Source organism: Dermacoccus sp. 147Ba (assembly GCF_004151355.1).
Taxonomy (GTDB): domain Bacteria; phylum Actinomycetota; class Actinomycetes; order Actinomycetales; family Dermatophilaceae; genus Dermacoccus; species Dermacoccus abyssi.
Genome location: NZ_SEHL01000008.1, coordinates 112,343 through 169,649, shown reverse-complemented (window position 1 = coordinate 169,649; position 57,307 = coordinate 112,343). Strand labels below are relative to the sequence as shown.

At 68.1% G+C, this 57,307-nt stretch carries 51 protein-coding genes and 3 pseudogenes (2 of these 54 cut by a window edge); 36 read left to right on the top strand and 18 right to left on the bottom strand.

Annotated features, from left to right (window positions below; genetic code table 11):
- From EVU97_RS15450 to EVU97_RS11725, 3 genes are all read left to right on the top strand, one after another.
- A protein-coding gene (locus EVU97_RS15450; protein ID WP_129666034.1) for a helicase-related protein crosses the window boundary here: on the top strand, positions 1-978 show its final stretch. Its footprint begins 2,172 nt before the window's first position; only the last 978 of its 3,150 coding nucleotides appear in the window; its start codon lies beyond the left edge, outside the window; the stop codon is at positions 976-978.
- Between the two features lie 13 nt (positions 979-991).
- Complete coding sequence (gene drmB / locus EVU97_RS11730; RefSeq protein ID WP_129666002.1) at positions 992-2,818, top strand: DUF1998 domain-containing protein; 1,827 nt, start codon at positions 992-994, stop codon at positions 2,816-2,818.
- A gap of 275 nt (positions 2,819-3,093) precedes the next feature.
- Positions 3,094-4,785: an ADP-ribosylglycohydrolase family protein gene (locus EVU97_RS11725; protein ID WP_129666000.1), complete on the top strand. Its 1,692-nt coding sequence runs from the start codon at positions 3,094-3,096 to the stop codon at positions 4,783-4,785.
- A gap of 71 nt (positions 4,786-4,856) precedes the next feature.
- On the opposite strand, the gene EVU97_RS11720 is transcribed toward EVU97_RS11725, so the two are convergent.
- Complete coding sequence (locus EVU97_RS11720; protein WP_129665998.1) at positions 4,857-5,855, bottom strand: TerC/Alx family metal homeostasis membrane protein; 999 nt, start codon at positions 5,853-5,855, stop codon at positions 4,857-4,859.
- Positions 5,856-6,123: 268 nt separating this feature from the next.
- Positions 6,124-7,428 carry a polysaccharide deacetylase gene (locus EVU97_RS11715; protein WP_129665996.1) on the bottom strand — a complete coding sequence of 435 codons (1,305 nt, stop codon included), beginning with the start codon at positions 7,426-7,428 and terminating at the stop codon, positions 6,124-6,126.
- Between the two features lie 202 nt (positions 7,429-7,630).
- Between EVU97_RS11715 and EVU97_RS11710 the strand changes: the two genes are divergently transcribed.
- The 3 genes and pseudogenes from EVU97_RS11710 to EVU97_RS11700 all read left to right on the top strand — a co-directional run bounded on the left by EVU97_RS11710 (position 7,631) and on the right by EVU97_RS11700 (position 11,610).
- Positions 7,631-9,607: an alpha-amylase family protein gene (locus tag EVU97_RS11710; protein WP_129665994.1), complete on the top strand. Its 1,977-nt coding sequence runs from the start codon at positions 7,631-7,633 to the stop codon at positions 9,605-9,607.
- Positions 9,608-9,665: 58 nt separating this feature from the next.
- On the top strand, positions 9,666-10,124 hold the full coding sequence (locus EVU97_RS11705; RefSeq protein WP_129665992.1) for a Fur family transcriptional regulator: 459 nt from the start codon (positions 9,666-9,668) through the stop codon (positions 10,122-10,124).
- A gap of 152 nt (positions 10,125-10,276) precedes the next feature.
- Positions 10,277-11,610, top strand: a pseudogene (locus EVU97_RS11700) (catalase).
- Between the two features lie 115 nt (positions 11,611-11,725).
- Here the strand turns inward: EVU97_RS11700 and EVU97_RS11695 are convergent.
- Positions 11,726-12,793 carry a hypothetical protein gene (locus EVU97_RS11695; RefSeq protein WP_129665990.1) on the bottom strand — a complete coding sequence of 356 codons (1,068 nt, stop codon included), beginning with the start codon at positions 12,791-12,793 and terminating at the stop codon, positions 11,726-11,728.
- 162 nt (positions 12,794-12,955) lie between these two features.
- Here EVU97_RS11695 and EVU97_RS15005 point away from each other — a divergent pair, with 162 nt between their 5' ends.
- The 5 genes from EVU97_RS15005 (at position 12,956) to EVU97_RS11675 (ending at position 18,475) form a co-directional block, all read left to right on the top strand.
- On the top strand, positions 12,956-13,117 hold the full coding sequence (locus tag EVU97_RS15005) for a hypothetical protein (protein ID WP_165357954.1): 162 nt from the start codon (positions 12,956-12,958) through the stop codon (positions 13,115-13,117).
- 31 nt (positions 13,118-13,148) lie between these two features.
- Entirely contained in the window at positions 13,149-14,435 is a 1,287-nt protein-coding gene (gene ilvA / locus EVU97_RS11690) for a threonine ammonia-lyase IlvA (protein ID WP_129665988.1), read from the top strand.
- 62 nt (positions 14,436-14,497) lie between these two features.
- Positions 14,498-15,433, top strand: a complete 936-nt coding sequence (locus EVU97_RS11685; protein ID WP_129665986.1) for an alpha/beta hydrolase — start codon at positions 14,498-14,500, stop codon at positions 15,431-15,433.
- A 97-nt stretch (positions 15,434-15,530) separates the two neighbouring features.
- On the top strand, positions 15,531-17,705 hold the full coding sequence (locus tag EVU97_RS11680) for a malate synthase G (protein WP_129665984.1): 2,175 nt from the start codon (positions 15,531-15,533) through the stop codon (positions 17,703-17,705).
- A gap of 380 nt (positions 17,706-18,085) precedes the next feature.
- Positions 18,086-18,475 carry a hypothetical protein gene (locus tag EVU97_RS11675; RefSeq protein ID WP_129665982.1) on the top strand — a complete coding sequence of 130 codons (390 nt, stop codon included), beginning with the start codon at positions 18,086-18,088 and terminating at the stop codon, positions 18,473-18,475.
- A 79-nt stretch (positions 18,476-18,554) separates the two neighbouring features.
- Here the strand turns inward: EVU97_RS11675 and EVU97_RS11670 are convergent, their stop codons facing one another.
- The gene (locus EVU97_RS11670) at positions 18,555-19,616 is read right to left on the bottom strand and encodes a hypothetical protein (protein WP_240730216.1); all 1,062 of its coding nucleotides are present in this window, start codon (positions 19,614-19,616) and stop codon (positions 18,555-18,557) included.
- A 216-nt stretch (positions 19,617-19,832) separates the two neighbouring features.
- On the opposite strand from EVU97_RS11670, the gene EVU97_RS11665 reads away from it, so the two are divergent.
- A complete protein-coding gene (locus EVU97_RS11665; protein WP_129665978.1) occupies positions 19,833-20,780 on the top strand; it encodes a MoxR family ATPase in 948 nt (315 codons plus the stop codon).
- Entirely contained in the window at positions 20,773-22,461 is a 1,689-nt protein-coding gene (locus EVU97_RS11660) for a VWA domain-containing protein (RefSeq protein WP_129665976.1), read from the top strand. The genes EVU97_RS11665 and EVU97_RS11660 overlap by 8 nt, the downstream gene beginning before the upstream one ends.
- 55 nt (positions 22,462-22,516) lie before the next feature.
- On the opposite strand, the gene EVU97_RS11655 is transcribed toward EVU97_RS11660, so the two are convergent.
- A complete protein-coding gene (locus EVU97_RS11655; protein WP_129665974.1) occupies positions 22,517-22,936 on the bottom strand; it encodes a low molecular weight phosphatase family protein in 420 nt (139 codons plus the stop codon).
- Entirely contained in the window at positions 22,933-24,036 is a 1,104-nt protein-coding gene (gene arsB / locus EVU97_RS11650; RefSeq protein ID WP_304988622.1) for an ACR3 family arsenite efflux transporter, read from the bottom strand. The genes EVU97_RS11655 and arsB overlap by 4 nt, the downstream gene beginning before the upstream one ends.
- Positions 24,037-24,088: 52 nt before the next feature.
- Here arsB and EVU97_RS11645 point away from each other — a divergent pair, with 52 nt between their 5' ends.
- Complete coding sequence (locus EVU97_RS11645; protein WP_129665973.1) at positions 24,089-24,418, top strand: helix-turn-helix transcriptional regulator; 330 nt, start codon at positions 24,089-24,091, stop codon at positions 24,416-24,418.
- A 122-nt stretch (positions 24,419-24,540) separates the two neighbouring features.
- Here EVU97_RS11645 and EVU97_RS11640 read toward each other — a convergent pair whose 3' ends face one another.
- The 4 genes from EVU97_RS11640 to EVU97_RS11625 are packed head-to-tail and all read right to left on the bottom strand — an operon-like array spanning position 24,541 to position 28,258.
- Positions 24,541-25,539 carry a glycine betaine ABC transporter substrate-binding protein gene (locus tag EVU97_RS11640; RefSeq protein ID WP_129665971.1) on the bottom strand — a complete coding sequence of 333 codons (999 nt, stop codon included), beginning with the start codon at positions 25,537-25,539 and terminating at the stop codon, positions 24,541-24,543.
- Between the two features lie 4 nt (positions 25,540-25,543).
- A complete protein-coding gene (locus EVU97_RS11635; RefSeq protein ID WP_047310973.1) occupies positions 25,544-26,284 on the bottom strand; it encodes an ABC transporter permease in 741 nt (246 codons plus the stop codon).
- Positions 26,281-27,624 carry an ATP-binding cassette domain-containing protein gene (locus EVU97_RS11630; protein WP_370448532.1) on the bottom strand — a complete coding sequence of 448 codons (1,344 nt, stop codon included), beginning with the start codon at positions 27,622-27,624 and terminating at the stop codon, positions 26,281-26,283. Before EVU97_RS11630 ends, EVU97_RS11635 begins: the two co-directional genes overlap by 4 nt.
- A complete protein-coding gene (locus EVU97_RS11625; RefSeq protein ID WP_047310972.1) occupies positions 27,617-28,258 on the bottom strand; it encodes an ABC transporter permease in 642 nt (213 codons plus the stop codon). The genes EVU97_RS11630 and EVU97_RS11625 overlap by 8 nt, the downstream gene beginning before the upstream one ends.
- 288 nt (positions 28,259-28,546) lie before the next feature.
- On the opposite strand from EVU97_RS11625, the gene EVU97_RS11620 reads away from it, so the two are divergent.
- Positions 28,547-29,086 (top strand): N-acetyltransferase, encoded by a 540-nt coding sequence (locus tag EVU97_RS11620; RefSeq protein WP_165357953.1) that lies wholly within the window; start codon positions 28,547-28,549, stop codon positions 29,084-29,086.
- Between the two features lie 154 nt (positions 29,087-29,240).
- On the opposite strand, the gene EVU97_RS11615 is transcribed toward EVU97_RS11620, so the two are convergent.
- On the bottom strand, positions 29,241-30,092 hold the full coding sequence (locus tag EVU97_RS11615; RefSeq protein WP_129665967.1) for a PIG-L deacetylase family protein: 852 nt from the start codon (positions 30,090-30,092) through the stop codon (positions 29,241-29,243).
- A 649-nt stretch (positions 30,093-30,741) separates the two neighbouring features.
- Here EVU97_RS11615 and EVU97_RS11610 point away from each other — a divergent pair.
- The 6 genes and pseudogenes from EVU97_RS11610 (at position 30,742) to EVU97_RS11585 (ending at position 36,080) form a co-directional block, all read left to right on the top strand.
- Positions 30,742-31,209 (top strand): hypothetical protein, encoded by a 468-nt coding sequence (locus EVU97_RS11610; RefSeq protein WP_129665965.1) that lies wholly within the window; start codon positions 30,742-30,744, stop codon positions 31,207-31,209.
- A gap of 138 nt (positions 31,210-31,347) precedes the next feature.
- A complete protein-coding gene (locus EVU97_RS11605; protein ID WP_129665963.1) occupies positions 31,348-31,659 on the top strand; it encodes a hypothetical protein in 312 nt (103 codons plus the stop codon).
- A gap of 125 nt (positions 31,660-31,784) precedes the next feature.
- A pseudogene (locus EVU97_RS15265) lies at positions 31,785-32,740 on the top strand (IS3 family transposase); the annotation flags it as partial.
- A gap of 121 nt (positions 32,741-32,861) precedes the next feature.
- Positions 32,862-33,905, top strand: a complete 1,044-nt coding sequence (locus EVU97_RS11590; RefSeq protein WP_129665961.1) for an IS30 family transposase — start codon at positions 32,862-32,864, stop codon at positions 33,903-33,905.
- A gap of 1,422 nt (positions 33,906-35,327) precedes the next feature.
- Positions 35,328-35,468, top strand: a complete 141-nt coding sequence (locus tag EVU97_RS15000) for a hypothetical protein (RefSeq protein WP_165357952.1) — start codon at positions 35,328-35,330, stop codon at positions 35,466-35,468.
- 66 nt (positions 35,469-35,534) lie between these two features.
- Positions 35,535-36,080: a VOC family protein gene (locus tag EVU97_RS11585; protein WP_129665959.1), complete on the top strand. Its 546-nt coding sequence runs from the start codon at positions 35,535-35,537 to the stop codon at positions 36,078-36,080.
- 196 nt (positions 36,081-36,276) lie between these two features.
- Here EVU97_RS11585 and EVU97_RS15260 read toward each other — a convergent pair.
- Positions 36,277-37,017, bottom strand: a pseudogene (locus tag EVU97_RS15260) (glycosyltransferase family 87 protein); the annotation flags it as partial.
- Between the two features lie 697 nt (positions 37,018-37,714).
- Positions 37,715-37,984 carry a hypothetical protein gene (locus EVU97_RS11575; RefSeq protein ID WP_129665955.1) on the bottom strand — a complete coding sequence of 90 codons (270 nt, stop codon included), beginning with the start codon at positions 37,982-37,984 and terminating at the stop codon, positions 37,715-37,717.
- Positions 37,985-38,124: 140 nt separating this feature from the next.
- On the opposite strand from EVU97_RS11575, the gene EVU97_RS11570 reads away from it, so the two are divergent.
- From EVU97_RS11570 to EVU97_RS11555, 4 genes are all read left to right on the top strand, one after another.
- Positions 38,125-38,538 carry a DUF3592 domain-containing protein gene (locus EVU97_RS11570; RefSeq protein WP_165357951.1) on the top strand — a complete coding sequence of 138 codons (414 nt, stop codon included), beginning with the start codon at positions 38,125-38,127 and terminating at the stop codon, positions 38,536-38,538.
- Positions 38,538-39,776, top strand: coding sequence for an MFS transporter (locus EVU97_RS11565; RefSeq protein ID WP_129665951.1), 1,239 nt, complete (start codon positions 38,538-38,540; stop codon positions 39,774-39,776). The genes EVU97_RS11570 and EVU97_RS11565 overlap by 1 nt, the downstream gene beginning before the upstream one ends.
- Before the next feature lie 105 nt (positions 39,777-39,881).
- Entirely contained in the window at positions 39,882-40,112 is a 231-nt protein-coding gene (locus EVU97_RS11560; RefSeq protein WP_047310965.1) for a hypothetical protein, read from the top strand.
- A 21-nt stretch (positions 40,113-40,133) separates the two neighbouring features.
- Positions 40,134-41,186, top strand: a complete 1,053-nt coding sequence (locus EVU97_RS11555) for a nitronate monooxygenase (protein ID WP_129665949.1) — start codon at positions 40,134-40,136, stop codon at positions 41,184-41,186.
- 209 nt (positions 41,187-41,395) lie between these two features.
- Here EVU97_RS11555 and EVU97_RS11550 read toward each other — a convergent pair whose 3' ends face one another.
- Entirely contained in the window at positions 41,396-42,283 is an 888-nt protein-coding gene (locus tag EVU97_RS11550; protein WP_129665947.1) for an ArgP/LysG family DNA-binding transcriptional regulator, read from the bottom strand.
- A gap of 84 nt (positions 42,284-42,367) precedes the next feature.
- On the opposite strand from EVU97_RS11550, the gene EVU97_RS11545 reads away from it, so the two are divergent.
- The 3 genes from EVU97_RS11545 to EVU97_RS11535 all read left to right on the top strand — a co-directional run bounded on the left by EVU97_RS11545 (position 42,368) and on the right by EVU97_RS11535 (position 45,352).
- Positions 42,368-42,967: a LysE/ArgO family amino acid transporter gene (locus EVU97_RS11545; protein WP_129665945.1), complete on the top strand. Its 600-nt coding sequence runs from the start codon at positions 42,368-42,370 to the stop codon at positions 42,965-42,967.
- A gap of 100 nt (positions 42,968-43,067) precedes the next feature.
- Positions 43,068-43,658 carry a hypothetical protein gene (locus EVU97_RS11540; RefSeq protein WP_129665943.1) on the top strand — a complete coding sequence of 197 codons (591 nt, stop codon included), beginning with the start codon at positions 43,068-43,070 and terminating at the stop codon, positions 43,656-43,658.
- 95 nt (positions 43,659-43,753) lie between these two features.
- A complete protein-coding gene (locus tag EVU97_RS11535) occupies positions 43,754-45,352 on the top strand; it encodes a peptide MFS transporter (RefSeq protein ID WP_129665941.1) in 1,599 nt (532 codons plus the stop codon).
- Between the two features lie 63 nt (positions 45,353-45,415).
- Here EVU97_RS11535 and thiD read toward each other — a convergent pair whose 3' ends face one another.
- Genes thiD through thiM form a run of 3 tightly spaced genes read right to left on the bottom strand, consistent with a single transcriptional unit; the run spans position 45,416 to position 47,810 of the window.
- Positions 45,416-46,225 (bottom strand): bifunctional hydroxymethylpyrimidine kinase/phosphomethylpyrimidine kinase, encoded by an 810-nt coding sequence (thiD, locus tag EVU97_RS11530; RefSeq protein WP_129665939.1) that lies wholly within the window; start codon positions 46,223-46,225, stop codon positions 45,416-45,418.
- On the bottom strand, positions 46,222-46,977 hold the full coding sequence (thiE, locus tag EVU97_RS11525; RefSeq protein ID WP_129665937.1) for a thiamine phosphate synthase: 756 nt from the start codon (positions 46,975-46,977) through the stop codon (positions 46,222-46,224). Before thiE ends, thiD begins: the two co-directional genes overlap by 4 nt.
- Positions 46,974-47,810, bottom strand: a complete 837-nt coding sequence (thiM, locus tag EVU97_RS11520; protein WP_129665935.1) for a hydroxyethylthiazole kinase — start codon at positions 47,808-47,810, stop codon at positions 46,974-46,976. Before thiM ends, thiE begins: the two co-directional genes overlap by 4 nt.
- A gap of 210 nt (positions 47,811-48,020) precedes the next feature.
- Between thiM and EVU97_RS11515 the strand changes: the two genes are divergently transcribed.
- Positions 48,021-48,902: a Dyp-type peroxidase gene (locus EVU97_RS11515; protein ID WP_129665933.1), complete on the top strand. Its 882-nt coding sequence runs from the start codon at positions 48,021-48,023 to the stop codon at positions 48,900-48,902.
- Positions 48,903-49,028: 126 nt separating this feature from the next.
- Here EVU97_RS11515 and EVU97_RS11510 read toward each other — a convergent pair whose 3' ends face one another.
- Positions 49,029-50,111, bottom strand: coding sequence for a CPBP family intramembrane glutamic endopeptidase (locus tag EVU97_RS11510; RefSeq protein WP_129665931.1), 1,083 nt, complete (start codon positions 50,109-50,111; stop codon positions 49,029-49,031).
- Positions 50,112-50,255: 144 nt separating this feature from the next.
- Between EVU97_RS11510 and EVU97_RS11505 the strand changes: the two genes are divergently transcribed.
- The 7 genes from EVU97_RS11505 to EVU97_RS15130 all read left to right on the top strand — a co-directional run.
- Positions 50,256-51,494: a sensor histidine kinase gene (locus EVU97_RS11505; protein ID WP_165357950.1), complete on the top strand. Its 1,239-nt coding sequence runs from the start codon at positions 50,256-50,258 to the stop codon at positions 51,492-51,494.
- Positions 51,482-52,231, top strand: coding sequence for a response regulator transcription factor (locus tag EVU97_RS11500; protein WP_240730215.1), 750 nt, complete (start codon positions 51,482-51,484; stop codon positions 52,229-52,231). The genes EVU97_RS11505 and EVU97_RS11500 overlap by 13 nt, the downstream gene beginning before the upstream one ends.
- Before the next feature lie 139 nt (positions 52,232-52,370).
- The gene (locus EVU97_RS11495; RefSeq protein WP_129666021.1) at positions 52,371-53,951 is read left to right on the top strand and encodes an SDR family NAD(P)-dependent oxidoreductase; all 1,581 of its coding nucleotides are present in this window, start codon (positions 52,371-52,373) and stop codon (positions 53,949-53,951) included.
- Between the two features lie 324 nt (positions 53,952-54,275).
- Positions 54,276-55,151 carry an SGNH/GDSL hydrolase family protein gene (locus tag EVU97_RS11490; RefSeq protein WP_165357949.1) on the top strand — a complete coding sequence of 292 codons (876 nt, stop codon included), beginning with the start codon at positions 54,276-54,278 and terminating at the stop codon, positions 55,149-55,151.
- Positions 55,152-55,276: 125 nt separating this feature from the next.
- The gene (locus EVU97_RS11485) at positions 55,277-56,287 is read left to right on the top strand and encodes an LLM class flavin-dependent oxidoreductase (protein ID WP_370448533.1); all 1,011 of its coding nucleotides are present in this window, start codon (positions 55,277-55,279) and stop codon (positions 56,285-56,287) included.
- Complete coding sequence (locus EVU97_RS11480; RefSeq protein WP_052946920.1) at positions 56,287-56,793, top strand: low molecular weight protein-tyrosine-phosphatase; 507 nt, start codon at positions 56,287-56,289, stop codon at positions 56,791-56,793. The genes EVU97_RS11485 and EVU97_RS11480 overlap by 1 nt, the downstream gene beginning before the upstream one ends.
- Positions 56,794-57,056: 263 nt before the next feature.
- Positions 57,057-57,307, top strand: the 5' end (the start) of a protein-coding gene (locus EVU97_RS15130; RefSeq protein ID WP_205744896.1) for an antitoxin. It continues 514 nt past the right edge of the window; only the first 251 of its 765 coding nucleotides appear in the window; the start codon lies at positions 57,057-57,059; its stop codon lies beyond the right edge, outside the window.

Genomic DNA, 57,307 nt, shown 5'->3' with positions numbered 1-57,307 from the left:
TCGGCGCTCGTCTCAACTGTCGCGCCCGCCCTTGAGATCCCTCACGTGCTCGACCGAGAGCAGAGCGGGCAGAGTCTGGACGACTACTGGACGACCGTGCTTTACCACAACAGTCTCCGCGAGCTCGGACGGACCGGTTCCTTGCTGGTTGACGACATCAACACTCGCGTCGAGTCCCGCGCCGAACGCCTTTCACTCCCCGCTCGCGACGTGGCTTCCCACAACATTCTCGAACTCACGAGTCGTCGCGGCCCCGCAGAGCTTCAGCAGGCTCTCAACGCACTCGGCCGGCGCGCTCCGGACCCGAACGCCCTCGACGTCGTCCTCTCCTCGAACATGCTCTCGGTCGGAATCGACATCTCTCGACTGGCGCTGATGATCATGGTCGGCCAGCCGAAGACCACCGCGGAATACATCCAGGCCACGAGCCGTGTGGGGCGAGGCGAGGTGAACGGAATCGTGCTCACACTGTTCCGGCCACAGCGTGCGCGAGACCGCTCGCACTTCGAGACCTTCCGCGGGTATCACGACGCCCTTTACCGCAACGTGGAGCCGACGAGCGTGACTCCGTGGTCGCTGGCATCTCGTGAGCGGTCCCTGTCTGGTGCCCTCATCATGCTCTTACGCCTCACGATCAGTTCACTCCGCGAGAACAGCGCGGCCGTCAACATGCGCCTTGACGACGCGGTCTTCCAGACACAGGTCCGGACGGTCTGCGACCGGTTTCTCGATATCGCGAGTCGTGCTGATGCTGACGAAGCCGCGGACACCCGCGCAGCCGTGGAACGCCGTCTGCGTGAATGGGATGATCGTGCTTATCGCGCTCGTCGGGACGGGGAGGCTCTGGTCTACGACAGGACCCGGACGTGCACCAACGGACTGATGAAACGCTTCGGCCTCGATGGAGATGGGTGGCTCGTCGGAGACTCGATGCGCTCGGTTGAGCCCAACGTCGCCGTTCGAGTAGAGGAACCCTGACAGGAGTCCCACCGTGGAAAAGATCATGCACGACCTCCGACTCTCGGAAATCGTGGCCCCTTTCGGCGTCGGCGCCATCACCGACGTGAGCGGACAGTCTCTGGTCGCGCCCGACACATCCTACTGGGACAAGAGAGTTGCCCAGGAGGTCCATTGCGCTCGCTTGTCCGAGACGCTCGGACAAGCCCGTCTGTTCGAGGCGCCCACACATGCCGAACGAGCCGGGAAGACAACCAAGAGCCTCGAATACTGGAGGTTCCCGGCCTGGAGGTTCTGTGAGCGATGTGACCGAATGACCCGGTTCACCGGCAAGCACAAAGGTGCGTGGATCAACGAGTGCAATCATTGCGGCGGGGCGCTGATACCGATGCGGTACGTCGCTGTCTGCAAGGGCGGTAGTCACATCCAGGACATCTCCTGGCCGCTCTGGACGCATCGAGGGCGAGGATCCGATGACCCAGGATCGAGCCCGGAATGCTCCGACGCGACCTCACTGAGATTCGATCGCGACCGCAAGGCCGGTGAGGGCCTCAGCGCTCTCAGCGTGCGCTGCACAGCATGCAAACGCTCGCGTAGCTTGGCCGATCTCGTGGAGCCGGGTGCGCTGAAGCGAGACGGGATGGGCTGCTGGGGGAGGCAGCCCTGGCAGGAGAAGTCCACGACGACGTGTGACTTCGATCTGGTGGCCGTGCCACGGGCTGCGACAGGCAACTACATGGCCGAGCAGGTGTCCGCTCTCGACATCCCCGAGGAACTTCCTGCATCCCTTGCAACGAGGGACTCCATCCGGAGTCATCACGACTTCGGCCGGCTTACGAACCTGCCCGACCCGTCCAGGGTGGAGATGATCGCGAGCTGGATCGCTTCCGACCTCGGCACGACCTCCGAAGCGGTACTCGCGGTTGCCGCCGAAGAGGCGGACAGTTCCACCCCTGAAAGAGCGATCACCGTCGATCTCAAGGCCGGCGAGTGGGCCGCCTTCGAGAAGAAGATGAACCGGGGTGGGCGGGACTACGCGCAGGGTGACTTCGTCGTGGACAGCTGGCCCTCGGAGACTGCGTCGTCGTACGAGCCCCTCACCGCGGGTCACGTCTCCGGCATCGGACAGGTCCGACGGGTGCGCGAGGTCCGCGCGCTGCGAGGCTTCCGCCGGTACAGTCCGGACGCGGCCCTGATCGACGCCGACCTCGGAACGAACCACCAGAAGGACTACCCGGCCATCGAGCTGTTCGGTGAAGGGGTGTTCCTCCGCTTCGACGAGAGCCGCCTTGCAGCGTGGGAAGCTCGCGAAGACGTCCGTGCACGAGCCGAGGTGCTCTTCGCACGCTACCGTGCAACACCATGGGCCGGACGGCTGGAGGCACCCGAGCCGCGCTATGTGGCTCTTCACACGATCGCCCATCTGATGATCAGGCGCTTGGCGTACGACAGCGGTTACGCTGCGGCCTCAGTCCGCGAGAGGATCTACGCGAACGGTGACGGCACCGACCGCTCCGCAGGGATCCTGATGTACACAGCGGCCGGCGACGCGCAAGGCACACTCGGCGGCCTCGTCCGTCTCGGGGCGCCGGACAAACTCGTGCCGCTTTTCGTCGCCGCTCTCGGCGACGGAGATTATTGCTCGAACGACCCTGTCTGTCGCGAGCACGCGAGCGGAGTCGACAGCAATCTGAACCTCGCCGCGTGTCACGGCTGCGTTCTCATCAGCGAAACCTCGTGCGAATCGGCCAACCGCCTTCTCGACAGGCAACTCGTGCTGGGCGGCCCGAAGGTCCGTGGACTCCTCCAGAACGTCCTGGACGTCACCCACCTGGCATCCCGGGATCACGTGCAGGAATGAGGACCCGAAAGCAACGCCGTGGACCGGCCGGACAAGGCGGCCCGAGGATGCCGACATTAATGAGCCGGTCAGCGCCACGGGGCACGTATTAGTCGCGCACGGGCGCCTGCAGGACGTCACGTGCGACGCCATCGTCATCCCGACGGACACGTCGTTCACCGTCGAACCGCACTGGGACGACGTGATGGGGGTGCAGGGACACGCCAAGCTGGCCGGGTGGGTGGAGGAGCAGTTCGGACCGGCCCTCGCGCAGGTGAAGGGCGAGCGTCACAGCGATGACCCACCAAAAACTCACCAGCACCCAGCGCGACCGCGCGGCGGGAGTGCTCGTCGGCCAGGCGTGTGGCGACGCCCTCGGCGTCCCCTACGAGTTCGGCCCGCCCCTGCGCGAAACCAAGCCCGAGATGGTCGGCGGCGGCCTCGGCCCCTACGCGCCGGGCGAGTGGTCGGACGACACCCAGATGGCCATCTGCATCGCCCGCGTCACGGCCGACGGCCCGCTCGACGACCGCGGACTCGGCCGCGTCATGCGCGGCTTCCAGCACTGGCTCGACGACGGTGCGAGCGACGTCGGAAACCAGACGCGCGCCGTCCTGGCCGCGACGCGCGACATCTTCACCAACACCCCGCCCGACGAAGACGGCGGCAGCCTCGACCAGGAGTGGTTCTGGGCAGCCCTCGACGCCTCGGGCAGCTACGCGAAGCACCACGAGCGCTCGGCCGGCAACGGCGCGCTCATGCGCAACGGCATCGTCGGGCTCACCGCCCTGCACGACCGCGATGCCACCGCCGAGAACGCGCGCAACGTCGCTCGCCTCACGCACGCCGACCCGCTCGTCCTCGACTCCTGTGTCCTGCACGCCGAGGCGATCCGGCACGCGGTGATGACGGGCGAGTACGACCTCCTCACCGGGCTCGACCTGATTCCCGAGGAGCGCCGCCCGCAGTGGACCGACTGGATCGCGACGGCAACGCTCGCCGATCCGTCGACGATCGAGGCGAACGGCTCCACGTTCGGCGCGCTTCGTGCCGCGCACGCCGCCATCACGAGCATGCGCGTCATGAAGTACGCGGCCCACGAGGGCGGCAACCGCCTCCACGTCCGTCACGCACTCGAAGCGGCAGTCGGCGCGGGCCACGACACCGTAGCGGCGATCACCGGCGCACTCATGGGAGCCGTCTACGGCGTCTCCGCCATCCCCGGAACGTGGCGCCGCCGCATCCACGGGTGGCCCGACATGACGGTGCGCGACCTCGTCGAGCTCGCTCTGCGAACCGCCGGCGAAACGCAGCCGGTCGCCTGGCCACTGCGCGAGATCGAGCCCTCACCGGGCGGTCGAGCGCTCGACGTCCCGACATCCTTCGACGAGGGCCTGCACCTGGGCACCCAGACGGCCCTCGCGCACACGCAGGCTGACGCCGTCGACAGCCTCTCGCGAATCGGCTCCCAGGAGAACCGGGAGACGAGGCTGCGCCGGCTCGGCGGGGGCAACCACCCCGCGCGGCACGTCGAGTACTGGATCGTCGACTCCGACGATCCGAGCACGCACAACGACCTCGCGGCAGCGCTGAACGACGCCGCCGACACCGTCGCCGAGCTTCGGGTGGAGGGACACACCGTCTTCCTGCACTGCGTGCACGCCCACCACCGAACGCCCTCCGTCGCGCTGCTCTACGCCGTGGAGCACTGCGGCCTGACGGCGGACGACGCGGCCGAGCAGATCCGCGCCACCCTCGGCGTCGACCGCATCGACGGGCTGCTGTGGAACACGGCGATGCACATGGCGCAGCGCACCACCGCCAGCCGCAAGCCGTGGAAGCCGAAGGGTTGGTACGACAACGAGCTCGCCATTGCCGGCGACCTCGACTGCGACCTCTCCACGGTCATGCTGGCCCGCGGTAGCGGCCACATCACCGCCGAGGAGTACGCCGCTTACTACGACCGAACCCACTCGCCGAAGGAGTGACGCAGACACGACACAGCGCATCCGCCCCGTCCCGAAGGACGAGGCGGGTGCGCTGTGACGAAGGTGAAGCGTCAGTTCCGCGAGTCGGCCCCGGCCTCCTCGCGCTCCTGCCGGCGCGTGACGACGAGGCTCGAGACAGTGACGGCGAGCAGCGACACGACGATGACCGACAACGAGACGGCCGTCGACGGCGTCCACACCCAGTGCCACACGTCGTGCGCCCAGTGCGCGATGAGCTTGTAGCCGATGAACGCGAGGATGACGGCGAGGCCGTACCCGAGGTGCACGAGCTTGCTCAGCACGCCCTCGACGAGGAAGTACAGCGCGCGCAGGCCGAGCAGCGCGAACGCGTTCGTCACGAAGACGAGGTAGGGGTCGCCGGTGATGCCGTAGACGGCGGGCACCGAGTCGAGCGCGAACATCGCGTCGGCCGCGAGCACCGCCACCGTGACGACGGCCAGCGGCGTCAGTATGCGGCGCTTCTTGCCCGTCTCGTCGGCCTCGACGACGCTCATGCTCGTGCCGCGGTAGTCGTCGGTTACCGGGTAGAAGCGGCGCAGGAACTTCACCGAACCGAGCTCGCTCGGGTCGATCTCCTCCTCCTCGTCGCTGCGCGTGTCACGCCAGACCTTGACGGCCGTCCACAGCAGGAACAGACCGAAGATGACGAACATCCACGAGAACTTGGTGAGCAGCGAGGCGCCGATCGCGATCATGATGGCGCGCATGACGAGCGCGCCCGCCACACCGATGAGCAGCACCCGCTGCTGATAGGCCTTCGGCACCGCGAACGCCGCGAGCAGCAGCATGAAGATGAACAGGTTGTCGACCGACAGCGACTTCTCGACGATGTAACCCGTGTAGTACTCGGTGCCGATCTGGCTGCCGTGCTGCGACCAGAGCCACCCACCGAAGGCCACCGGCAGGCCGATGTAGAACAGCGACCACCCGGTCGCTTCCTTCATCGAGACTTCGTGCGGCTTACGCGTGACGATGAAGTCGAGGACGAAAAGGAGCAGGACGCCGACGATGGTGGCGGTCCAGAGCGCCGGTGTGGCAATGGTTTCCATGATGAGAACACCTCAGTTCGCATACGTGTTGAACTGAGGTCTCCTTCACGACGACGCTGTCGCCGCTTCCGCACGGGAGCGCGGCTGGGCGCGCTCGTATTGACCGAAATCGGAACGTGGGAAGTACTCCCCTCGTAGGTAAGCCTAACAGCAGCTGGCGGCGATCGCATCCGAGCGCCTCGCCCACGGCCTGCGCCCGGGGCATCGCCCGGCGACATCGCACCGCCCCCTCGGGCCTGCCTCCGCGCGCCCGCGCAGGGCACCGCCGTCAGCGACGAGCCGGGTCGCGCGTCGCGACGGGATCGAAGAAGTTCGAGAGCACCGAGGAATTGCCGTCCCGCGCCGCGTCGAGTGCGATGCCGTCGATGTTGATCCGCCCCTGACGCATCGACCCTTGCGAGAACTGGATCCAACTCGAGCGCGAGCCGTCGACGTTCGCGAAGTAGTCGAACCCCTCGACGCCGTGGAGAAACGCGTACTTCGGGTTGCGCATCGAGTACGGCGTGGTGTCCGAGATGTCCGCACCGAACGCGAAGATGATCTCCTTCGTCGGCCCGACGATCGGCTTGACGTCGGCATCCCAGCGCGCCGCGTCCGCCTTGATCGTCGCCAGCGACGCCTTGGTGATGTTGATGTGACCGTACGAGTGCGACGCGAAGTTCCACCCCGTGGCCTTCATCGCGTTCGCCACCGTCTTGGCCTTGGCGCGCTCGGCGTCGGTCTTCGCACTGTGGCCGTACGCGGCGTACGACGAGCGGTAACCCAGCACCCCGTTGTAGCCCGTGAGCGCGATCGTGCCCTTGTCCCCGCGGTAGGAGAAATCCGGGTGCTCGCGCACGAAGTCGTCGACGATCGGCACGACGTCATCGGCCCCCTTGCGCACCTTTCCACCCTTCTCCGGGTAGGTGGTGCGCACGCCCTTCGAGCCGTCAACGACGAGGCTCGTCGCGAACCCGTCGCCGGCCATGTACTCGTAGTAGCTGACGTCGTCAACCGAAAGGACGAGCGGTTTCTTGCCCGCCGGCAGCACGATCGGCACCGGGTGCATCTGCCCGTCCGCGCCCCGCTCGGCAACCCGCTGTGGATGGACGAGCACGTACCCCTTGGCGTACATCGAGTTCAGCTGCGCCACGAACTCGCGCTTGGTGACCATGTAGTCCTTGTACCCCTGCGCCTTGCCCTGCCCGGCGTGGAACGCGAGCGCCGGGTCGACGACGAGCGAGTGGTAGAAGACGTGCGAGATCTGCGTGTTATCGGCGAACGGTTTCGCCTTCGCCTTGGCGTCGTTGATGGCGCGACGCTCGGCGTCGGCTTCCTTCGAGGTCTGACCCTTCAGCGCGGCCGTCGCCGCGGCGTAGTCGTACATGCGACGTAGCTCGCGGGCTCGTGCCACGGGGTCGTCGGCGCGAGGTGACGACGTCTTGGTCGACGCCGACGCAGACGACGAGGCGCCGGGAGACACTGGCCGAGAGGATCTGCTCGCCCCGCCATCACCGTCACCCGAGGAGCAGCCGCCCGAAGCGGTGACGATGACGAGGGCCGCGACGGCGGGGCGTGCGGCGGACGTGAACATGCGCAAATGCGGCATCGAGGCTGTCATCTCTGCTCTGCCCCCTCCGGGCGCTGGGGTAACAATCTCTGCTGAGACCAACTATGCCCCCTCCACCTCAGCCGGCGGGCAGCGGGATGCCGCAGGTTCGCGAGCGTTGGCACACAGCACGCCCGCGGAGCGGGAACGCGGCGGGAGCACCCACGCCGTACGCGAGAATGTGTCCATGCCGCTTCCTGTGTCGGTGATCCAACGCGCTTCGTCAGTCCTCACGCCGGCCTCCCCCTGGCAGAGCGACGTCTTCATCGCGCGGCTTCGCGCCCACTGGCCGGCCCTGCGTGACGGCTTGCGTGTCGTCCACCCCCAGCGCGTCGAGGAGATCGCGGGCGACCTCGTCGAGATCGCGGCGCGCCGCTTCCTCGAGCGCCCCGAGGAACTCCACGACCTCGACCGCCGTCGCGAAGCCGACCCGCACTGGCTCTCGTCGCCGCGCATGATCGGCTACGCCGCCTACACCGAACGCTTCGGCGGCACCCTCGCCGGCGTCGCGGAGCGCACCGCCTACCTCGACGAACTCGGCGTCACCTACCTGCACCTTATGCCGTTGCTCCGCACCCGAGCCGGCGATTCCGACGGCGGGTACGCCGTGGTCGACTACCGCGAGGTGCGTGAGGATCTCGGCACGATGACCGACCTCGAGGCCCTCGCGACGACGCTGCGTCACCGCGGCATCAGCCTCGTCCTCGACTTCGTCCTCAACCACGTCGCCGAGGAGCACGAGTGGGCGACGAAGGCGCGCGCCGGCATCCCGAAGTACCGCGACTACTTCCACATGTTCCCCGACCGCTCCGTGCCCGACGTCTACGAGCGCACGCTGCCCGAGGTCTTCCCCGACTTCGCGCCGGGCAACTTCACCTGGGACGAGAAGGCCCAGGCGTGGGTGTGGACGACGTTCAACGCATTCCAGTGGGATCTCAACTGGTCCAACCCCGACGTGCTGGCCGAGTTCACCGACATCATGCTGTTCCTCGCGAACAAGGGTGTCGAAGTGTTGCGCCTCGACGCGATCGCCTTCATGTGGAAGCGCATGGGAACGAACTGCCAGAACCAACCCGAGGTGCACGCCCTGACCTCCGTCCTGCGCGCCATCGCGCGGATGGCGGCGCCCGGCGTCGCGTTCAAGGCCGAGGCCATCGTCGGGCCGCACGACCTCGTGCAGTACCTCGGTCTCGGCGAGTACGAGGAGCGCCTGTCGGATCTGGCGTACCACAACACCTGGATGGTGCAGCTGTGGTCGATGATCGCCGCCCAGGACACGCGTCTCGCGGTGCACACGCTCCGCGGACTGCCGCCGACGCCCGAGGGCGCCACCTGGATCTCCTACATCCGCTGCCACGACGACATTGGCTGGGCCATCGACGACGGCGACGCCGCCGCCGTCGGCCTCTCCGGCCCGCTGCACCGCGCGTTCCTCTCCGACTTCTACGCGCGCGAATCGTTCGATTCGTTCTCGGACGGCCTTGTCTTCCAGGCGAATCCGCAGACAGGCGACCGACGCATCTCCGGCACGATGGCGTCGCTGACCGGCGCGAGCGAGTCGTACAACCCTCACCTGACGGCAACCGGCATGGCGCGGATGAAGCTTCTCGTCGCCGCCACGTACGGCACCGGCGGCCTGCCCGTCATCTGGTCGGGCGACGAACTCGCCCTGCCCAACGACCCCGAGTGGGCAAGCGACCCGACCCACGCCGACGACAACCGCTGGGCTCACCGCCCGGCTCTGCCCGACACTGCGCTCGCCCAGCGTCACGATCACGGCAGCGTCACCGGCGCGATCTTCGAATGGCACTGCTCCGTCGGGCAGGTGCGCGCGCGGCTGCCTCAGCTCGACGGGCAGATGGCCTCCGAGGTGCTGCCTGTCGCGAATCCGGGCGTGCTGGCCGTCGGGCGCCGTCACGCCGCCGGCGACATGGTTCAGCTCTACAACGTGACCGACGGGGAGCAGGCATGGCCCGCGCAGTGGTTGGGCAGCTTCACTCTCGGCGCAGTGCACGACGCTGCGAAGGTCGACTCGGCAGGGGAACGGACGAAGCCGGCCGTCGGGCTCGTCGACGCCCTCACCGCGCGACCCGTGCACTCAGATGCGGACGGCGACATCCACCTCCCGCCGTGGGGTGTGCTGTGGCTCGTCGCGGGTGACTAGTTGACATTGGTCCGGCGCTTATCTTGATTCATTCCAGAAAGCGCGTCACCATAGAGGCATGACCACGACCCAGACCTCGCCGCCGGACCCGCGCACCATGCTGCGCGAGGCCAACCTGCGCGTCACGGGTCCGCGCCTGGCCATCCTCGAAGCGCTCGAGAACCGGCCGCACTCCGACGCCGACACCGTCCTCAAGGCGGTGCGCGAGGGGTACGGCGCCGTCTCGATGCAGACGGTCTACGACGCGCTGCACGCCATGACGGCTCACGGCATCATCCGCCGTATCGAACCGGCGGGGCAGTCCGCGCTGTACGAACGCCGCATCGGCGACAACCACCACCACCTCGTGTGTCGCCGTTGCGCGACGATCGTCGATATCCCGTGCGCCGTGGGCGAAACCCCCTGCCTCACAGCGGCACACGAGAGCGACCTGAGCGCCGGTTTCGAGATCGACGAAGCCGAGGTCACCTACTGGGGCGTCTGCGCTGAATGCCGCGCGAAGACTCCGCCGGGCTGACGTCCGGACGAACCCGCTTCACCCTGTCCGTTGTCAGTGGCAGCGCCTAGGGTGAGAACCGAAGCACCTCCCTCCTGACCGATCACACCCGACCAACCGAAGGAGCACCTCATGGTCGACAACGAGCAGGGCCGCAACCAGGAGCACCCCCGCTGACGACGGCTGCGGGAGCGCCCGTCGTCAACAACCAGGACTCGATTACGGCCGGCCCGCGTGGCCCGATCCTTCTGCAGGACCTGTGGCTCATCGAGAAGCTCGCCCACTTCGACCGTGAGGTCATCCCGGAGCGTCGTATGCACGCCAAGGGTTCGGGCGCGCACGGCACGTTCACGGTGACGAGCCCCGAGATCCAGAAGTACTCGAAGGCCAAGATCTTCTCCGAGGTCGGCAAGCAGACGCCGATGATGGCCCGCTTCTCCACCGTCGCCGGTGAGCGCGGCGCGGCCGACGCCGAGCGCGACATCCGCGGCTTCTCCCTGAAGTTCTATACCGAAGAGGGCAACTGGGACATGGTCGGCAACAACACGCCGGTCTTCTTCTTCCGCGACCCGATGAAGTTCCCGACCTCAACCACGCCGTCAAGCGTGACCCGCGCACCAACCTGCGCAGCCCGGAGAACAACTGGGATTTCTGGTCGTCGCTGCCCGAGGCGCTGCACCAGGTCACCATCGTCATGAGTGACCGCGGCATCCCCAAGACGTTCCGCCACATGCACGGCTTCAGCTCGCACACCTACTCGTTCATCAACGAGGCCGGCGAGCGCTTCTGGTGCAAGATGCACTTCCGCACCCAGCAGGGCATCGAGAACCTCACCGACGACGAGGCCGCACAGGTCATCGCCGAAGACCGCGAGTCCTCGGGCCGCGACCTCTACGAGGCCATCGAGCGCGGTGACTTCCCCAAGTGGACGATGTACGTGCAGATCATGCCGGAGGAAGACGCGAAGACGTACCGCTTCCACCCGTTCGACCTGACAAAGGTGTGGAGCAAGAAGGACTACCCGCTCATCGAGGTCGGCGAGTTCGAGCTCAACCGCAACGCGGACAACTTCTTCGCCGACATCGAGCAGGCCGCGTTCGCGCCGACGTGCCCCGTGCACACCTTCCACCGCGACGGCCAGATGCGCGTCGACGGCAACAAGGGCAGTGAGACGCACTACGAGCCGAACAGCTACGGCGCGATGCAGGAGCAGCCCTCCTACGCAGAGCCGGCGTCCGACATGGCGAAGTATCAGGAGATGGCGCACGTCGCCGACCACTGGGACTACCGCGCGGACGACGACAACTACTACGAGCAGCCGGGCAACCTGTTCCGCCTCATGTCGCCCGAGCAGCAGCACGCGCTGTTCGCCAACACGGCCGCCGCCATCAAGGGCGCGACCGCGCAGACGATCGAGCGTCACATCGAGAACTGCACGAAGGCCGACCCGGCCTACGGCGAGGGCGTCCGCAAGGCGTGCATCGCCAAAGGCGCGCTCGAGGTCTGACCCTCAGGCCACCAGCACGAAAGGGGCCGGGCCCGAAACCACATCTCGTGGTTTCGGGCCCGGCCCCTTTGCGACCTCCGCGAGCGTCTTGCCGCCCCGCGTGACGGCGGACGTGTCAGCCGCCGCTCACCATGTGCAGCACGTCCGGTGAGGCGCTCTCGCAGCTGTCGAAGTGGTTACCCGAACCACGTGCCTTCTGCTTGGAGCTGTCACGGATCTCCAGCATGCCGTTGTAGGCGTTGACGCCGTACGAGCTCGGCGATCCACCGCTCGGCGACATGCTGCCGCTCGAGCTGCCCACGTACGCCTGGTAGCCCGAACCGTCGTAGCCGTACGCAGCCGACCCGCTCGCGCTCGCTGCGTTCCACGCGACGACCGGCGCGCTGCAGCCGGGCAGGTTGATGAAGTCCAGTCCGTTGCTTCCTCCGCCGCCACGCAGGGTGAAGGAGCCGATTCGGCTGGCGCCCTCGCTTCCGGCCCGCCAGACCGTGACCGTGTTGCCCTCACGGGTCATCGCGTAGTCCGAACCGCCCATGCTCGTCGTCTTGACGAGGCCGGGAAGCTCGCTGACACCCGTCGTGCTCGGGCTCGGTGCAGGGGCAGGTTCCTCGGTGGTCTGCGACGGTGCAGGCGCTGGTGCTCCCCCGCCGCCGTTGTTGCCACCGTTCGAGTTGCCCTGTGTCGTGGAGGGGCCAGGGCTGCTCGTCGAACTCTGTGTCGTGCTCGACGACGTCGAGGACGACGTCGAGGACGACGTCGAGGACGACGTGCTCTTCGTCGGTGCGCTGGTGGAGGAGTCGCTCACCGGCGGCGGATCGGCCTTGTCGTCTCCGCGACCGTTCGTGAAGAGGTAGCCGAGCATTCCGACGACGGCGAGCGCGACAACGGCGATGAGCGTCACGAGCATCTGGTTCGTCTTGGCGGGCCGGGCGGACGACGTCGCCGCGCGCTCCACCGGGGGCACGCCGCCCCCGTACTCGTCCGCGTCGTCGGAGGCATAACCGTTGTACGGCTGATCCGCGGCGCGGTCAGCACCGAGACGCGTGGGCTCCTCGTCGAAGAACGCCCCGCTCGTGTTCGCGCCGGCTGTGGCCCCCGCGGCCGTTCGCGTGCCGCAGTTGCTGCAGAACGGCCCCGAGACCTGCTCCCCACATTCGGCGCAGTGCCGCTTGTCGTGCTGCATTCCGCTCCCCTCGTTGCTCGTGTCGAGCGTCCTCACATCGACTCTGCCATGTCTGACGCACGAAGGAGGCACGTGGTTCACACGTGAGAACACGATTCGACAACAATGCTTTTTCGCCGAGGTTCCCAGTGGTGACACAGGTCGGGATGACACGGTGGCCCGGTGAACAACGATCCCGTCGGCGTCGTCGTCATGGCAGCGCTGTTCGGTGCCGTGTGCGGGTTGCTGCTCGTGGGAGTCATCGCCCTGACGCTCCGCCTCGACCGCTCGCGGCACGCGAAGGTGCGACAGGCCCGCGAAGCGCGTTATCCGTCATCCGAGTAGGCCACGCGGCTCTCGCGCGGCGCATGAGAGTCTGGACGCCGTGACCAGCACGACCACCCCCACCCCCGGCGTCGACGCAGCAGCAGTCGACGCCGCCGCAGCGCGCCTCGAGGGCCTGCTCGCTCCGACGCCCGTCACCGAGAGCGGCCGCCTGAGCGCGAAGTACGGCGCCACCGTCGTCCTCAAGCGTGAGGATCAGCAGCCGGTGCGCTCCTACAAGATTCGCGGGGCGAGCAACCTCATTGCGCAGCTCGACGAGGACGCCCGCGCGGCCGGTGTCGTGTGCGCCTCCGCCGGCAACCACGCCCAGGGCGTCGCCTATGCGTGTGCGCGCCTCGGGGTGAAGGCGACGATCTTCCTGCCGCGCACGACGCCGCGTCAGAAGCGTGAGCGCGTGCGCGTGCTCGGCGGCCCGTGGGTGACGACGGTCGTCGAGGGCGACACCTATGACGTGGCGGCCGCAGCCGCCGGTGAGTTCGCCACCACGACCGGGGCAACGCTCGTACCCGCGTTCGACGACGTGCGCACGATCGCCGGACAGGGCACGGTGGCGCGCGAGGCATTCGCCCAGTGCGAGATCCAGCACGGGCGGGTGCCCGACGTCGTCGTCGTGCCCGTCGGAGGTGGCGGGTTGCTCGCCGGCACCACGGCGTGGGTGCGTGAACGCCACCCGAACACGCGCATCGTCGGTGTCGAGCCGGTGGGCGCCCCCTCCCTGCAGGCCGCGCTCGCGGCGGGTCGCCCCGTCTCGGTGCCGGTCACCGATCCCTTTGTCGACGGCGCCACCGTCGGCCTGCTCGGCGCGCACACCTACCCGGTCATCGCGGCGGGCGAGGTGCCCTGTTTCAGTGTTGCCGAGGGGCGCATCTGCACCGAGATGCTCGACCTGTACCAGAGCGACGGCATCATCGCCGAGCCTGCAGGGGCATTGGCCTCGTCAGCGCTCGACGACGTCGAGATCGCCGACGGCGAACTCGTTCTCGCCATCCTGTCCGGGGGCAACAACGACGTCTCGCGCTACGCGGAGGTCGTCGAGCGCTCGCTTGTCTACGAGGGGCGCAAGCACTACTTCCTCGTCGAGTTCCCGCAGGAGCCTGGCCAGTTGCGCCGCTTCCTCAACGAGATCCTCGGCCCGGAGGACGACATCACGCTGTTCGAGTACACGAAGCGCTCCAACCGTGAGACCGGGCCGGCGCTCGTCGGCCTCGAACTCGGCGAGCCCGCCGGTCTCGAGCCGCTGCTCGAGCGCATGGCGGAGTCGGCGATGCGCACCGAGCGCGTCGACCCGGACTCGCCGCTTTTCCGCATGGTTTTGTGACTGTTCAGGGCTCCGACCGGGCAGGATAGCGGTAGTTCAGCCAGCCGCCTCGAGGAGAACCCGTGCAGCCCCAGCCCTTCGACCTCACTGCCCCTGACGGCACGACGCTGCGCGGCCGCCGCTGGGTGGCCGACGAAGCGTCGACGCGCGCGGTCGTCGTCATCGCGCACGGCATGGCCGAGCACGGCGAGAGGTACGCCCGCTTCGCGGACGCCCTCACCGGTGCCGGGTTCGCCGTCTATGCGGCCGACCACCGCGGCCACGGACGCACCGCTGAAGGCGGAACCCTCGGGTACTTCGCCGAGTCCGACGGCTGGAACCGCGTCACGGACGACATCGACACCGTCGTCACGCACGCGAGCGCCGAGCACCCGAACGCGCCGATCGTCCTGTTCGGCCACAGCATGGGCTCGCTGCTCGCGCGCACGTACGCGGTGCGTCATGGTGAACGCCTCACGGCCCTCGTCCTGTCGGGCACGCCCGCCGACGCGGGAACGCTGGGGCTCGTGGGGTCGAAGGTGGCCGCCGCCGAGGCGCGCCTGCGCGGCGCGAAGCACCCGAGCAAGCTTCTCGACAAACTCTCGTTCGGTGCGTTCAACAAGGCGTTCAAGCCGGCGCGCACGGACTTCGACTGGCTGAGCCGGGACGACGCCGAGGTCGACGCCTACGTCGCCGACGACAAGTGCGGGTTCATCGCCACCGCAGGGTTCTACGTCGACATGCTCGGCGGCCTGCGCCTCGTCAACACCCCGTCCTTCGTCGCGGCCACACCAGCGAAGCTGCCCATCCTCGTCGTGTCCGGTGACGCCGATCCGGCGGGTGGCGACGGTCGCGGTGTCGAGGCGGCCGCGGCCATGTTGCGCGAGGGCGGCGTGGAGGACGTGACGCTCATGCTCTACCCCGGCGCGCGCCACGAACTGCTCAACGAGACCAACCGCGACGACGTGACGGCCCACGTTCTCGCGTGGATCGAGGCGCGCCTTCCGCACGACGCGTGACGCGTGTCACTTCGGCGCCCTCAAACCTGCCGCAACCGGTCTACTGACGCGTAGCGTTGGAGAGAAGGAGCCCTCTGCATGCGACGAAAGGAAGCACATGACTGACACCACGCCGCGCACCGAGGTGCACGGACTCCAGGTCGCCACCGTCCTGTACGACTTCATCAACGACTTGGTCCTGCCGGGCACGGACGTCGACCAGGAGACGTACTGGAAGGGTTTCGCCGAGGTCATCACCGACCTCGGACCCAAGAACAAGGCTCTCCTCGCCGAGCGTGACGAGCTCCAGGCGAAGATCGACGCCTACCACCGCGACAACCCGGGCAAGCCCGACTTCGACGCGTACAAGGCCTTCCTCACCGAGATCGGCTACCTCGTCGACGCACCGGCCGACTTCTCCATCACGACGGAGAACGTCGACCGCGAGATCACCGACACCGCCGGCCCGCAGCTCGTCGTGCCGATCCTCAACGCCCGCTTCGCGCTCAACGCGTCGAACGCCCGCTGGGGTTCGCTCTACGACGCGCTCTACGGCACCGACGCGATCGACGAGGCCGACGGCAAGGAGAAGGGCACCTCGTACAACACGGTGCGCGGCGACGCCGTCATCTCGTTCGCGAAGAACTTCCTCGACACTGCCGTCCCGCTCGCCGAGGGTTCCTACACCGACGTCACCGGCTTCGGCGTCGACGGCGGCGAGCTCGTCGTCCACCTCGACGGTGAGCGCACGACGTCGCTGAAGAACGCCGACGAGTTCGCCGGATACGTCGGGCTGCCTGCGCAGCCGGAGGGAATCCTGCTGAAGCACAACGGTCTTCACCTGGAGATCCAGATCGACGCCGAGTCCCCGATCGGCGCGACCGACCCGGCCGGCATCAAGGACGTCCTCGTCGAGTCGGCTGTCACGACGATCATGGACCTCGAGGATTCCGTCGCCGCCGTCGATGCCGAGGACAAAGTGCTCGGCTACACGAACTGGCTCGGCCTCAACAAGGGTGACCTCAAGGAGGAGATCGCGAAGGGCGGCAAGACCTTCACGCGCGAACTCAACCCCGACCGCACCTACACGGCCGCCGGCGGCGACCACCTCACGCTGCCCGGCCGTTCGCTGCTGTTCGTGCGCAACGTCGGCCACCTCATGACGACGGACGCCGTGCTCGACGCCGACGGCAACGAGGTCGGCGAAGGCCTGCTCGATGCGCTCGTCACCATCCCGGCCGCCATCCACGGCTTCGCCGGCAAGGACGGCGTGAGCAACACGCGCACCAACTCGATCTACATCGTGAAGCCCAAGATGCACGGCCCGAAGGAGGTCGCGCTGACGAACGAACTCTTCGCCCGCGTCGAGCAGTTCGTCGGGCTGCCGGAGAACACGGTGAAGGTCGGCATCATGGACGAGGAGCGTCGCACGACGGTCAACCTCTCCGCCTGCATCGAGGCCGCCAAGGAGCGCGTCGTCTTCATCAACACCGGCTTCCTCGACCGCACGGGCGACGAGATCCACACCTCGATGCTCGCCGGCCCGATGGTGCGCAAGGGCGAGATGAAGGGGTCGACCTGGATCAAGGCGTACGAGGACAACAACGTCGACGTGGGCCTGAGGGACGGCCTGCAGCACAAGGCTCAGATCGGTAAGGGCATGTGGGCGATGCCGGACCTCATGGCCGACATGCTCGAGCAGAAGGTGGGCCAGCCGAAGGCCGGCGCGACGACGGCCTGGGTGCCGTCACCGACCGCCGCGACGCTGCACGCGCTGCACTACCACCAGGTCGACGTGTTCGCCGTGCAGGAGGAGCTCGCGAAGCGCAAGGCCGCGTCGGTCGACGACATCCTGCAGATCCCGCTCGCGGAGAACACGGACTGGTCGGACGCCGACAAGCGCGAGGAACTCGACAACAACTGCCAGTCGATCCTCGGCTACGTCGTGCGCTGGATCGACCAGGGCGTCGGCTGCTCGAAGGTGCCGGACATCCACGACGTCGCGCTCATGGAGGACCGCGCCACGCTGCGCATCTCGTCGCAGCTGCTCGCTAACTGGCTGCAGCACGGCATCGTGAGCGAGGACGACGTCGTCGCGTCGCTCAAGCGCATGGCGCCGATCGTCGACAAGCAGAACGAGGGCGATGCGGCCTACGAGCCGATGGCTCCCGGCTTCGACGGCATTGCGTTCAACGCCGCGAAGGAGCTCATCCTCGAGGGCGCGAAGCAGCCGAACGGCTACACCGAGCCGATTCTGCACCGTCGTCGGCGAGACAAGAAAGCCGCGCGCTGAGGATCAAGCGAGCGGAGTCGAGGGTGTGGATGCCGAGCTTGCGAGGCGTTCACACCTCGGCGTAGGGAGCGTTGACGAAGCGCGCCGTGGGCTCAGTGACGATCAAGCCCGACCGAGGTAGGTTCGCGCCGGAGCGTGCGAAGGCCCGGCCCTGCCGAATCGGGCGCTGAGGAACTGAGCCAATGAGTAGTCCGCGCGCTGAGGATCAAGCGAACGGAGTCGAGGGTCGCCTGACCCTCACGATGGCGCGTAACTCTCGGGTAGGCACGCAACTGCACGCCTACGTGTGAGTTACGCGCCATCGTGCGCGCTGGGGTCGGCGCGGGGCGCCCGAGGGCTGCGCGCGACCTGGGTTCCGTTGGAACGCCTAGCATTCGGACATGAAGCGCATCGACGTCCATGCTGACGGGCCCGCGAGTGTCGACGCGGCGTGGCAGGCCTACGTGCACGTCGATCGGTGGCGTGACTGGTCGCCGCACATGCCGCCGGTCGAGGCGGATGCCGTGGTGATCAGTCCCGGCGCGGAAGGACGGTGGCGTCTCGGGCCGGTGACGGTGGGGCGGTTCGTCATCACCGACGTCGATGCGGCGGCGAGGACGTGGAACTGGCGCGTCAGCGTCCTGGGGCTGACGACGACGGGCGAGCACCGCGTCGAGGTTCGTCGGAGCGGGTGCCGCTGCCACATGGCGATGGATCTGCCGCCTCTCGTCGGGCACGCCTATCGACCCGTCGCATGGTGGGCTCTTCATCGCCTTGCTCGCAGCTCGTGAGGCACCGGTCCACACCCCTGGTGGCTTCTCTTTGCGCCCACATGCACCCGGGTGCATCTGGGCGCAAAGAGAGAGGACGTCAGACGGCGACGTTCTCCTCGAGTTCCTCCTCGGTCTCGGGGTCGAGCTCGTCGCGCTCGTCCTGATGCGCGTGCTCGGCGTGACGTCCGACGGGGCGGGACGCAGCTTCCTCGAGCTCACGGGCTCGCACAACACGTCGCTGTTCGACCGCGCATCCGGCTGCGAGACAGAGCAACCCGACGACCAGCCAGCCGAACAAGATGGTGAGCGGGCCGGCGATCGAGGCGTCCGGGAAGTAGATGATGCGACGCAGCGCCTCGACGAAGCCGGAGCCGATCCAGAAGTCGTGCAGCCAACCGAAGAAGCTCGGCTGCATGACGGGCGCGAACACGCCGCCGGACGAGGTGAAGTTGAGCGCGACGAAGATCGCCGAGTACAGCAGCGTCGCGAACCGTCCGATGATCGGGTGCAGGCCGACACCGACCGTCAGCACGCCGGCCGTGTAGAGCAGTGACAGCGCCCACGTTGCGAGCGCGTGCCCACCGAACATGTCGTAACCCCACGCCGCGATCGCGAGTTCGATCGTCGAAATGACGACGGCGGCGCCGGCGGCGAGGGCGATGCGCTGGGCGAACGGGCGGCTCGCAGCCGCCGCGCCGATGGCGATCGACGTGGCGTACGCGGCGACCGTCAGGGCGACGAGGAAGAAGAAACCGTTCTGGCCGGCGGGGTCGTCCGCGGTGAGGGGCGCGACGTCCTTGACGGTCAGCGCATCGTGCTGCTTCTGCGCGACGGGGCGGAACATCTTCTCGACGACGGACTTCGTCGTGTCGGACGCGCCACCGGCGGTGAGCAGTTCGGCCTTGCCGTCACCGGGGACGTAGGCCGCGGAGATCTTCAGGTGCTTCAGCTGATCCGTCGCCTGCTCGGGCGTCGCGATCGTGCGGACGTCCGCCTCGTCGCCGAACGCGTCCTGCACCTTGGCCGCCAGCGGGCCCGCCTGTTGAGCCTGACCGACGACGGCGACGGGCACGTGGTGGGGCGACGGCTTGTGGAAACCACCGAGGTAGGCGGCGCACATGATGAGACCCATGAGGATCGGAACGATGACGTGCGACAAGACCGTCCTCATCGGGGCCTGCGCGGTTGGCGGATGCGCGGTGGACATCTCTTCCCTTCGTTTAGTTAGGTTATCTATGTTTAAAGGTACACCTGACTGCGAAGTGTGCGCGAGCTGTGGGGCCAGCGTCACATCGGATCGTTCCGAGGGCCCACCCGGTCAACCCGTTCTGCGTTTTCACCGATCGCGGCCTGAGCCATCCGCGACAATGGCACGGTGACTGCGCACTTCGAATCCGTCGACGACGTCCTCACCCGCCTCGCGGATGCCGGTTATCTCGCGAGCGACGCCATCGCGACGACGGTCTTCCTCGCCGACGCACTCGGTAAGCCGCTGCTCGTCGAGGGCCCCGCCGGCGTCGGCAAGACCGAGCTCGCCAAGGCCGTCACGAGCGCGCTCACCGCGACCACCGGTGAAGACGCCGACCTCGTGCGCCTGCAGTGCTACGAGGGCATCGACGAGGCCCGCGCCCTCTACGAGTGGAACCACGCGAAGCAGCTCCTGCGCATCACCGCCAACACTGCGCTGGCACAGACGAACGCGACAGGGACCACCGCGCAGGCGACCGACGACGAGGTCGCTCACGACTGGCAGGCCCTCGCCACCGACATCTTCACGGACGAGTTCCTCCTCACCCGGCCCCTGCTGCGCGCCATCCGCAACGAGCAGCCCACCGTCCTGCTCGTCGACGAGCTCGACAAGGCCGACGTCGAGGTCGAAGGCCTCCTCCTCGAGGTGCTGAGCGACTTCCAGGTCACCGTGCCCGAACTCGGCACCCTTGCCGCGACGCAGCGCCCGTTCGTCGTCCTCACCTCCAACGCCGCGCGCGACCTGTCGGAGGCTCTGCGCCGACGCTGCCTCTTCCTCCACATCGACTACCCCAGCGCCGAACTCGAACAGCGCATCGTCGCCCTCAAGGTGCCGGGCCTCGACGCGGCGCTCGCCGAGTCCGTGGTCCGGCTCGTGCAGCGCCTGCGCGAGATGCCGCTGCGCAAGGCGCCCAGCATCGCGGAAACCGTCGACTGGGCGCGCACCCTCGTCGCACTCGGGGCCGACAGCTCCGACGACCTCGACCCCACCGTGCTGCGCGCCAACCTCGGCGTCCTGCTCAAGCACCAGGACGACATCGAGCGCGCCTCCACGCTGCTCAAGCTCAATGCCTGACGAGCACCACTTCCCAGGGGCGTTCCACAACCGCCCCTCGGCCGGGCAGCCCGAACGTCACGAACCGCTCGACGACGCTGCGCCGCGTGGCGAGGACACGCAGACACCCGCGGTGATCGGCCCCCTCGGACGCCGCCTCGTTGCCCTCGCCGACGCGATGCGCCGCCACGGCGTCGTCGTCGGAACGAGTGACGTCGTGGATGCCGGGCACGTCGCGGGCGCCCTCGGTCTCGAGAACCGCGAGCGCCTGCGTGAGGGGCTCGCAGCGGCTCTGGTGCGCCGGGGCGAGCAGCGCGGCGTCTTCGACGATCTGTTCGACATCTTCTTCCCCGCTGCGCTCGGACGACGCACTGCGGCAGGCGATCTCGGCGCCGACGACCTGCTCGCCCAGCTACCGGAGTTCGACGCGGAGAACGCCGATGCCGCCGAGTTGCGCGAACGCGCCAAGGCCCTCACCGAACTGCTTGCGAGGGCTCTCGCCGAGAACGACGAGCGGGCCCTCGAGACGCTCGCGGGCGTCGTCGTCGACGAGTTCGGGCGCCTGCGTCGCGCGGGTGACGAGGGGTTCTCTGCGAACCAGGCCATCGACCAGTTCCAACCGAACCTCGCGGTTGCGCGGGCCACGGAGCTTCTGCGCGAGCACGACGAGTACCTGCGCCGCCTGCGAGCCGAGCAGGAGGCGGACGCCCTCGAGGGCAGCGGCGGCTCCCCCGGTCTCGCCGACGAGGGCGTCGGCACCTCCGAGGGCGGCGGTGGCGCCGGCAGTGGCGGTCAGGCCGCAGCCCCACTCGAGGGGTGGCAGCCCGACCCGTTCGTCCAGCGCTTCGACCGCGACGAGATCCGTACGCGCGTCGCGGGGTTCCGGCGTCGCATCGAGACCGAGTCCCGCCGTCGCAACGCCGAGATCCGCGGCAGGGCGAGCCAGGCGACCTACGCCGTCACCACGCCGATCGAGCGGCGCGACTTCAGTCAGACCTACGCGATCGACGCCGCCCAGATGCGTCGCGTCGTCGAGCCCCTCGCGCGCAAGCTCGCGGCCCGCATGGCGGCGAAACGACGCCGCGCCAGTCACGGGCGCATCGACATCCGCAAGACGCTTCGTGCGTCGATGTCCACCGGCGGAGTTCCTATCGCGCCCGTCTACGACCACCGCACGCCGAACCGCTCCGAGCTCGTCATCCTCGCCGACATGAGCAGCAGCGTCTCCGGCTTCAGCCGCTTCACGATCCTGCTCATGCAGGCGATGCAGGCGCAGTTCGCGCGCGTGCGCGTCTTCGGGTTCGTCAACACCGTGGACGAACTCACCGAGACCGTCCGCGCCGTGGGCGCGGACGGCGACCTCATCGAGGCGCTTCGCGGCAACACTCGGATGCAGCGCGGGCACCGCAACTCCGATTACGGCATGACGTTCGTCGACTTCGTCGCCCACCACCTCGACGCCGTCACGCCGCGTGCCACCCTGCTCGTCCTCGGCGACGCTCGCACCAACTCGACGAACCCGCGCTACGACGCGCTGCGCACCATCGTGGACGAGGCACGTCACGCGTTCTGGCTCAACCCGGAGGCCGAATCGCAGTGGGGTACCGGCGATTCGGTCGCGACGAAGTACGCCGAGATCATCGACATGCACGAGTGCCGCACGATCACCGACCTGCGCGACTTCGTCACGAAGGCCCTCTGACGCCCTGAGCGTCGGCTATCCGGTGCAGATGTGTGGATCTGATCGGCTGGCGCGTTCAGCCCGTCAGGTCGGCGACGAGGGCGCGCACACGCGCGTCGATGTCGTCGCGCACGAGACGCATCCGCTCCACGCCATCGATTCCGCGCAGCGACGGTTCGTCGGTGATCCACCGCTCGATGTCGGTTCGCATTCCCTCCACGGGTTCGACCTGCGCTTCGCCACCGATGACGACGACGCGGTCCGCGCGGCGCAGCAGATCGACGTCGATCGCCTTGGGGTGTTCGCCCTCGAACGTGGCGCCCACCTCCGCGACGGCCGCTCGCGACTCCTCGTTGAGCTTCGATCCCGGGTGTGTGCCGGCCGAGTGCACCTCGACGGAGTCGCCGGCGTGCAGGCGCGTCAGGGCAGCCGCCATTTGCGACTTTCCGGCGTTCTTGACGCAGACGAACAGGGCACTCGGGCGGGGCTCGCTCATGCTCGGGTCTCCTTCGGCACCTGGGGGAAGCGCCCGCGCAGCGCGAGCGAGACGTAGACGAGGCCGACGAGCACGGGCACCTCGATGAGGGGCCCGACGACGCCCGCGAGCGCCTGGCCGGACGTTGCCCCGAAGGTCGCGATGGCGACGGCGATGGCGAGCTCGAAGTTGTTGCCGGCCGCAGTGAAGGCGAGCGTCGTCGTCCGCTCGTAGCTCATGCCGAGCGCCTTGCCGAGAACGTAGCCGCCGCCCCACATGAGGGCGAAGTAGACGAGCAGAGGCAGGGCGATGCGGGCGACGTCGAGCGGGTTGCGCGTGATGGCGTCGCCTTGGAGCGCGAAGAGCAGGACAATGGTGAACAGCAACCCGTAGAGGGCCCACGGCCCGACGCGAGGCAGGAACGACCCCTCGTACGCGTCGCGGCCCCAACGCTTCTCGCCGACACGGCGTGAAAGGAAACCGGCCAGCAGCGGCACGCCGAGGAAGACGAGCACGGACGCGGCGATGTGCCACGGCGACACGTCGAGGTTCGTCTGCTCGAGGCCGAGCCACCCGGGCAGCACCGACAGGTAGAACCACCCGAGGCCGGCGAAGGCGATGACCTGGAAGACCGAGTTGAGCGCGACGAGCACGGCCGCGGCCTCGCGGTCACCGCAGGCGAGGTCGTTCCAGATGATGACCATCGCGATGCACCGGGCGAGCCCGACGATGATGAGGCCCGTGCGGTAGGCGGGCAGGTCGGCCAGGAAGATCCACGCGAGCGCGAACATCACGGCGGGCCCGACGAGCCAGTTCAGGACGAGCGACGCACCGAGCATCCGCTTGTCGGCCGTCACGGTGTCGAGGCGGTCGTAGCGAACCTTCGCGAGCACCGGGTACATCATGACGAGCAGGCCGATGGCGATCGGCAGCGAGACACCCTCGACCTCGACGGTGGAGAGCGCGTCGTCGAGACCCGGCACGAGCCGTCCGAGAAGGAGACCGACGGCCATCGCAGCGACGATCCAGACCGGCAGGAAGCGATCGAGCGTCGAAAGGCGCGCGGCAACAGGGGCTTGCGTGGGCTCGGCGGAGCCAGTGGCATCGGTCTTCATCGTCATGAACTCTGGCCAACGTATTGATGTTTGTCAATATGTCGGTAGGGTAAGCCACATGTCCACCCCCGCAGAGTTCACCTGCGCTCCCGCCGCCGACGCGGCGCTGCTGCCGCTCGACGACGCGAATCGCCGGGCCGAGCTCCTCAAGGCGATCGCCGATCCGGTGCGGCTGCGTCTGCTCACCTACCTCGCAGCCACCCCCGACGGCACGGTGTGCGCCTGCCACCTGCCGAGCCAACTGGGCATCACCCAGCCGACCCTGAGCCATCACCTCAAGAAGCTGACGGACACCGGGCTCCTCATGCGCGAACAGCGCGGACGGTGGGCGCACTACACCGTCGTCCGGTCGCGGCTCGACGAAGCTCGGTCAGCGCTCGAGCTCTGACCCAGCCGGTGCAGATGTGTCGATGTGGCCGCGCTATGTCGCCACCAGATCGACAGAAGTTCCCCGGATACGCGAACGCCCGGCCTCTCGCGCTTCGAGGGGCCGGGCGTCACGTCAGGCGGCTACTTGATGAAGCCTTCCTTCTTGAGCCAGTCGAACGCCACGTCGGACGGGTTCTCACCGTCGACGTCGACCTTGGCGTTGAGCTCGATCATCGTCTCGTTCGTCAGCTTCTTCGACACAGGGCCGAACAGGTCCGACAACTGCGGGTTCTTCTCCAACGTCTTGGTGGAGAACACCGGGGCGACGTTGTAGAGCGGGAAGAACTTCTTGTCGTCGGCGAGCACCTGCAGCTTCAGCACCTTGATGCGGCCATCGGTCGTGAAGACCTCACCGAAGTTGCACAGCCCGTTGTTCGTAGCCGCGTAGATCGCACCCGACTCGAGCTTCTTGATCTGGTTACGCGGAATCTCGCTGCCGAGCGGAATGCCGTAGGCCTTGAGCATCGGCTCGAGGCCGTCGTCACGGTTGGCGAACTCGGTGTCGACGCACAGCGTGCGCTGCGCCTTCGGCACCTTCTTGAGGTCGGACAACGACTTCACGTTGAACTTCTTCGCCGTGGCTTCCTTCGCCGCGAACCCGTAGGTGTTGTTCATCGGCGCGTACTGCAGCCACGTCAGACCGTTCTTCGCGTCCTCTGCCTTGACGGCGTCGAACTGCTTGCGCGGGTCCGGAATCGGCTTCGTGTGCCCCATGTACGTGATCCACGCCGTGCCCGTGTACTCCCACGAGAACGTCGTCTGGCCCTGGATCTGCGCCTCACGAGCCGCCGCAGAACCGGGGATCGTCGTGAAGTCCTTCACGTTTCCCCCGGCCGACTGCAGCAGGATGACGGCGATCTTTCCGAGGATCTGCTGCTCCGTGAACTGCTTGGAACCGACGGCGATCTCGGCGCCGTCGAGCTTCTTCACGGAGGCGAGCTTCGGCCCCAGTTCACCCGAGGGCGAGATGCCGGCCGAGGTACCGAGGCCACAGGAGCTGAGCAGCAGCGAACCCGCTGCCGCCGCTCCGGCGACGCCGGCGAGCCTGGCCCGCGGAGTACGAATCAACTTGTGCGTCATGCGATCACAGCCCCTTCGGGGTGACGATGGCCTCGAGCACACGCCCGGCCCACTCGAAGACGAGCGCGAGCAGGGCGATGAGGATCGCGCCACTGACGAGGATCGGGTAGCGGAACAGGTTGATGCCCGCCTGGATGAGCGCGCCCAGACCGCCGGCGTTGATGAACGTCGCGAACGACGCCGTACCGACGAGGAGGACGAGCGCGGTGCGCACACCGGCCATGATGACCGGCGCCGCGAGCGGCAGCTCGACCGTCGCGAGCGTCTTCATCTGGCTCATGCCCATGCCGCGGGCCGCCTCGACGAGCGTCGGGTCGACCTGCTGCAGACCGACGATCGTGTTGCGCAGCACCGGCAGGAACGCGTAGATCGCGAGAGCGAGAACGGCCACCCAGAAGGTGAAGCCGATCCACAGCGCGAGCAGCACGATGAGGCCGATGACCGGCGTCGCCTGGCCCGCGTTGGCGAACGCGACGACGGGCCCGGAGAAGCGGCGCAGCTTGGGACGGGTCAGGGCGACACCGATGGGCAGGGCCGTGGCGAGCACGAAGAAGGTGGCGACGAACGTCACCTTGATGTGCTCCCACCCGAGCTTGCGCAGCGCGGACCAGTCGAGCTGACGCGCCTCGATGGGGTCGAGATCGGCGGTCTGACGCCAGATGACCCAGGCGCCGAAGATGACGAGGATGAGGACGGGCAGCCCGAAGATCAGACCGAGTTGCTCGCGTCCGATACGGCCCTTCACTGTTCCTCACCCTCCTCGGCCTGCTCGTGGAAGTCGGTGTGGCTCGAGGTGTTCGCCACAGCCACCGAATCGGGCGTGGCCTCGGCGTCGGCACCGTGACGGCGCGACTCGGCCGCCTCGTGGGTGTCCTGGATGTGCGTCATGATCTGCTGGAACGACGCGACACCGCGGTACTCGCCGCGCCCACCGGTGACGACGACGGCGCCGTGGCTCGAGCTGAGCATGGCGTCGAGGGCGTCGTTGAGCGTGGCGCGGTGGTCGACCGTCTGCAGTGCCTCGCGGCGACGGTTCTCGACGCGCTCGCCGCGCAGCTTGGCGGCGGTGACGAAGTCGACCGGACGACCACGCTCGTCGAGCACGACGACGTTGCGCACACCGGACGCGGTGGCGTTGCGCTGCACATCGACGATGGAGTCACCCACGCGAACCGTCGGCGCGTCGGCGATCTCGACATCGTCGAGGCGCGAGAGGGCGAGGGACTTGAGGGCCGAACCGGCACCCACGAAGTCCTCGACGAACTCGTTGGCCGGGGCCGCGAGGATGTTCTCGGGGGTGTCGTACTGCTCGATCTTGCCGCCCTCGGAAAGGATGAGGATGCGGTCGCCGAGCTTGAGAGCCTCGTCGATGTCGTGCGTGACGCAGATGATCGTCTTGCGCACCTGGCGCTGGATGCTGAGCATCTCGTCCTGCAGGCGCGTACGCGTGATCGGGTCGACGGCGCCGAAGGGCTCGTCCATGAGGATGACGGGCGGGTCGGCGGCGAGGCCGCGGGCCACACCGACACGCTGCTGCTGACCGCCGGAGAGCTCACGCGGGAAGCGGTCGCGGTAGCGCTCCGGGTCGAGGCCGACCATGTCGAGCAGCTCGTCGACGCGCTTGGTCGTCTTGGCCTTGTCCCAGCCGAGCAGACCAGGGACGACGGCGATGTTGTCGGCCACCGTCATGTGCGGAAAGAGTGAACCACCCTGGATGACGTAACCGATGCGCCGGCGCAGGTCGTCGGCCTTCGACTCGGAGATCGGCTTGCCGTCGATCGTGATGGTGCCGCTCGTCGGGTCGATGAGACGGTTGATCATCTTGAGCGACGTCGTCTTGCCGCAGCCCGACGGGCCGACGAACATGACGGTCTCACCGGCGGGGATGCGCAGCGACATGCCGCCGACGGCAGCCTTCGCCTGGCCGGGGTACTTCTTGACGACGTTGTCGAAGACGATCTCGGCGCCCGTGACTTCGCTGCGCTGGGAGCTCGTGGCGTCGACGTCGGTGTTGACGTCCGTGTTGACGTCGTCAGCGCGCTCGACCGGCGTGGCGCCCTGGGCTTCGGTGGTGTTGTCAGGCACGGATCCCCCTGGGAATCGTCAGTCGGCCGACGCCGACAAGAATGAGGTCGAGAAGGAGCGCGAGGACGACGACACCGATGGTGCCGACGAGCGCGTAGTTGAGCGCGTTGGCGCCGCCCACCTGGGCGAGGCCGGTGAAGATGTAGCCACCGAGACCGGGGCCGAGGGCGTAGGCGGCGATGGCGCCGACGCCGAACGACATCTGGGTGGACGTGCGCACGCCGGCGAGGATGACCGGCCACGCCATGGGCAGGCGCACCTTGAGCAGCGTCGCCGCCTTGCTCATGCCCATGCCCTGCGCGCTTTCGAGCAGGTTCTTGTCGACCGACTCGAGGCCGACGACCGCGTTGCGCAGGATCGGCAGAACGGCGTAGAAGCAGACTGCGAGCACCGACGGCAGGGCACCGATGCCCACGAGCGGCAGCAGCACACCGAGGAGCGCGAACGACGGGATGGTCAGACCGACCGCCGAGAAGATGTTGGCCAAGCCCTTGAGCCTGTTGTTCCGAATGACGATGACCGCAAGGACGAGCGCGATGATCGTGGCGAGCAAGACGGCCTGGACGACGAGCGAGGTGTGCTGGTAACTGCGATAGGCGATGTCCTGCCATCGCTCAGCGATGAATTCCCACACGAGGCGTCATCCCCCTTTCCACAATGTGCCCGCCGACGCCCCGTGCGGCACACGGGAGTAGGCGGGCTTCGTTTGGCTCATCCTAGGTGCGCAGCCGCGTCAGACCGCGGTTTCCCGGGGCGCGCGGGCCCCGCCGGCGCTCGATGGCCGACGGTCGCGCGCGCCGTTCTCCTTGCCATGACAGAGGGAATTCACAGTTGATAACGAATGGCTCACGAATCTCTGAATATTGCGACAGTGCGGGCAAATCGGTCGATTGTGCCCCTCGGGATCGGGAGGATGACCGTCATGAGTGTGCACCCCTCGTCGCAGCTTCCGTGGCAGACCTACCGTGACGTGCGCCTGCGTGCGTTGGGGACCAATCCGGAGGCGTTCGGCTCGTCGTTCGAGCGCGAGGTGGCCTTCCCCGACGAGCGGTGGGTCGAGCGCGCGTCGAACCCCGGAACGCTGCTGTGGGTGGCTGACGACGAGCCGGATGCCTCGAGCGGCGTCGCGCCGCGTGCTGACGGTTTGGCGGGCCTCTTTCCCGCCTCCGGTTATCTCGACGACGTGGAGAGCGCTCGGACGCTGACGGACGACCCGGAGCGTCTCGCCTTCGTCGTCCAGGTGTGGGTGGAGCCGGGTCGGCGCGGCACCGGCGTCGTCGACGACCTTGTTGAAGCACTCGTCTTGCGGGCACGCGAGTTGGGTTACCGGGTGCTGGCGCTGCACGTGTTCCGCGCGAACGAGCGGGCCGCGGCGGCGTACGTGCGGCACGGGTTCACGCAGGTGAACCCGCCGTCGCCGGCGTGCCCGGCCGACGAGGACGAGTACGTCCTGACGCTCTGAGCTCGCGACGGGGCGACGACCTGTTCAGGACACAACGTGCCCCGGTGGCACGTCGGCATCTGAAACCGGGAACATCAGGACACAACGCGGCCTGATGGCACTCGCGCACCCACCGGCATGGCCGGAGCGAGCGGGCCGGCCCAGCGTCAGCGGCTCAGAAGAACCAGCCGTCGGGCAGGGGCTGGCCCTCGGGGCGCGCGCCGTGGCCGCGGCCGTCCGTCGCGGGAAGGCCACCGGCCTGCATGGCGGCGACGTCGATGTAGTGCTCGGTGCCGAAGCCGGCGTTGAACGCCTCGGCGGGCATCGCGAGGATGCCTGCGGCGTCGGGCTGCGACGCGTGCGCGCCGAGCGCGGCGCGCTTCGTGTCGAGGTAGGCGCTGACGTCGACGCGGAAGCTGATGTCGCGCTCGGCCATGCCGAGGGGGTTGCCGTCGTCGCCGCCGGCGTCGGGGTCGAAGCTCTCGCCCTCGGGGATGAGCCCGGACTCGCGGGCCTGACGCATCTGCTCGCGCAGGGCGTCACGGTTCATCGTCGACTCGAACACGCGCGGCGAACTCTTCGCCAGCGAGACCGCGCGGTGGAGCACGTTGTGCACCTTGACGTGGTCGGGGTGGCCGTAGCCGCCGTGCCAGTCGTAGCCGACGACGACGTCGGCGTTCTCCTCGTCGAGAATGTCGGCGAGCGCCTGCCCAGCGATGACGGGGTCGGCGCCGTGGAAGGATCCGTCGACGTCGTTCTGCTCCCAGCCCGTCATGCCCGAGTCGGCGTAGCCGAGCCAGGCGACGCGCGCCGTGCCGAGCACCCGAGCGGATTCGGCCGCTTCCTTGCGGCGCCGCTCGACGACGGTCTCCCCCTCGGCCATGTCTTCGGCGGGCGAACCGTGGTCACCGTTCGTGGCGTACACGAGCACGACGCGGTGGCCCTCCTCGACGGCGCGCGCCATGGCACCGGAGGTCTGGCTGGCTTCGTCGTCGGGGTGGGCGTGGAAGAAGACGATGGTCGACACGCGCGACAGTTTCCCACGACCGCCGTGGCGGCACCTACCGCGCGCAGTGAAGCGCCCCAGGTTCTGCGCCGCTCCTATACGGGTTGCGGCTCTCGGATGAGGGCCGCGTAGTGGGCTTGCTCGAACTCCACCGGGGTCATTATCTCAAGAGTGGAGTGCAGACGCCTGGGTCTGCTGAAGGTTTAGTTGAGTCGGCTGTGCAATTGCGAGCAGCGATCCGCATGGACGATGCGGCCCCGGCGCCGCCAGGTCACCGGCGGGCGACGGTGGAATCGAGTGCGGAGACAGCTAAACTGGACTGCATCCGATCACTGATCGAGTAGCCCCTGATGCGGCCTCTGGTTACTCATCCTTGACAGCATATAGGCACCGCTTTCCCGGTCCGTTCAAAGCTTCGTGATAGCGCTCGACCACACCTCGTTCGGTCGATTGGCGACTAAACCCGGGGCAGACCCACATCTGATCCTCTTGTTTGCTGCTTCCTTATGTAGGTGGCCGAACTCTGGGTCGTCGCGATGGGCGTCGCACAAGGTCTTCGCACAGTGCGTCTGGGGCACTTCAGCCTGCGAGTCCGGAGCGGCGAGCCACCGTCGTGCGGCGCGCGAGTTGGAAGATGAGTGTCAGAGATGCGATCGAGTAGGCTTGAGCTATGAATACTCAGGGTGTCGAAGTGGGCGGCAGCGGTGGCACGGAGGAGTGGGGGATGCAGCCAGCGCATCCAAGCTTTGCGGCGCACTTCACCGATCCGATGTACAACGATCCGGCTGATGAGTGGGCGCCGTTCGGCAGCGACGAGGCTGCCGACGTCCTTGCCGAGTGGGAGGAACGTCGCGACGCGCTGACATCGTCCACGCGGTTGCGTGACATGTATGACTCCGAAAAGGACTGGCAAGAGTCGGTGAGCGAGATCGGTACGTCACCGCTCGACACCGACGACGAGGCTACATGGGTGGTGGCGCGAGCCTTTACGTTGCTGAGGCTCACTGGCCAGATAGACGATGAAGGCAAGGCTGTTGCGCTGCGCGGTCTCGACCGCCTCCTCCAAGAGACGGACAATGCACGGGAGTACGTCCAGCAAAAACGTGATTTGGAATCCTGGCGCAATCCCACTGAGTGACTAGGGCGTGTCTGACAAATTTCGGCGGCGGGATTTGAAACGATCATGCCGTTTCACCTTTTCAAGTCCTCTCGGATGCTCTGTGTGAAGCGCCCCAGGTATCGCGCCGCGTCCTTGTGAGTTGGAAGGATGCGAACCATGCCGAAGAAGATCGATCCGAAGGTCAAAGAGCGGTGCGTGCGCCAGGTACTGGAGCACTTGCCGGAGTACCCGTCGCTGACCGCTGCTGCTGGGGTCGTCGCTCGCCGTGAGGGTGTGGGCAAGGAGTCGGTACGTCGCTGGGTGCTCCAAGCCCAGGTCGATGGCGGCCAGCGCCAAGGGGCCACCACCGAGGAACTGGCCCAGATCAAGGAGCTCAAGGCCAAGGTTCGGCGGTTGGAAGCCGACAACGAGATCCTGCGCCGGGCCTCAATTTTCTTCGCGGGGGAACTCGACCCCCGCGATCGCTGATCGTCGCCTTCATCGACGAGATGCGAACCGAGGGCCACGCGGTCGAGTCGATCGGGTCTGCTGAAGGTTCGGTTGAGTCCTTGGATGCATCCCCGACGGTGGGGGTGCTGGAAGGATGAAGCACTGTGCCGAAGAAGTTCACCGAAGAGTTCAAGAAGGACGCTGTCGCGCTCGTGACGGCGGGCAGCAGTCAACGTCAGGTCTGCGCCGACTTGGGCATCTCGAAGTCCGCTCTGCGCACCTGGGTGCAGGATGCCCGGTTCGCGTCGGCGGGCATGAAGCCCGCCGATGATCAGCAGCGCAAAGAGATGGCGGGGGCGCTACGGCGTATCCGCGAACTCGAGCAGGAAAATGAAGTGCTCTGCCGCGCCGCGGCGTACCTGTCGCAGGTGCACATCACGCCCCCAAAATGGGGTACCCGCTCGTCCAAGAGCTTGCTGCCCCCGACGCCCCGATTCGGGTGCCGGTGGCGGTGACGTGCCGGGTGCTGGGCTTCAGTCAGCCGGCGTACTACAAATGGCGGGCACAGCCCGTCAGCGCATGTGAAGCCGAGGAAGCCATCCTGAGCGGGGTGCTTCGCGAGTTGCACGACGAGGATCGCGAAGCGGGCTACCGCGGCTTGTCCAATGACCTCGCCGACCGCGGGTATGTGTGCTCCGACCAGCGTGTGTGGCGTTTGTGCCACGTCGCGGGCGTCCGATCGGCCATCCACGACAGGAAGAGACGCGGACCTGGGTCGCCGGGCCCCGCCGTGCACGACGACCTGCTCGCCAACCAGGACGAGCGCGTCGTCACACGCCACCGCTTCAGTGCTGAACGAGCGAACCAGGTGTGGCTGACCGAAATCAGTGAGCACCACACCCGTGAAGGAGAGCTGTACGTGTGTGCGGTCAAGGACGTATTCGCGAACAGGATCGTCGGGTACAGCATTGATCGGCGGATGAAGGCGCAGCTCGCGGTCGACGCTCTCACGATGACGATCGCGCATCGTGAGAATCCCGTTGGTGTCATTGTGCATTCAGACCGTGGCAGTCAGGGCGGATTCAACTGGTCGTCGCAACACCCTGATCGTGAGGGCGTGTGGTGAGACGAAAGCCAGAAGAATCAGCGGCGCCGGCGGGTACGCGCCGGCAGTGGCGGGTGGTGTCATAGCGTCGTAGCAACAGTGCGGGTGGCGTGCTGGTGGTGGTCGAGGAGTGCGGGTGGCGCGTCGGGTGTTGACGATCGCGGATCGGATCGAGATCTCGACAGGGGTGAAGCCCGGCTGGGAAGTGCGCAAGATCGCTCGGCATCTGGGGCGTGATCCAGGCGTCATCAGCCGCGAGATACGCCGCAACCGCAACGCTGATGGCACCTATCGTGCCGTCGGCGCCGACGTGAAGGCCGAGCGTCGCAGGACGCGCCCGCAAGATGCGAAGGTCGCCTCGTGTCCGGTGCTGCGTGCGCGCGTGCTGGCAGATCTACGCCAGTCACGCACCCCACGCCAGATCCCGGGCCGCTTGCGCCTCGAAGCAGCAGACGCGAGCGTTGAACGCATGCCGAACTCGCTACTAGCCGACGGGCACGTCGCCAGCCATGAGGCGATCTACCAGTTCATCTACGCCATGCCCCGCGCGGAGCTGGTCAAGCATGGCGTGTTCTTGCAGTCCAAACGCACGCGTCGCCACACACGCCCACAGCCGGGCTCGCGGACGAAGAAGGCCCCGATTGTCGGAATGACGCCCTTGAGTGAACGCGACCTGAGCGCGCTCGAACGGCGCGTCCCGGGCCACTGGGAAGGCGACCTCATCATCGGCAAGAACGGTGCCACGTGCGCGATCACCCTCGTCGAGCGCATGAGCCGCTACGTCACGATCCTGGCCTGCCCGATGGGCAAAGACAGCGCCAGCATCGCGGACATCCTCATCGAACACACCCGCGAACTGCCCGAGATGATGCGCGCGTCGCTGGCATGGGATCAAGGCAGTGAGATAACCCGCCACGCCGCGCTCAGCCTGGCCACTGCTCTGCCGGTCTACTTCGCCGATTCCAGATCGCCGTGGCAGCGCCCGAGCAACGAGAACACGAACCGGCTGATCCGCGAGTACCTACCCAAGGGCGAGGCCATCCCCGCGCACCAGCCCTACCTACGCGCCATCAGCAGCGAACTCAACGAACGCCCCCGAGCCACGCTCGGCTACCTCACACCCCGAGAATCCTTCCAACGACTTCTCGTCGGACAACCCCACGTTGCTTCCACGCCTTGACACCGCCCCGCGATGCGCGGCATCAGCGGCCTTCACCTCGGCAACGCGAAAATCGACGCCCGCGGATCCTACGTCATCGACAAGGTGCACGCCGAGATGGGAACGACCAAGGCTTCGACCAGCGCTTGCTCGTCGCCTACCGTTGACAGGATCGGACCGACACGGGCCATTGGTCATGGTTAACTCCGCGCCTGCGGGACGCCGGCGCGCTGATCGAGGTGGCGGACGTCGGCGGGAGCCTGAAGAGTTGGCCGCCGACGTCCTGGATCTATTTCGAGTGCCCCGGCAAGCGGTAACGACCTGACAGAAACGACCAACGCATTCCTCGAACCCCCTACGCGGCAGCGCGCTCGGATTCAGGAACTTGACCACCCACATCAACCTAACTCTCCTCAAGACAGATACCTTCAGGCGCCAGCCCCAGACCATCAGCTACCAAGCGTCGGCCCACTACCGAGGCCTTGAACCACCGGTCAAAAAGAACGAAGTCGGGAGTTCGAAATAGTCGCCGGCGACCTCATAGGAGGGCGCGGACTTAAAGTATCCGTTGCGATGAGAATCTTCAAACAAGGGGCATGAATCGTCCGCGACGATAGACCGCGCAACCCCCTTTGCCAAGACGTACTCTGCGTAACCATCGGGCAAAGAATACAGAGAGAGGCCATCCGAGTGTTTGACCGAAAGCATAAAACTGGGCCCCTCGGTCGAAGTTATCGTCCACGTGAGCTTAGCTTCCAGAATAGATCTACTCTTCCTGACGGGGAAATCCAAGCGGAAGAAATCCTGCTCCACGCCCTCAAGTCGGCTCTTAAGCTCCGCCAAGTTGCCACTCGACAGTCGCCCAATCCCTTCGACAATTTGCACTAGGTAAGGAGGCGACGTCGGCCCTGAAGACAGCGTCATATCACTCAGCCGCGACTCTATCAGCGCCCTAGAATCAGTCATGTCTGCAACCAGGTAGCCTCTGGGCCCCACTAGAGGCCGCTCAAGGTTCGCCAATTCCACCGTTACGTGACCCGCAGCGATCGCGGCTAACCAGAACGCCTCTCGGGGCAATTCTACAGTTCCCGGTGGAAACCTGTCGTCAATCGTTACCACGCGAAGCTTGGACATCAAGAACACCCCTTACTGCTTCCAGTCTTATGCCCGGGTGGGCACTTTCCATTTCTATAGTAATACTTTCCCCCGCGTAGACTCCTTGGCAGACCACGCCATGCGGACCGTTACTCAACCGTTATTCACTCGCTTTGCGAAAGGCCCGACATGCGCCCCACCCTCCACAGGAGCCTCGTCGCACTCACAGCACTCGGCGCCTTCTCCCTCACCACAGCATGCACAAAGGACGAACCCCGCCCCCTTCCCGCTGGCGACCAAAGCGTCTGCAACGCAGCGCACGCAAACAACGCCCGCACCGTCTACAACGTGCGCCACCAACCCACCGACGCCGAACTCAAGAAGCAAGCGAACCGCATCTACCCCGGCAGCAGCGACACCAACGACACCGACGCCATCAAGCAGATCAAGACCCGCTGCAAAAACCTCGGCTACGAATCGCGCGCATAGCTTCAGCCGCCGTCAGGAGGTCCTTCGCGCCCCCCCGGTGCAGCGCCAACCGGTCATGATGAACCCATGACGACGAACATCACGCCCTGCATCTGGCTCGACGGCACCGCTCAGGCCGCGGCAGACCTCTACCTGTCACTCTTCCCCAACGCGAAGCGCACGAGCACCGTCCACTACCCCACGGACGAGGCTGCCCTCGGCCCGAACGCGCACATGGCCGGGCAGGTGCTCATGGAGGAGGTCGAGCTCGACGGCAACCCGTTCACCCTCCTCAACGGAGGGCCGCAGTTCCCGCAAACGGAGGCCGTCAGCTTCCAGATCATGTGCGCCGACCAGGCCGAGGTCGACCACTACTGGAACGGCTTCACCGCGAACGGCGGCGCCGAGAGCCAGTGCGGCTGGTGCAAGGACCCGTTCGGCGTGAGCTGGCAGGTCATCCCCCGCCGCTTCTACGAGCTGATGAGCGACCCGGACCCGCAGGTCGTCACGCGGGTGTCGCAGGCGATGTACTCGATGCGGAAGCTGGACGTCGAGCAACTCGAGCGCGCTGCACGAGGAGCATGCCGGCCCGCACCGTCAACCACACGAGCAGCATGTTGCGCACGAGGATGACGACGCGCGTCGTCAGCGCGAACAGCGTGTGATCGGAGAAGATCCCGTCGAACAGGAACGGGAACTCCAGCTGCGTCAGCACGAGCGTCACCGCGCCGAGCAGGCGCAGGCGGGCGTCGTCGACGAGCACGAGCGCCGGAATGAGCCAGATGAGGTACTGCGGGCTCAGCACCGGACTCGACAGGATGAGCACCGAGATGACGCACGTCATCGTCAGCGCGAGGGTGGTGACGCGCTCGTCACGCCCGGCCCGCCAGCCGAGGGCGAGCAGCGACAGCGCGAGGACGTAGCCGACGTACTGCGTCGGCTTCACCATCCACATGAGCGAGTTCGCGAGTTCGCCCGTGTACTCCCACGAGCCCTGACGCTTCTCCAGCGAGACGGGCGTGGAACCGAAGATCCGCGCGAAACCGAGCCAGGCACCCCACAGCGACTCCACCTCGAAGCCGCGCTGACCCTGCCAGGACAACGGTGACGTGACGCGCTGCGGCCCGGCCAACAGCGCCGTCGTCCCGACCCAGGCGATGCCACCCGCCATCGCGGCGACCATGTGCGTGACGCGGCGGCGCGTGGGGCCGAGCAGGCCGAGGCCGAAGACGGCCGGCCACAGCTTGACGGCCGAGCCCATCGCGACCGCGAGCCCGGAGAGCACCGAGCGGCTGCGCGAATGAGCCGCGCCGTCGTTGAAGACGAGCAGCAGGACGAGCGCGAACGCGGCGTACAGGTCGAAGCGCATGTAGAGCAACGGTCCGAGGAGCCCGACGAACAACGTCCACCGCAGCGCGGCCTCGCGCCCGAAGTGACGGTCGAACAGCCGCGTCGCCACGGCGTCACACGCGATGGCGGTGACGACGAAGAGCGCGACGAAGCCCGCGTACGGCAGGGTGCGCGCGGCGGCCATGATCCACAGCGCCACAGGGAAGGGGTACTCGGCCATCGACGACATGACGTCGGAACGGCCCGCCTGCGCGTAGTAGTAGCGCAGGTCGCCACGCATGCCCGAGTAGAGGGCGCACAGCGCGAGCATGATGACGCGCGTGAGCGGCCAGAGCACGTTGAGGCGGCGGTAGAACGGAAGGGACGCACCGTCGCGGGACACCGGGACGGCGAGCTCGATCACGCGCTCACCTTAGCGGTTGCTCCCTCGGTGTCTCCGGCGGCAGGCCGGGGATTTCGCTCGTGTCGCGCTCGCTGCCGCGCGGGGTGCGGGCAGCGGCGTCAGCGGGCAAAGACCCCAGAAACGTTGGATCCCCCGACTGCCTGGTGCTCTGGGGTCATCAGGTAGCCGGGGGCTAAGAGCAATTATTAGCGGAGACTTCACCTTCTGGAAAGACTTCCAGCAACATTTTTCGCCGGGTGTGACCGATGACGCATCGGACGTCCGACCCAGAGCGCACGAAACCCGCCACGAGGACGGTTCGTGGCGGGTTTCGCGCCGGCGCCCGCGAGTGTCGGGAGCTCGCGGCACCGGGTGAACCGCGCGAGGAGATGAGCGCGCAGGTCACGTGAGCCTGCAACCGGCCCGCTGGGCGCGGATGGCGCGCCGAACACCACGAACGTCGCGCGGCGTGAGGCGCCCAGCGCGGCGTCACGATCTGCGTGAACGGCCGGCCGCAGGAGTCTTCGAGGTGGGCCTACAGGCGCACGAGCTTGCCCTCGCGCACGGCGTAGCGGGCGTTCGACTCGACGGCCAGGTTCGTCGGGGCGGGCTTCACGACCTCGGCGGCGTTGCCGGCGTACCGGATGCCGGTGGCCACACCGGCTGCCGAGGCGTCGGCGGCGCTCATCGTCGAGACGCCCAGGAGGGCAACCGCGGAGCTGACGGCGATGCCGCGGCCGAGGTTCCTGAGCGAGCCGAAGCGGGAGGTGGCGGCCTGGGACGAGGTGTTCTGTGTGGTGTTCATGGCCCTGACTCAACGCCGCGTTGCTATGGGGTTCCTGTGCGACGCGTGTGACACCCCTACGGGGTTTGCGTGCTGCTCGCCCACCGCTGCGCCCACGCCCCGTGACAGCCCGATTGCGCGGTGCTCGTTACGCTCGTCGGGTGAAGAGTGGATTCGTGCCCGTTGCTGCCGCCGTCGTCATACTCGTCTTCGGCCTCGCGCTCGCAGCCGCCCTGCTCAAGGGCATCGTGGGTGCTGTGCGCCGCCGCAGCTGGCCGGTCGTCGACGGTGTCGTCCAGCTCGCCACCGGCGAGGACGGGCGCAAGAACTCCCTCGCACGCATTCGTTACACGGCCCCCGACGGTGGGCGTCACGTCCTGGAGACGAAGACCGGCGGCATGAGCACGAACGGTCGCGACGGCCAGCGGCTGCCGCTGTCGGTCGACCCGAGCGACCCGGCCAACGCTGTGCCCAAGGCCGCCAACGGCACCCTCGCGACCATGGGCTGCATGGTCGTCACGTTGCTGCTCTTCGTCGTCTTCGCGGTGTTCGTGCTCGTGCGCGTGCTCGGCTGATGACGCAGCCCTCCGCCGCCGCGCCGAGCGACGGCGCCTCCCCCAACGCACCGGGGGCCGGCGAGGACGACCGGCTGCGCACGACGCGGCTCTTCCTCCTCGCTGCGGGGCTTTTCGTCTTCCTCACCGCAGAGATGTACCCGGTCGGCGCCATGCCCGACATGACGCGCGACCTCGGCGAATCCGAATCCGCCGTCGGGCGCCTCGTCACCTGGTACGCCATCGGCGTCGGAGTGGCGACGATCCCCGTCGTCATGGCCACACGGGCCCTCTCGCGGCGGCTCGTCATCGTCGGGTCACTGCTCGCACTGTTCGTCTCGATGGCTCTCTCGGCGATCGCCCCGAATCTCCTCGTCGTGACGATCGCGCGACTCATCGGCGCGATCGCACACGGTGGCATCTTCGCCGTCGTGCCGGTTGCTGCCGCGAGCCTGGCCCGCAGGGGCGCGGAGGCGAAAGCCGTCGGTGGCGCGTTCCTCGGTGCGAGCGTCGGCGTCGTGGCCGGTCCGCCGTTCGTCGCCGCCGTGAGCGAGCACGTCGGGTGGCGGTTCGCGAGCGGCGTCATCGCCGTCATCGCGTTGCTCGTCGCGATGGCCAGCCAGCTCAAGCTGCCGCCGCTCGAAGCGCGTTCCGGCGGCGCGTTCTCGCTCCGCATCCCGGCGTCGATGCGCGTGCCGTTCTACACGCTCTGCGGCGTGACGGCCCTCATCGTCACGGCACACAACGCGGCCTGGGCGTTCATCGCCCCGATCCTCGAAGCGCGCGGCATCTCCGGCACCGCGTACGCCGTCGAACTGTTCTGTTACGGGCTGGCCGGCGCTCTCACGACGGCGTTCGCGAGCCGTCACCTCGACGCCCACCCGCGCCGCGTGACGACCATCGCGCTCACCTGCATGATCCTTGCGCTGCTCGCCCTGACGTTCCTGCCCGGCACCGCGACGGGCGCCGTCGCCGCCGTGGTCTGGGGTGGAGCGTTCGGCGTGCTGCCCGTTGCCATGCAGACGCGCGTGCTCGCCACGACACCCGGTCACAACGACGCGGCCACGCCGATCTACGTCGTCGCGTTCCAGATCGGCATCAGCCTCGGTGCGTACATCGGCAGCGTGCTCATCCTGACGATGGCCGCCACGAGGCTGCCGCTGTTCGCCGCCGTCGTCACGGCGTTCGGGCTGCCGTTGCTCGCGTGGGGTATGCGTGATCGTCACGGCTCCGAGGCGAGTACGACCCGCCCCGAGTGACGAAGCTCGTTCACGGGACTACGCACCCCGAGAAACGCTCAGGGAAGTCGCGCTAGGCTCGCCGCAGGACCGTTCGGCGCACCCGCGCCCCGACGAGGAGATGGAATGAAGGACAACACCGGTTTGAGCATCGGCTACCGCATGGGCTGGCGCCTCGAGTACATCGGTGTCTCCGTCTTCGGCCCCGCCCAGCACGTGCCCGCGAGCGACCCGAAGCGTCGCCTGCGCCGCGAGCGCGCCCGCCGCGTCATCGCCGCGCACGAGGCGCGCGGCACCACCGCCCCCGAGTGGGTGCACGAGGTGCTCGCCTCCGGCGGCGACAAGCCGAAGCGCTGACCAACCTGGGACACTGAGGGCATGTTCTCGTTCGAAAGTCTTGAACTGCCCGTCGTGGCAGCGCCCATGGCAGGCGGCCCCACGACCACGGAACTCGTCATCGACGCCTCGAAGGCCGGTGGCTGGGGCGTGCTCGCCGGGGGCAACAAGGACGTCGACACGATGGCCCGCGAGGTGCGCGACGTGCAGGACGCCGGCGTCGCTGCGGGCGTCAACCTCTTCATCCCCGGCCCGCAGAGCACGGACGCCGAGGCGCTCGCCGGGTTGCGCGAGAAGCTCGGCCCCATCGCCAAGAAGTTCGACGTCGAACTCGGCGAACCCTCCTGGGACGACGACGATTACGGTGCCAAGCTCGACTGGCTCGTCACCCACCCCGTCGACGTCGTCACCTTTACCTTCGGCCTGCCGTCGGCCGAGGACGTCACGGCGCTGCGCGGCGTCGGCACGAGCCTCGGCGCGATGGTCACCTCCCCCGAGGACGCCCGCGCCGCCGTCGAGCGCGGCATGGACTTCCTCATCGTTCAGGGCCCCGACGCCGGCGGCCACCAGAGCACGTTCGACCTCTACGCCGAGCCGAGCGACGTCGCCCTGCCGCAGCTCTTCGACGACGTGCGCGGCGCCGTCGACGTACCGCTGCTCGCAGCCGGTGGCATCGCCACGCCCGCCGACACGCAGGCCGCGCTCGATGCCGGCGCCGTCGCCGTCCAGGCCGGAACCGCCTACCTGCGCTCCTCGTCAGCCGGTTCGTCGCTGACGCACCGTTTGGCTCTCGCCTCCGACGATTTCTCCGAGACGGGCCTGACGCGCGCCTTCTCCGGTCGCTACGCCCGGGGTCTCGCCAACGAGTTCATGGCGATGTTCGACGGAATCACCGCCGTCACGCCGGCCGCCTACCCCGAGGTGAACCGCCTGCTCGCCCCGCTGCGCAAAAAGGCCGGGGAGACCGGCGACCCGCAGTGGACGCACCTGTGGGCCGGCGAGGGCTGGCGCCGCAGCGCCGCCGCTATGCCGGGGCGAGTCATCGAAGGCGACGCCGGGCGCATCACGCGCTGGCTGGCCGGTCGCGAGAGCTGACACAGGCGAAGGCCGCGTCCGGTTCGAGGTGGCAACCTCCGGACGCGGCCTCGGCGCGTGTGCTTGGCAACGCATCGACTCAGAGCAGACGGCTCCCCTTCCTCACGGGAGAATGTTCGCGATGAGGTAAGCCTAACCTTTGCTTCGGGGCTTTTGGCAATTAGGGCACGCCGAAGTGTCGTAAATGAGATTTTTCGTGCGCGGTCGGGTCATCGCAGAGCGTGGGCGGCGGACGTCACCTCGTCGCTGAGGCGCGCCAGCGACGGAGCGTCGAGGCGCCAGCACTGCCAGTACAAGGGGACGTCGAGCGGTTCGACGCCGGGCACCGGAATCAGCTCGTCGCGCCCGCCGCCCCTCCCGGCGGGGCCTTCCAGACCCTCGGGGATCATGCCCCACCCGAGGCCCGCACGGACGGCGGCCGAGAAGCCCTCCGCCGACGGCACGACGTGTTCCAACGGAGGCTCGCCGAGCCCCCGGCGCCGTAGCACGCCGCGCTGCAGGTCGTCACGATCGTTGAAGCGCACCGTCGGTACTCGCTTCAGTGAGCGCCCGCACGCCTCCCACTGCGAGCGCCGCACCCGCGCGACGTAGCGCATGACGCCCAGCTCTTGAACCGAACACCCCTGCACCGCCACGTCGCTCGCCGTCACGGCGCCGATGACCGAACCGTCGCGCAACAGTTGGGCGGAGTGGTCCTGATCCTCGACGAAGACACGCAGCCGAGCGTCACCCCATTCGCCGACCGTCTCGAGCACCTCGACGAACCACGTGGCGAGCGAGTCGGCGTTGACGGCGACGGGCAGGTCGACGACGGGGGCACTGACACCGCGCTCGCTGCCGCCGCCCCCGAGCGCCCGGACGAGCTCGGCGTCGAGCAGCGCGCGCTGGCGGCCGGTGCGCAGCACGATCTCGCCCACGGGCGTCGGACGCACCGGCACCGACCGGACGAGAACGATCTGCCCGAGTTCCTGTTCGAGGGCCTTGACCCGCTGTGACACCGCCGACGGCGTGATGCGCAGCACCGCGGCCGCGCCGTCGAAGGTGCCCTCGTCGACGCAGGCGACAAGGGCCTTGAAGTGGTCGTCGCGCACGCGCATGGCCCCACCGTAGATGAAGCACTGCTTAGGTATCTGTAGAAACAAGAACTGTTCTACAGACGGCGCAATTCCTACGCTCGAGCCATGACGCACCTGCTCACCGGCTTCCTCACGGGCCTCGGCCTCATCGTCGCCATCGGCTCCCAGAACGCCTTCGTCCTGCGCCAGGGCCTGCTGCGTCAGCACGTCACCCTCATCGTCGTCGTCTGCGCCCTCGGCGACATCGCGCTCGAACTGGCCGGCGTGCTCGGCATGGGCGCCGTCGTCGAAGCGCACCCGACGGCGATCAAGGCGCTCAAGTGGTTCGGCGCCGCCTACCTCATCTGGTTCGGTATCAACGCCCTGCGCAGCGCCCGCCGGGCCAGCTCGCTCAGCCCGGCCGACGCGCCGCCGGTGTGCCGGCGCACCGCCGTCCTCAACGTGCTCGGCCTGACGTTCCTCAACCCGCACGTCTACCTCGACACCGTCGTCATGATCGGCTCGCTCGCCAATTCGCGTGGCCCCGAAGGACGGTGGTGGTTCTACGCCGGCTCGGTGGCGGCCAGCATCCTGTGGTTCGCGGCACTCGGGTACGGCGCCCGCGCGCTCACCCCGCTCGTGCGCAAGGCACGCACCTGGCAGGTCATCGACACCGTCGTCGGCGTCATGATGTTCGGCTTCGCCGGGATGCTCGTCACCACCTGAGCGCACACACCCCCTCGGGCGGGAGCAGCGCTTCACCCCTGAGGGCCAGATTCCGCGGCTCGACTAGGAGAATCACGCCTCCATCTGTCACGCTGATCAGGTGACCATTTCTGTCTGGTTCGATGGCGACGAAACCCTGTGGGATCGACGGGGATTCATGTTGACCGGTTTGCTCGAGCAGGGGGCTCGGGCTGGGGGACGCTCCGACGAGCGCGAGCCGGAACTCTTTGCCGATGTCCTGCCCACGATGGTGGGCCTCAGCGAGACGGGCACGGTGAACCTCATCGACTACGCCCCGATGCCCGAGGGGCACGAGTGCCTCCTCCCACCGTTCAAGGCCCGCGTCGACGGCCCGCACGCTCCGAGCAACGCCGCACCCGAACTCCACACCACCGAGAACCACCTCAACTGGATCGAGACGCTCGATCGCATCGAGTCCGTGGTCGCCGAGACCGGCAAGCCCGTCGACCACATCGTGCTCATCAGCAACAACGTCGCAGCCTTCGAACTCGCTGCTGAGCGCGGCTGGCTCACGGTGTGGCTCAACCGTGACCGGGTGGCCAACCTCTCCGACGTCATGCCGAGCGCCGAGATCCACTCGCTGCTCGACCTGCCCGAGGTGCTCGAGGCCATCGAGGAAGCCCGCGCCGCCGTGGCCGACCTGGACGCGGAACCGACGGCACCCGCCTGAGCATCGCAAGACTATGATTGCCGGCCGCACCTGCCAGGTGCGGCCGTCGTCATCACCCCGACGACGGTGTCCCCCTACCGAAGGGCGACCCCCTCATGGTCGATTCCTCACGACCACACCAGGACTCACCGGTCGGTGACTCACCGGCGAACGTCACCGACGTCGACCTCGACGATCCCGCACCGCGGGAGGCCATCTCCGGCGGCCGCACCGAGCCGTCGCTGCCCGACCGCGGATTCCTCGGACATCCTGCCGGGCTCGGGACGCTGTTCAACGCCGAGCTGTGGGAGCGCTTCAGCTACTACGGCATGCGCGCGATCCTCGCGTACTACCTCTACGACACCGCCACGAACGGCGGCCTCGGCGTCGAGCAGTCGATCGCCCTCGCCATCGTCGCGACGTACGGCGCCTCCGTGTACCTGCTCAGCGTGCTCGGCGGCTGGCTCGCCGACCGCGTCATCGGAGCGTTCAAGGCGACCCTGTTCGGCGGCATCGTCATCATGGCGGGCCACATCTTCCTCTCCGTGCCCGCCGAGGCGTTCTCGTGGCTCGGCATCGCCGTCGTCGCGCTCGGAACGGGCCTTCAGAAGGCGTCCGTGTCGTCGGTTGTCGGTCAGCTGTACGACCCCCAGGACGGCCGACGCGACTCCGGCTTCTCGATCTTCTACATGTCGATCAACATCGGCTCCTTCTTCTCGCCTTTCGTCGTCACCTTCCTCAAGGACCGATGGGGTTACCACGCCGGCTTCTCCGCCGCGGCCATCGGCATGGCGCTCGGCCTCATCGGCATGTTCCTCTTCCGCAAGAAGCTGCGCGGCGCCGGTTCGCGCCCGACGAACCCGCTGACGCGCGAGGAGATCCCCGGCGTCGTGCGCCTCGTCGGCGGCTCGGCCGTCGTCATCGCCGCCGTGTTCGGCATCAGCTTCGCCTTCTCGGCGGACAACCCGACCGCCATCATCAACGGCGTGACGGCGCTATCGGTCATCACCGCGCTCGGCGTCTTCGTCACGATGTTCAAGAGCCCCAAGGTGACGGCGCGCGAGCGTTCGCACCTGCAGGCGTACGTGCCCCTGTGGATCGGTGCGGTGCTGTTCTGGATGATCTTCGAGCAGGCCGCGAGCAAGATGGCGGCCTTCGCCGCCGATCGCACCGACCTCGGCGAGGTGTTCGGCATCGGTGTGAGCGCCGAGTTCTTCCAGAGCGTCAACCCGCTCTTCATCGTCCTGCTCGCGCCGGTCACGGCCGCGCTGTGGATGAAGCGCGCCGGACGCTTCCCGGGCACCGGCGCGAAGTTCTCCATCGGCGTGCTCCTCGCCGGCCTGTCGTTCGTCCTCCTCGCCTACTACTCGCACCTGTGGCCGAGCGGCCCGACGGCGCCGATGTGGGCGTTGGCGAGCGTCTTCGTCATCCAGACGATCGGTGAGCTGTGCCTGTCGCCCGTCGGCATCTCTGCGACGTCGAAGCTCGCACCCGCGGCGTTCACGACGCAGAGCATGGCGCTGTGGTTCCTCGCGTCCGCGGTCGGCCAGTCCGCCGCCGCGCAGGCGATTCGCCTCATGGAGGGCATGGGCGACACGACGTTCTTCCTCACCCTCGGCCTCATCACGGCCGGATTCTCGCTCGTTCTCATGGCCCTGACGCCGTGGATCGCGCGACACATCAAGGACGTCGACGAGCGCGTCACCACGGCATGACGTGACACGTCCCGTGACGGCACGAACGCCCGGCTCCCTCCTCGGAGTCGGGCGTTCGCCCGTTCACCACCAGGCGTGGAAGTGGTGGACGGGCCCGTGCCCCGTGCCGGCTCCGACATCGAGACGCTCGCTCGCGGCGAGGGCCTGCGTCAGGTAGTCCTTGGCGTCACGGGTCGCTTCCGCCCATCCGTCACGCTGGGGACGCAACGCGGCCATGGCGGCGCTCAGCGTGCAGCCGGTGCCGTGGGTGTTCCGCGTCGCGATGCGCGACGCCGACAGGTGGGTGACGTCGCCGCCGACGAGGAGGACGTCCTCACTCAAATCGCCCGTCCCGTGACCGCCCTTGAGCATGACGCCCGCCCCCAGTTGCGCCAGCCGTGCGGCGAGATCTTCGGTCGGCTCCGGCGGGAGCTCGGGCAGATCGAGCAGGACCGCGGCCTCGGCGAGGTTCGGCGTGATGACGTCCGCCATCGGCACGAGGCGCGAGCGCAGCGCGTCGACGGCGTCCTCGTCGAGCAATCGGTCCCCGCTCGAGGCGACCATGACGGGATCGAGCACGCGCCACGGCACCTCGGGGTGTGCTTCGAGCGCGTCGGCGACGGTCTCGATGACGGCGGCGGAGCCGAGCATCCCGATCTTGACCGCGTCGATGCGCACGTCGGCGAGAAGGTTCTCGATCTGGGTACGCACCTGGTCGGGCGTCAGCAGACCGACGGCCTCCACACCCTGGGTGTTCTGCGCGACGACCGCCGTGACGACGCCGCAGCCGTAGGCGCCCAGGGCACCGAAGGTCTTGAGGTCGGCCATGATGCCGGCCCCGCCACTCGGGTCGGTGCCGGCGATCGACAGCACGTTGGGGATGCGCGTCGTCATGCCGGCTCACCCGCGTCGCGAGCCAGCGCCTCGTCGAGCGCAGCTCGGAGGTCGCGGGTGGCCGAGGCGGGATCGGGCTGGCCGCAGATCGCCGAGACGACAGCAACACCTCGCACACCTTCCCGGACGAGGCCGCCGACGTCTGCCTGCTTGACGCCACCGATGACGACAGCCGGAACACCGCCCGCACGGGCCACTGAGACCAGAGCGCCGACGCCGTCGGCGCCGAGCGGCTCCGGAGCGTTCGGCTTGGTCGGCGTGGCCCGGTAGGGGCCGATGCCGAGCAGGTCGAGCGTGCCGGGCGGCATCGCGTCCGCCGCCCTGATCTCGTCGGCGCGAGAGACCGACCATCCGATGTGGAAGTCGTGGCGCCCGAGGGCCTCGGCGATTCGCCGTGCGGCGACGGGATCGAGATCGCTCTGCCCGAGGTGCACGCCCGCGGCACCCGCCGCGAGCGCCACGTCGAGGCGGTCGTCGATGACGAGCGGTACGCCGGTCGGCTCGAGCGCCTCGACCAGTTCGACTGCCAGTGCGGCCAGTTCGCGTGTCGTGGCGTCGTGGTCACGCAGTTGGACGATGTCCGCGCCGTGCTTCGCGGCGGCGAGTGCCGTCTCGACGACGCCCCGTGGGCCGCCACACAGGTGTGTGTCGGTGACGAGGTAGAGGCGCGGCCGAAGGGAGCGCCGATCGGGCAGAGCCGCCTGCGAGGTCGCGGTCGACGTGGTGGTCGTGGTCGCGGTCCGCGGCGTCATCGCAGGTCCAGGTTCGCGGCGACGGCCTCGGCGTCGACCCGGGCGAGGGCGTCCAGCAACTCGACGGCGAAACTGCCGGGGCCACTGGCCCGGTACGCCGCGTCATCGGCGGCGACGGTGAGGGCCGCGGTGGCGGCTGCAGCCGCGAGGTGCGGCGTTCTGGCCACGGGCAGGTACGCAGCGACCATGGCTCCCAGGGCGCACCCGACGCCAGTCACCTTCGTCATGATCGGGTGGCCGTTCGCGATGCGAAGGGTAGGCGTGTCGGTCGCGACGACGGCGTCCACCTCCCCGCTCACGGCAACCGCTCCCCCGGTGCGAGCGGCCAGTGCGGCCGCCACGTCGAGGGCGGAGTCGACGTCGTCGCCGGCGTCCACGCCGCGCCCCGCGCCCGTCTCGCCGACGAGGCCGAGCACCTCGGAGGCGTTGCCACGCACGACGCTGGGGCGGTGTTCGAGCAGGTCGCGGGCCAGCGCCGTCCGGACGGGGAGAGCACCCACGGCGACCGGATCGAGACACCATGTCCGGCCCGCATCCTCGCGCGCGGCAGCGGTGGCGAGCATCGAGTCGACGGTCATGGCATTGACCGTGCCGACGTTGATGAGCAGGCCGTCGGCGACGCCCGCGAAGATCGGACCCTCCTCGAGCGAATCGACCATGGCGGGTGATGCTCCGACCGCGAGGAGCACGTTCGCCGTGAAACCGGTGACGACCGAGTTCGTCAGGCACTGCGTGAGTGGTGCGGCCACGCGGACGGCGTCGACCACGGCTGCGATCTCGTCGACTTCGGCGCGAGGTCGTGTGGGGGCAGGGGTGTTTCGGGGCGCGATCATCGCGCGTCTCCTTCCTACGCCGGCATTACCCGGATCAGGTGTGCCCACCGATGACGGTGGATCTGGCGGTCGACGCACACTTGGCGTCTCTCAGCTCGAAGGCTCCCGCGGGACGTTCACCAATCTACCGATTCCCCTGGCGCCGCGGGGCTAGGGGGTCGATAGCCTGGAGGCAGACAGGAACACCCCTTCCCAAGGAGTTTGTTGAGCATGCCCCAGGCCCAGATCGGCATCTTCGTCGAAGGTGCGACGTCGAGCGAGTACATCGAGTTCGAGGTCGCGCCCGGTTCGCTCACCTCGCTCCCGCAGCTGCTGCCGCTCTTCGAGGCCGAGCAGGACGACGTGGGCGTCAACTTCGTCGTCGGTGTGCGCCCCTCGCTCATGAAGGAGATCTCGCCGAAGCACACGCCCGAGAACGTGCACGACTTCGCCGATGACGTCGTCGGAGCCGACGGTTACGTCATCCCCGCGACGCAGCGCGACCTCGTCTTCTGGGTGTTCGGCGGTGCGCGCGACAAGGTGTTCGACGCGACGCGTCAGCTGCTTGCCATCGCGCGCGAGGTGGTGCCGGGTATCCGCGTCGTCGACGAGACGGAGGGCTGGGTCTACCAGACGAACCGTGACCTCACGGGGTTCGTCGACGGCACCGAGAACCCCACGACGATCGAGCAGTACGACGAGGCCGTCGTCGCGGACGGCAAGCCCGGCGAGGGCTCGAGCGTGCTGCTGCTGCAGAAGTGGCCGCACAAGCAGAAGGCCTGGGAGTCGCTCTCCACCGAGGAGCAGGAGGGCGTCATCGGCCGTACGAAGGTCGACTCCGTCGAGCTCGAGGACAAGCCGGAGACGAGCCACGCAGAGCGCACCGACCAGGACGACTTCGGCCACATCGTGCGCCGCAACATGCCCTACGGCGATGTCAGCTCGCACGGCACGATGTTCGTCGGGTTCGCGTGCGAGCAGAAGCGTCTGCACGACATGCTCGAGTCGATGGCCGGCGTCGGCGACTACCCGCGCGACGCCCTGACGAAGTACTCGAACGCCGAGACCGGTTCGTACTACGTCATCCCCCCGGTGGACGCGTTCAAGGGCTGACGCTCCGCCGCCACGCATGCCGAGCGGCCGTAGCCAACTTTGACGTTGGCTACGGCCGTTGCGTTTGGTGACGTTGCACCGTCACCAACCGCAGCAAACGTCACCGGCTGGGGACGTGCCTCGGCGTCAGACGGCCCTCGTCAGGGCGGGACGGACGACGGGCTGGAAGCGCGTCAGGCCGTACTCGCGGTCGACGAAGCGGCTCATCCAGACGGTGAGGACGAGCGTGGTGACGGCCGACCAGACGACGGACCACAACTCCGTCTCACCCTGCGCGAGGGCATCCGGGACGAACGGCGTGATGAGCCCGATGAACAGGTTGTTCGACACGTGCAGCAGCACCGGCAGCTCAAGTCCGCCGGACTTCCACGCCAGGTAGGCGGTACACACGGCGAAGAGGGCGATGTCGACGAGACCGACCGCGTCGTACCCGTGCAGCAGGGTGAACAGGGGCGCCGCCACGAGCACGCCCCACACCGGCGAACGCAGCCAGGTTCCGATCATCTGCGGGAGCAGTCCGCGGAAGACGTACTCCTCCGCGGCGGCCTGCAACGGCACGAGAACGACGGCGAAGAGGAGGATCCACAGCGTCGTCGACCGCGTGGTCGTCGTGAGGGTGTCCGCGTCGAAGAGGAAGATCGGCGCGAGGACGGCAACTGCGGAGACGGGCACGACGACGCGGGCTGCGCGCGCCATGAACTCCCAGCGGTAATGGCCGAACACCGAGTGGATCGTGCCGCGTCGACAACCGACGCGGACAGCCACCCACACGACCGGCAGGAAGAGCGCGACGGAGAGGAACCCGTAGAAGAAGTCAGCCGGATTGCGTGAGTCCCCGAGGTCTTCGGTGGGTCGACGCAGTTCCGGGAAGATCGCGTGGACCGCGAAGGCAAGGCCCGTGGCCACGGCTGCGACGACGAGCGTCGTGACGACGAACATGAGCAGCATGGCGAGCGGCCGCCACCACCGCCTGGAACTCGGTGTGACGTGGGCGAGCCGGTGGTAAGGCAGGTTCGCCCAGCGAGGCTCTGTGCTGGAAGCCGCCATGGCCTCGTCGGGAGCATGGGTCGTCGGCAGAACCGGCTGCGCCGGAGCCCCCGCATCGAGGCCGACCGGGCGGACCGGCAGGGTGTTCGTGTGCGGCTCGTCGTGCCCGACGCCCACCGGCGTCGTGTGCTGCGGCTGTGGCCGCGTCTCGTCTCGTTCCATGCCTCAACCCTCGTCGTTCGAGCATGCCCGGCACATCGGCCCAGGGCATGGTCGTCGAGGTTCATTCTTTCGGCTGACGTACCGCGCCAGGGAGCGACCTTCGGCCGATACCGTCATCCCTTCGCGCGTTCCTACGATGGCGGTATGCCACCTTCCGCCGGCACGTCGCTGGCCACCTCGAACAACGAACGCCTCGCCGGCCGGCGGCGCTGGCGTCCGTTCGCGGTGAGCGCGGCCTGTTTCGTCCTCGGCGTCGTGATCTTCGGCATCCAGATCGAAACGCTCGAGGAGGACGGTCTTTCCTCCTACGAGAACGGGCTGCTCCTCTGGGATTTCCTCGTCGGCTTCGTCGCGGTGATCGCTGTGGGCCCGATGTCTCGCGCGGGGCGGTGGAACTACCTGCTCCTGCTCGCCTCCGCCGTCAGCGCGTTCGCAACACCCGCAGCGCTGGTCGCCGTCGTCCGACTCGGTGGGTTGCGCCGTCGCCGGGACGACGTCGCGGTGCTCGCTCTTCTCGTCGCGACGGGTCTTGTCCAGACGGCACTGACCGAGCAGCGGCTGTCCCTCGACTGGTCGACCCTCCTGTGGTCGCTCATCATGGTGCCGATCGGCTACGCCTTCCTCGCCTGGGGCCGTTCGCGGGCCGAGCGGGTGGAGTTGCTCGCGTCGTGGCAGGCGCAGGCCATCGCCGCCCAGCGCGAGCGTGCGGCCATCGAACGCGAACACGCTGCCCTGGCCCGGTCGAAGCAGATCGACGCGGAGCGTGCCCGTTCGGAGGAACGCACCGCCATCGCGCGCGACATGCACGACAGCCTTTCGCACCACCTCTCCCTCATCGCGATGCACGCCGGCGCGCTCGCCTACCGTGAGGACCTCTCGCCGGAGCAGATGCGCGCCACCGCCCGCACCCTGCGCGACGCTGCGGGAACCGCGAACGCCGAACTGCGCGAGGTGCTCTCCGCGTTGCGCAGCCCCGCACCCGATGCGCGGCCCCTCCCGTCGGCGCGTGATGTCCTCACGCTCGTCAAGGACGCTCGTGCGCAGGGCCGCCTCGTCACCGTCAATTTCGAGGGCATCGAGGAAACCGACCTCGGGACGCTGACCGGCACCAACGGCGCGGCAGTGCACCGCATCGTCAGTGAACTCGTCGTCAACGCGGGCAAACACGCTCCCGACGCTCCGCTCGCGCTCACGTTCCGCCGTGACGAGGACGCGTTGGTCGTCGTGAGCACCAACCCCACGGCTGCGTCGTCGGAGGCCCTGAGCACCGGTCTCGGACTCGTCGGGGTGGGCGAGCGGGTGCGTCTGCTCGGTGGCACGATGAACCGACGCGAGACACCCGGCTACTTCACTGTGGAGGTGCGCATTCCGTGGCGCAGCTGACCGACCCCGACGCCCGCGTTCGCGTGCTCGTCGCCGACGACGAGAACCTCATGCGCGCCGGGCTGCGGCTCATGATCGACGGCGCTCGCGGCATCGAGGTCGTGGGCGAAGCGGCCGACGGTGCCGAAGCCGTCACGCTCACGCGTGAACTCGACCCGGACGTCGTCCTCATGGACGTTCGCATGCCGCGTATGAACGGGCTCGACGCCACCCGGGCGCTCGCCGACGAAGGGGCACGGGCGCGCGTCGTCGTCCTCACCGCGTTCGACACCGACGACTACCTGCTCGACGCGCTGCGCGGCGGGGCGGTGTCGTTCCTGCTCAAGGACTCTCCCCCGGAGGCCGTCGTCGAAGCCGTGCTCGACGCAGCCCGAGGTGGCGCTCGGTTCTCGCCGTCGGTGCTGGCGCGGCTCGTGCGGTTGGCTGCGGGCCGGCCCGCGGGTGCTGCTTCTGCGCCGAGTGACGACATCGGGCTCGGCGGCGGTTCGGTAGGTGAATCAGGCCCCGGAGCGCCGTCAGCGGTGCCATCGCCTCCGGCAGCGCCGGCCGGCGTCACGGAGCGCGAGTGGGAGGTGGCCCAGCTCATCGCCCAGGGCCTGACGAACGCCGAAATCGCGCAGCAGCTCTATCTCAGCATGCCGACCATCAAGACCCACACGAGCCGACTGTTCGACAAGCTCGGTGTGACGAACCGCGTCCAGTTGGCCATCCGGGTGCTCGAGCTGTCCGAAACGTAGCCAACCTCGACGTTGGCCACGTTTCTCGCGGTTGGTGACGGTGCAACGTAGCCAACCGCAACGAACGTCACCGGCTGAGTCCACCGCTGGGGTGGCCCCTCACCACCCCGCCTACACTTGCCGGGTGGATTCGGACGACATGGCAGCCCCTGAGCACGTGCACGAAGAGGCGCTGACGCCCGAGCAGGAGCAGCTGTTCGCCGAGACCGCGATCGACGCCCACGAGATGGCGACGACGTTGCGCGTCCTCGGCATGCTGCACGAACTACCGGCGGGCCACCCCGACATCCAGCGGGTCAAGCGCGCCACCGGCACGATGTACAAGCGGGTACGCAAGGCGCGGCGCAACGAAGCGCGCGAGGCCGAGCTCGGGCCGTTGCGCGCGCACGACACGAAGGTGCTCGAGTCCACGGCTACCGGTTCGCCGCTTCGGATCGACGACGAGACGAAGGGCATCCCCCTGACGTCGAGCACGGTCGGCGACATCGCGGGCGAATTGCACACGCCGCGCGGTTGCTACATCTGCCACGAGAAGTACACGACCGTTGACGCGTTCTACCACTGGCTCTGCCCGAAGTGCGCGGCGATGAGCCACGCCAAGCGTCACCAGCGCGTCGACCTCACGGGCAAGCGCGCGCTGCTGACGGGCGGGCGCGCCAAGATCGGCATGTACATCGCACTCATGCTGCTGCGTGACGGCGCGCACCTGACGATCACGACGCGCTTCCCGCGTGACGCGGCCCGCCGGTTCGCGGAGCTCGCCGACTCGCCGGAGTGGATCGACCGGCTCAAGATCGTCGGCATCGACCTGCGCGACCCGACGCAGGTCATCGCCCTGGCCGACGAGGTGGCCGAGGCGGGGCCGCTCGACATTCTCATCAACAACGCGGCGCAGACGGTGCGGCGCACGCCCGGGGCGTACTCGAACCTCGTCGCGGGTGAGGAGCTGCCGCTGCCGCGCGACATCGCGTTGCCGCAGATCGTGCAGTTCGATCGCATCAGCGACGCGCACCCGGCCAACCTCGCGGGCACGCTCGCGGCGCACAAGCACACGCATGCCGCGGACGACGAGAACCATGACGAGGCGGGAGCCCGGGCGTCCGAGCTTGAGGCGCAGTCGGCGGCGGCGATGACGTCGCTCGCCCTGTCTGCCGGGCACGCGAGTCTCGATGCGTACCAGGCGGGTACGGCCGTCGACGCGGGCGGGTTGTTGCCGGACACGCAACGCATCAACAGCTGGAAGCAGAAGGTCGAGGAGGTCGACCCGCTCGAGCTTCTCGAGGTGCAGCTGTGCAACTCGACGGCGCCCTTCCTGCTCGTGAGCCGGCTGCGGCCGTCGATGCGTCAGGCGGTGAAGAACGGTGCGCGGCGGGCGTACGTCGTCAACGTCTCGGCGATGGAGGGGCAGTTCTCGCGCCGCTACAAGGGGCCCGGACACCCGCACACGAACATGGCGAAGGCGGCGCTCAACATGATGACGCGCACGTCGGCGGGCGAGATGTTCACGACCGACAAGATCCTCATGACGGCGGTCGACACGGGCTGGATCACCGACGAGCGCCCGCACCACGAGAAGCTGCGCATCGCTGAGGAGGGCTGGCACGCGCCGCTCGACCTCGTCGACGGCGCCGCCCGCGTCTACGACCCGATCGTCATGGGCGAGAACGGCGTCGACCAGTACGGCATCTTCCTCAAGGACTTCGCCGAGCACCCTTGGTGACGCCGACGTGCGGCCGGACTCCATCGGCTGGCTTCGTGACGCTGCCATCGGCTCATGGGGCGATCTGTGTCAGATCAGACGGTCGCCAGATCATTTCTAAGTGAGCGGTCCCAAGCAGTCTTTGTAACTCTAGGGCCCTAAAGTCACAAAGACTGGCGGCGGTTCGAGTCGCAGAGCCCCCTAGCCCGGGCAACGTCGCCGCGACGCGTGCGCGGCACTCATCGGGTGAGGTAGCTCACCCGCAGGTCACAGCGACCTAACGGTTGGGTGAACGAGTCGCGTCGGCGTGGCGTCATCTTCGTGAAATCGGCAACCATGGGCGCCATGCGTGACCTCTTAGCCGAACGCCGCTCGTCCGGGGTCGCCCGCGCCGTCCGCCGCGTCCGCTCGAAGGTCTCCTCCCGAGCACCCGGGTGCTCGCTGCCGACGCTTCTTCTGCGCGCGCCCGCGCTCATCGTCCAGGGGCGACGTGTGCGTCACGACATCGCCCGGCTGCCCAGCGCCACCGCGCGTGAGGGCGTGGCCAGTACCGTGCCGAACGGCTCCCACTTCGAGCCCGAGGACGACCATCACCTCGTCGTGCTCGGCGACAGCGTGGCCGACGGCGTCGGCATCGAACACCACCGCGACAGCATCGCCGGGCGTCTCGCCTGCCGCATGTCCGAGCGCTTCGAACACCCCGTCGCCTGGCACGTCATCGCTCGCTCCGGCGCCGACGCCCACGACGTCAGCCTCCTCGCCGGCACCGACGCAGTCCGCAGCGAACTCGCGCGCGCCGACGCGGTGGTCGTCAGCGTCGGCGTCAACGACGTCAAGAACCTACGCACCGAGGACGCCTGGCGCACCAGTCTGCGCACACTGCTCGACACGATCACCGAGGTGAATCCGCTCGTGCAGGTCGTCCTGCTCGGCGTGCCGCCGATCCAGGAGTTCCCCGCGATGCCGACGTTCCTCGGCCACACCCTCGGCAGCCGCGCCCTGCGCTTCGACGCCGTCGCGGCTAACGTCGTCGCCACCTACCCGAACGTGCAGCACTACCTGCTCACAGAATCGGGGCTGCTCGAGCAGGACAAGGCCTTCGCCGAGGACGGCTTCCACCCCTCGGCCTGGCTGCACCGCAAGCTGGCCAAACGCCTCGACGCCCTCATCGCCGAACCCAAGCGACCCACCGACACGCACCTGCTCACCGAAGCGAGCTGAGCCGCCGGGGAATGCCGGCCCCGACGCCGGGCGTTGACCCGAATGTGAGTGACAACGGCGCATCCCACCCGACCGACCCGACGACCCGCGCGAGCTCCTCGCCGGACGACACCACGATCGAGACCGTGTCGTTCGCCAAGAAGGCCAGCGACATCCCCCTGTCGATCCTCGACCTCGCCCAGGTGGGCGGCGGCCAGAGCGTCGGCGACGCCATCAACGCGAGCGTCGAACTCGCCCAGGCGGCTGAGGCGACGGGCCGTTTCGAGCGCATCTGGTTCGCCGAGCACCACAACATGAAACACATCGCGTCCGCGGCGACGTCGGTGCTGCTCGCGCACGTCGCGGCGCGCACGAACACGATCCGTGTCGGCTCCGGTGGCGTCATGCTCCCGAACCACTCCCCGCTCGTCATCGCCGAGCAGTTCGGCACCCTCGCCGAACTGCACCCGGGCCGCATCGACCTCGGCCTCGGACGGGCGCCCGGCACCGACCAGCGGACCTGGCAGGCCCTGCGACGCGACCCGCACGCCAGCGACCGCTTCCCCCAGGACGTCGTCGAACTCCAGGGCCTGCTCTCCGACGAGAGCCCCCTCGCCGGCATCGAGGCCGTGCCCGGCCAGGGCACCCACGTGCCTCTCTACATCCTCGGCTCGAGCATGTTCGGTGCCAAGCTCGCCGCCGCTCTCGGCCTGCCGTACGCCTTCGCGAGCCACTTCGCGCCCGACGCGCTGCAGGCCGCGGTTTACGCCTACCGCACCGAGTTCCGCCCCTCCGAGCAACTGGCCGAGCCGCACGTCATCGCGGCCCTCAACGTCGTGGCGGCCGAGACCGACGACGCCGCGGCGACGATGTACGAGGACGTCCTGCGCGCCCGCGTTCGCTCCCTTGCCACCCGCTTCGGCGCTGCCGACCGCCGCCTCAGCGACGACGAGATCGAGATGCTTCTCGACTCCCCCGCCGGCCAGCAGGCCAAGCACATGCTCACGTACACCGCCATCGGCGGGCCCGAGCGCGTCGGCGCCTACCTCGAACAGTTCGCCGAGCACGCTATGGCCGACGAGCTCATGATGACGAACGCAGCCCGCGGCCTCGAGGCCCAGAAGCGCGCTCTCGAGATCGTCGCCAGCGTTCGATGATGCCTGGAAAACGCGACACCGGCACCGCGGCGCCCATTCGGAGGGTGGTGTTCGTCTGCTGGGGGAACATCTGCCGCTCGCCTATGGCCGAGCGCGTCGCGGCGACCTACTTCGCCGAACACGGCCTCGGCGACGTCGAGCTGACGAGCGCCGCGACGTCCACCGAGGAGATCGGCAACCCGATCGACCCTCGCGCCGTCACCGAACTGAAGAAGGCCGGCTACGACGCCGACGATCACAGCGCGCACCAGATCACGCGCGACGAGATCGACGAGAACGACCTCGTCGTCGCCATGGAGGACATCCACCTCGACCGGATGCGCGACATCTACGGCGGGGACCTGCCTGACCACGTCGTCCTCCTCACCGACTACGACCCCGAGGCCGAGCCCGGCGACGGCGTGCCCGACCCCTGGTACGGCGGTCAGGACGGCTTCGTCACGACGCTCGCGACGATGGAGCGGGCCATGCCCGCCCTCGCCGACGCGGTGCGCGAACTCGACTGACGCTGCTGCCCGCCCCTGGCGCCCCCGATGCGGGTGGCTCGGGCCGTCATCGCCGCGGGCGTCGGCCCGACGAATGCACCGAGCCATCGACCAGTCGAGATCCGTTGCAGGCGGCGCCGGCAGCGACCTGCGTCGGCTGGTGTCGGCGCGTCGTCCGTCCGGCCCGGCATCCCGGCGAATTGCCTCTGGTGCCCGGAACATCCGCGTGGCAGGGTTCGTTGTGAAGGGTAGATCCGTTCCATCGAAACCCCAGGGAGACGACCATGGGATTCACCGACAAGCTCAAGGCCAAGGCAGCCGAGCTCGGACTCGACGAGAAGGCTCAGCTCGCCAAGAAGAAGGCGGCCGCAGCCGCTGACGGCAACCGCGGCAAGATCGCCGACGCCGTGCAGAAGGCCGGCGCCACCGTCAACGACAAGACCGGCGGCAAGTACGCCGACAAGGTCGCCAAGGCGCAGAATGCCGCCATGACCGGCGTCGACAAGGTGTCTGCCACGGGCGCCGCCACCGGCGC

Excerpts from the sequence above, each read along its gene's own strand:
- arsB (WP_304988622.1), bottom strand. The coding sequence starts at position 24,036 with ATGACGATGAAGACCGATGCCACTGGCTCCGCCGAGCCCACGCAAGCC.
- EVU97_RS11710 (WP_129665994.1), top strand. The coding sequence starts at position 7,631 with ATGCCGCTTCCTGTGTCGGTGATCCAACGCGCTTCGTCAGTCCTCACG.
- EVU97_RS11535 (WP_129665941.1), top strand. The coding sequence starts at position 43,754 with ATGGTCGATTCCTCACGACCACACCAGGACTCACCGGTCGGTGACTCA.
- thiE (WP_129665937.1), bottom strand. The coding sequence starts at position 46,977 with ATGACGCCGCGGACCGCGACCACGACCACCACGTCGACCGCGACCTCG.
- thiM (WP_129665935.1), bottom strand. The coding sequence starts at position 47,810 with ATGATCGCGCCCCGAAACACCCCTGCCCCCACACGACCTCGCGCCGAA.
- EVU97_RS11585 (WP_129665959.1), top strand. The coding sequence starts at position 35,535 with ATGACGACGAACATCACGCCCTGCATCTGGCTCGACGGCACCGCTCAG.
- EVU97_RS11715 (WP_129665996.1), bottom strand. The coding sequence starts at position 7,428 with ATGTTCACGTCCGCCGCACGCCCCGCCGTCGCGGCCCTCGTCATCGTC.
- EVU97_RS11480 (WP_052946920.1), top strand. The coding sequence starts at position 56,287 with ATGCCTGGAAAACGCGACACCGGCACCGCGGCGCCCATTCGGAGGGTG.
- EVU97_RS11705 (WP_129665992.1), top strand. The coding sequence starts at position 9,666 with ATGACCACGACCCAGACCTCGCCGCCGGACCCGCGCACCATGCTGCGC.
- EVU97_RS11645 (WP_129665973.1), top strand. The coding sequence starts at position 24,089 with ATGTCCACCCCCGCAGAGTTCACCTGCGCTCCCGCCGCCGACGCGGCG.
- EVU97_RS11510 (WP_129665931.1), bottom strand. The coding sequence starts at position 50,111 with ATGGAACGAGACGAGACGCGGCCACAGCCGCAGCACACGACGCCGGTG.
- EVU97_RS11505 (WP_165357950.1), top strand. The coding sequence starts at position 50,256 with ATGCCACCTTCCGCCGGCACGTCGCTGGCCACCTCGAACAACGAACGC.
- EVU97_RS11675 (WP_129665982.1), top strand. The coding sequence starts at position 18,086 with ATGAAGCGCATCGACGTCCATGCTGACGGGCCCGCGAGTGTCGACGCG.
- EVU97_RS11555 (WP_129665949.1), top strand. The coding sequence starts at position 40,134 with ATGTTCTCGTTCGAAAGTCTTGAACTGCCCGTCGTGGCAGCGCCCATG.
- EVU97_RS11725 (WP_129666000.1), top strand. The coding sequence starts at position 3,094 with ATGACCCACCAAAAACTCACCAGCACCCAGCGCGACCGCGCGGCGGGA.
- EVU97_RS11560 (WP_047310965.1), top strand. The coding sequence starts at position 39,882 with ATGAAGGACAACACCGGTTTGAGCATCGGCTACCGCATGGGCTGGCGC.
- EVU97_RS11720 (WP_129665998.1), bottom strand. The coding sequence starts at position 5,855 with ATGGAAACCATTGCCACACCGGCGCTCTGGACCGCCACCATCGTCGGC.
- EVU97_RS11640 (WP_129665971.1), bottom strand. The coding sequence starts at position 25,539 with ATGACGCACAAGTTGATTCGTACTCCGCGGGCCAGGCTCGCCGGCGTC.
- EVU97_RS11695 (WP_129665990.1), bottom strand. The coding sequence starts at position 12,793 with ATGCAGCACGACAAGCGGCACTGCGCCGAATGTGGGGAGCAGGTCTCG.
- EVU97_RS11680 (WP_129665984.1), top strand. The coding sequence starts at position 15,531 with ATGACTGACACCACGCCGCGCACCGAGGTGCACGGACTCCAGGTCGCC.
- EVU97_RS11610 (WP_129665965.1), top strand. The coding sequence starts at position 30,742 with ATGAATACTCAGGGTGTCGAAGTGGGCGGCAGCGGTGGCACGGAGGAG.
- EVU97_RS11490 (WP_165357949.1), top strand. The coding sequence starts at position 54,276 with ATGCGTGACCTCTTAGCCGAACGCCGCTCGTCCGGGGTCGCCCGCGCC.
- EVU97_RS11495 (WP_129666021.1), top strand. The coding sequence starts at position 52,371 with ATGGCAGCCCCTGAGCACGTGCACGAAGAGGCGCTGACGCCCGAGCAG.
- thiD (WP_129665939.1), bottom strand. The coding sequence starts at position 46,225 with ATGACGACGCGCATCCCCAACGTGCTGTCGATCGCCGGCACCGACCCG.
- EVU97_RS11655 (WP_129665974.1), bottom strand. The coding sequence starts at position 22,936 with ATGAGCGAGCCCCGCCCGAGTGCCCTGTTCGTCTGCGTCAAGAACGCC.
- EVU97_RS11550 (WP_129665947.1), bottom strand. The coding sequence starts at position 42,283 with ATGCGCGTGCGCGACGACCACTTCAAGGCCCTTGTCGCCTGCGTCGAC.
- EVU97_RS11575 (WP_129665955.1), bottom strand. The coding sequence starts at position 37,984 with ATGAACACCACACAGAACACCTCGTCCCAGGCCGCCACCTCCCGCTTC.
- EVU97_RS11605 (WP_129665963.1), top strand. The coding sequence starts at position 31,348 with ATGCCGAAGAAGATCGATCCGAAGGTCAAAGAGCGGTGCGTGCGCCAG.
- EVU97_RS11545 (WP_129665945.1), top strand. The coding sequence starts at position 42,368 with ATGACGCACCTGCTCACCGGCTTCCTCACGGGCCTCGGCCTCATCGTC.
- EVU97_RS11660 (WP_129665976.1), top strand. The coding sequence starts at position 20,773 with ATGCCTGACGAGCACCACTTCCCAGGGGCGTTCCACAACCGCCCCTCG.
- EVU97_RS11565 (WP_129665951.1), top strand. The coding sequence starts at position 38,538 with ATGACGCAGCCCTCCGCCGCCGCGCCGAGCGACGGCGCCTCCCCCAAC.
- EVU97_RS11515 (WP_129665933.1), top strand. The coding sequence starts at position 48,021 with ATGCCCCAGGCCCAGATCGGCATCTTCGTCGAAGGTGCGACGTCGAGC.
- EVU97_RS11620 (WP_165357953.1), top strand. The coding sequence starts at position 28,547 with ATGAGTGTGCACCCCTCGTCGCAGCTTCCGTGGCAGACCTACCGTGAC.